Annotated in this window: 38 protein-coding genes; 30 read left to right on the top strand and 8 right to left on the bottom strand. The window is 51.3% G+C overall.

Annotation, left to right across the window (positions count from 1 at the left end):
* Nucleotides 1-535: 535 nt before the first annotated feature.
* Nucleotides 536-2,953, bottom strand: coding sequence for an ATP-binding protein (locus DWX59_RS27415; RefSeq protein ID WP_117563320.1), 2,418 nt, complete (start codon nucleotides 2,951-2,953; stop codon nucleotides 536-538).
* A 203-nt stretch (nucleotides 2,954-3,156) separates the two neighbouring features.
* Between DWX59_RS27415 and DWX59_RS27410 the strand changes: the two genes are divergently transcribed.
* The 11 genes from DWX59_RS27410 (at nucleotide 3,157) to DWX59_RS27360 (ending at nucleotide 16,343) form a co-directional block, all read left to right on the top strand.
* Nucleotides 3,157-3,861: a FadR/GntR family transcriptional regulator gene (locus DWX59_RS27410; protein ID WP_117563319.1), complete on the top strand. Its 705-nt coding sequence runs from the start codon at nucleotides 3,157-3,159 to the stop codon at nucleotides 3,859-3,861.
* Nucleotides 3,862-3,979: 118 nt separating this feature from the next.
* The gene (locus tag DWX59_RS27405) at nucleotides 3,980-5,053 is read left to right on the top strand and encodes an AI-2E family transporter (protein WP_117563318.1); all 1,074 of its coding nucleotides are present in this window, start codon (nucleotides 3,980-3,982) and stop codon (nucleotides 5,051-5,053) included.
* A gap of 591 nt (nucleotides 5,054-5,644) precedes the next feature.
* Nucleotides 5,645-7,084, top strand: coding sequence for a proline--tRNA ligase (proS, locus tag DWX59_RS27400; RefSeq protein WP_117563317.1), 1,440 nt, complete (start codon nucleotides 5,645-5,647; stop codon nucleotides 7,082-7,084).
* Nucleotides 7,085-7,345: 261 nt separating this feature from the next.
* Complete coding sequence (ilvD, locus tag DWX59_RS27395; protein ID WP_117563326.1) at nucleotides 7,346-9,067, top strand: dihydroxy-acid dehydratase; 1,722 nt, start codon at nucleotides 7,346-7,348, stop codon at nucleotides 9,065-9,067.
* Nucleotides 9,068-9,200: 133 nt separating this feature from the next.
* The gene (locus DWX59_RS27390) at nucleotides 9,201-9,752 is read left to right on the top strand and encodes a helix-turn-helix domain-containing protein (RefSeq protein WP_117563316.1); all 552 of its coding nucleotides are present in this window, start codon (nucleotides 9,201-9,203) and stop codon (nucleotides 9,750-9,752) included.
* A 205-nt stretch (nucleotides 9,753-9,957) separates the two neighbouring features.
* Nucleotides 9,958-11,409 carry a Na+/H+ antiporter NhaC family protein gene (locus DWX59_RS27385; protein WP_117563315.1) on the top strand — a complete coding sequence of 484 codons (1,452 nt, stop codon included), beginning with the start codon at nucleotides 9,958-9,960 and terminating at the stop codon, nucleotides 11,407-11,409.
* A 26-nt stretch (nucleotides 11,410-11,435) separates the two neighbouring features.
* Nucleotides 11,436-12,200 (top strand): alpha/beta fold hydrolase, encoded by a 765-nt coding sequence (locus DWX59_RS27380; RefSeq protein ID WP_117563314.1) that lies wholly within the window; start codon nucleotides 11,436-11,438, stop codon nucleotides 12,198-12,200.
* Nucleotides 12,201-12,277: 77 nt separating this feature from the next.
* Entirely contained in the window at nucleotides 12,278-13,642 is a 1,365-nt protein-coding gene (locus DWX59_RS27375) for a D-serine ammonia-lyase (RefSeq protein WP_117563325.1), read from the top strand.
* A gap of 70 nt (nucleotides 13,643-13,712) precedes the next feature.
* A complete protein-coding gene (locus DWX59_RS27370; protein ID WP_117563313.1) occupies nucleotides 13,713-14,969 on the top strand; it encodes a CCA tRNA nucleotidyltransferase in 1,257 nt (418 codons plus the stop codon).
* Nucleotides 14,970-15,130: 161 nt separating this feature from the next.
* Complete coding sequence (locus DWX59_RS27365; RefSeq protein ID WP_117563312.1) at nucleotides 15,131-15,499, top strand: RidA family protein; 369 nt, start codon at nucleotides 15,131-15,133, stop codon at nucleotides 15,497-15,499.
* A 124-nt stretch (nucleotides 15,500-15,623) separates the two neighbouring features.
* Nucleotides 15,624-16,343 (top strand): SanA/YdcF family protein, encoded by a 720-nt coding sequence (locus DWX59_RS27360; protein WP_117563311.1) that lies wholly within the window; start codon nucleotides 15,624-15,626, stop codon nucleotides 16,341-16,343.
* Nucleotides 16,344-16,415: 72 nt separating this feature from the next.
* Here the strand turns inward: DWX59_RS27360 and DWX59_RS27355 are convergent, their stop codons facing one another.
* On the bottom strand, nucleotides 16,416-17,045 hold the full coding sequence (locus tag DWX59_RS27355; protein WP_117563310.1) for a flavin reductase family protein: 630 nt from the start codon (nucleotides 17,043-17,045) through the stop codon (nucleotides 16,416-16,418).
* Between the two features lie 177 nt (nucleotides 17,046-17,222).
* Between DWX59_RS27355 and DWX59_RS27350 the strand changes: the two genes are divergently transcribed.
* From DWX59_RS27350 to DWX59_RS27340, 3 genes are all read left to right on the top strand, one after another.
* A complete protein-coding gene (locus DWX59_RS27350; protein ID WP_117563324.1) occupies nucleotides 17,223-17,999 on the top strand; it encodes an arginase family protein in 777 nt (258 codons plus the stop codon).
* 67 nt (nucleotides 18,000-18,066) lie between these two features.
* Nucleotides 18,067-18,789, top strand: a complete 723-nt coding sequence (locus DWX59_RS27345; protein WP_117563309.1) for a gamma-glutamyl-gamma-aminobutyrate hydrolase family protein — start codon at nucleotides 18,067-18,069, stop codon at nucleotides 18,787-18,789.
* Between the two features lies 1 nt (nucleotide 18,790).
* On the top strand, nucleotides 18,791-20,119 hold the full coding sequence (locus DWX59_RS27340; protein WP_117563308.1) for an MATE family efflux transporter: 1,329 nt from the start codon (nucleotides 18,791-18,793) through the stop codon (nucleotides 20,117-20,119).
* 72 nt (nucleotides 20,120-20,191) lie between these two features.
* Here the strand turns inward: DWX59_RS27340 and dcm are convergent, their stop codons facing one another.
* The gene (gene dcm, locus DWX59_RS27335; protein WP_117563307.1) at nucleotides 20,192-21,454 is read right to left on the bottom strand and encodes a DNA (cytosine-5-)-methyltransferase; all 1,263 of its coding nucleotides are present in this window, start codon (nucleotides 21,452-21,454) and stop codon (nucleotides 20,192-20,194) included.
* Nucleotides 21,455-21,579: 125 nt separating this feature from the next.
* On the opposite strand from dcm, the gene DWX59_RS27330 reads away from it, so the two are divergent.
* A complete protein-coding gene (locus tag DWX59_RS27330; protein WP_117563323.1) occupies nucleotides 21,580-22,026 on the top strand; it encodes a very short patch repair endonuclease in 447 nt (148 codons plus the stop codon).
* A 183-nt stretch (nucleotides 22,027-22,209) separates the two neighbouring features.
* Here the strand turns inward: DWX59_RS27330 and rpiA are convergent, their stop codons facing one another.
* The 4 genes from rpiA to DWX59_RS27310 form a co-directional block, all read right to left on the bottom strand.
* On the bottom strand, nucleotides 22,210-23,046 hold the full coding sequence (gene rpiA / locus DWX59_RS27325; protein ID WP_117563306.1) for a ribose 5-phosphate isomerase A: 837 nt from the start codon (nucleotides 23,044-23,046) through the stop codon (nucleotides 22,210-22,212).
* A 156-nt stretch (nucleotides 23,047-23,202) separates the two neighbouring features.
* A complete protein-coding gene (gene zwf / locus DWX59_RS27320) occupies nucleotides 23,203-24,609 on the bottom strand; it encodes a glucose-6-phosphate dehydrogenase (protein WP_117563305.1) in 1,407 nt (468 codons plus the stop codon).
* Nucleotides 24,599-26,029, bottom strand: a complete 1,431-nt coding sequence (gene gndA / locus DWX59_RS27315) for an NADP-dependent phosphogluconate dehydrogenase (RefSeq protein WP_117563304.1) — start codon at nucleotides 26,027-26,029, stop codon at nucleotides 24,599-24,601. The genes zwf and gndA overlap by 11 nt, the downstream gene beginning before the upstream one ends.
* A 19-nt stretch (nucleotides 26,030-26,048) precedes the next feature.
* Complete coding sequence (locus tag DWX59_RS27310) at nucleotides 26,049-27,053, bottom strand: beta-propeller fold lactonase family protein (protein WP_117563303.1); 1,005 nt, start codon at nucleotides 27,051-27,053, stop codon at nucleotides 26,049-26,051.
* A gap of 476 nt (nucleotides 27,054-27,529) precedes the next feature.
* Here DWX59_RS27310 and DWX59_RS27305 point away from each other — a divergent pair, with 476 nt between their 5' ends.
* The 15 genes from DWX59_RS27305 to DWX59_RS27235 all read left to right on the top strand — a co-directional run bounded on the left by DWX59_RS27305 (nucleotide 27,530) and on the right by DWX59_RS27235 (nucleotide 42,512).
* Entirely contained in the window at nucleotides 27,530-28,324 is a 795-nt protein-coding gene (locus DWX59_RS27305; protein WP_117563302.1) for a DeoR/GlpR family DNA-binding transcription regulator, read from the top strand.
* Nucleotides 28,325-28,483: 159 nt separating this feature from the next.
* A complete protein-coding gene (gene allB, locus DWX59_RS27300) occupies nucleotides 28,484-29,857 on the top strand; it encodes an allantoinase AllB (RefSeq protein WP_117563301.1) in 1,374 nt (457 codons plus the stop codon).
* The gene (locus tag DWX59_RS27295; protein WP_117563300.1) at nucleotides 29,854-31,389 is read left to right on the top strand and encodes an ABC transporter ATP-binding protein; all 1,536 of its coding nucleotides are present in this window, start codon (nucleotides 29,854-29,856) and stop codon (nucleotides 31,387-31,389) included. Before allB ends, DWX59_RS27295 begins: the two co-directional genes overlap by 4 nt.
* The gene (locus DWX59_RS27290) at nucleotides 31,386-32,468 is read left to right on the top strand and encodes an ABC transporter permease (protein ID WP_117563299.1); all 1,083 of its coding nucleotides are present in this window, start codon (nucleotides 31,386-31,388) and stop codon (nucleotides 32,466-32,468) included. Before DWX59_RS27295 ends, DWX59_RS27290 begins: the two co-directional genes overlap by 4 nt.
* Nucleotides 32,465-33,352: an ABC transporter permease gene (locus DWX59_RS27285; protein ID WP_117563298.1), complete on the top strand. Its 888-nt coding sequence runs from the start codon at nucleotides 32,465-32,467 to the stop codon at nucleotides 33,350-33,352. The genes DWX59_RS27290 and DWX59_RS27285 overlap by 4 nt, the downstream gene beginning before the upstream one ends.
* 54 nt (nucleotides 33,353-33,406) lie before the next feature.
* Complete coding sequence (locus DWX59_RS27280; RefSeq protein ID WP_166460316.1) at nucleotides 33,407-34,498, top strand: BMP family ABC transporter substrate-binding protein; 1,092 nt, start codon at nucleotides 33,407-33,409, stop codon at nucleotides 34,496-34,498.
* Nucleotides 34,499-34,533: 35 nt separating this feature from the next.
* Entirely contained in the window at nucleotides 34,534-35,559 is a 1,026-nt protein-coding gene (locus DWX59_RS27275; protein WP_166460318.1) for an NHL repeat-containing protein, read from the top strand.
* Between the two features lie 26 nt (nucleotides 35,560-35,585).
* The gene (locus DWX59_RS27270) at nucleotides 35,586-36,365 is read left to right on the top strand and encodes a DeoR/GlpR family DNA-binding transcription regulator (RefSeq protein WP_117563296.1); all 780 of its coding nucleotides are present in this window, start codon (nucleotides 35,586-35,588) and stop codon (nucleotides 36,363-36,365) included.
* 126 nt (nucleotides 36,366-36,491) lie between these two features.
* Nucleotides 36,492-37,898 (top strand): deoxyguanosinetriphosphate triphosphohydrolase, encoded by a 1,407-nt coding sequence (locus DWX59_RS27265; RefSeq protein ID WP_117563295.1) that lies wholly within the window; start codon nucleotides 36,492-36,494, stop codon nucleotides 37,896-37,898.
* 118 nt (nucleotides 37,899-38,016) lie between these two features.
* The gene (locus tag DWX59_RS27260; protein ID WP_227117302.1) at nucleotides 38,017-38,454 is read left to right on the top strand and encodes a ribosomal maturation YjgA family protein; all 438 of its coding nucleotides are present in this window, start codon (nucleotides 38,017-38,019) and stop codon (nucleotides 38,452-38,454) included.
* Between the two features lie 5 nt (nucleotides 38,455-38,459).
* Nucleotides 38,460-39,407 (top strand): sugar-binding domain-containing protein, encoded by a 948-nt coding sequence (locus DWX59_RS27255; RefSeq protein ID WP_117563294.1) that lies wholly within the window; start codon nucleotides 38,460-38,462, stop codon nucleotides 39,405-39,407.
* Nucleotides 39,408-39,620: 213 nt separating this feature from the next.
* Nucleotides 39,621-40,247 carry a DAK2 domain-containing protein gene (locus tag DWX59_RS27250; protein ID WP_117563293.1) on the top strand — a complete coding sequence of 209 codons (627 nt, stop codon included), beginning with the start codon at nucleotides 39,621-39,623 and terminating at the stop codon, nucleotides 40,245-40,247.
* A gap of 38 nt (nucleotides 40,248-40,285) precedes the next feature.
* Nucleotides 40,286-41,284, top strand: coding sequence for a dihydroxyacetone kinase subunit DhaK (locus DWX59_RS27245; RefSeq protein WP_117563292.1), 999 nt, complete (start codon nucleotides 40,286-40,288; stop codon nucleotides 41,282-41,284).
* 52 nt (nucleotides 41,285-41,336) lie between these two features.
* Nucleotides 41,337-41,657: a hypothetical protein gene (locus tag DWX59_RS27240; protein ID WP_117563291.1), complete on the top strand. Its 321-nt coding sequence runs from the start codon at nucleotides 41,337-41,339 to the stop codon at nucleotides 41,655-41,657.
* Nucleotides 41,658-41,669: 12 nt separating this feature from the next.
* Complete coding sequence (locus tag DWX59_RS27235; RefSeq protein WP_117563290.1) at nucleotides 41,670-42,512, top strand: class II fructose-bisphosphate aldolase; 843 nt, start codon at nucleotides 41,670-41,672, stop codon at nucleotides 42,510-42,512.
* Nucleotides 42,513-42,628: 116 nt separating this feature from the next.
* On the opposite strand, the gene DWX59_RS27230 is transcribed toward DWX59_RS27235, so the two are convergent.
* Nucleotides 42,629-43,052: TRAP transporter large permease subunit (locus tag DWX59_RS27230; RefSeq protein WP_117563321.1), on the bottom strand; the 424-nt coding region annotated here is incomplete at its 5' end.

Genomic DNA, 43,052 nt, shown 5'->3' with positions numbered 1-43,052 from the left:
CAATTAGTATAAATGCTTTTTAACTATGTCAAGGTACTAGGCAAGAATAGACTAAGAAATCAAACAGTGTGCTATTGAGCAACACCCAAAGAACGCCAATAAATCAACATCATAGTCGGGAAATATCAAAGTAATCGCTTAAGACTTGAAATCCAATGCTTAAAGGAATGGTTGGATGAACTGAACCATATTGAACCATATAGACCTATATGAGGAAAAGAGGAACCAGGAAGAAAATAGGACGGTTGAGGACTTTATAACGGAAAATAAAAGCCCTTGTATCTGCAAATAAAGAGCCTTCCTGCTGAGATTGGTATTCTCTTTACACACAAATATTTTATAACGGCAGGTCCTGATTGCAATCATAATATGGAGGTCTGACATGAAAGACAGTATACATACAATATACATCCATAAAAAGAACAAACCTATAAATATAACCTTAAAGAGCGGCCCCGGCAATCATACAAACCATTGCCAAAGCCGCCTTTTGTACTGCCCCCATCATCCCCGGCCCCATCATCCCCTGCATCCATTATCCCTGGCGCCCATCACCATCAGCTTCCATGGACCGGTTCTTCTTTTTCCAGAGAAGGCAGCTGGATAGCGCATCCTTGAGCTGATTCATGGAAACCGGTTTGGCAAGATGTCCGTCCATTCCGGACAGCCGGGCCCGTTTGGCGTCCTCGGCAAAGGCGTCGGCTGTCATGGCAATGATGGGCAGTTCTTGGATGCGGTCCATATGGCTGCTGCGGATTGCCTGGGCCGCGTCATAGCCGTTCATTACCGGCATCTGTATGTCCATGAAAACCATATCATAGTATAAGGGCGGATGGGAGAGGACCGCGTCCACTGCCGCCCGGCCGTTTTCAGCGGTTTCCACCTCAGCGCCCAAAAGACCCAGCATTTCCACGGCTATCTGCCGGTTGATTTCGTTGTCCTCTGCCATCAGGATCCGCAGTCCGGGAAATGTTTCAGGTAGCGGGTCCTTTTTCCCGGGCAGGGCAGGAGGGGCGCCGCATTTGTTCAATGTGAGTGTGATGAGGAAGCGGGTGCCCTTTCCATATTCGCTTTCTATCTGTATATCACCGCCCATCATGGCCACCAGGTTTTTGACAATGGTCATGCCAAGTCCGGTTCCCACGGTCTTGCTGGTCCGGCTGTCGTCCGCCCGGCTGAAGGGTTCGAAAATGTGCTTTATATATTCCGGCTTCATGCCGATTCCGGTATCTTCAATCGTAAAGCGGTAGGCGCCCATGGTCTGGGTCATTTTGTTAAGTTCATTCAGCCCTATGGAAACCTTGCCGTAATCCGGCGTGTACTTGGAGGCATTGTCCAGGATATTGACCAGTATCTGCTTCAGCCGCCGCTCATCGCCTATGACCTGGGGATGAAGGCCCTCCTCTATATGGACGGACAGGGACTGGCGCCTCTGGTCAAGGGAAATGCGCACCATCCCAACCACGTCCTCCAGCAGTTGGTTCAGGTTGAATTCGGTTTCTTCCAGCTTCATGGTACCGCTTTCTATCTTACTCACATCCAGGACTTCATTAATCAGGCTTAGAAGATGTGTGCCGGCACTGGAAATCTTCTCAAGATAGTCCTTCAGCCGGTCTTCTTCTCCTGTATGCAGCCGGGCCAGATGGGTCAGTCCGATGATTGCGTTTAGGGGCGTCCGGATGTCATGGCTCATTTTGGAAAGGAAATCATTCTTGGCCTGGTTGGCATTTTCCGCCTTCAGCAGCGCTTCCTCAAGCAGCTGTTTGGCCTGGCGTTCCTTTTCAATGGCAGCCTCCTGTATCCTGCGGTCCTCATCAATGCTGCGGGACAAGGTGATTTCAATCAGGTCGTCCGTATCAGGGCTTTCTACACGGACCACCTCGGTATGGCTCCAGTGGTAGAGGCCGTCCGTGCCTTTGTGGGGTATTTTCATGGAAACGATGTTCTGGCCGCCCGTATATGCGTCTATCAAAGCCTGGCGGGAGAATTTGCTTATGAATTCCTTCTGATAATCAGGATGCACTGTTTCATACTCAGCCGCTATCAAATCAGTAAAATAGCCGGATTCCCCCGGTTTACTCACAGGATAGCGGTTATATTCCAGCATATCATAAGTGTTGCGGGTAAGGTTGACCGCAATCAGCATCTGATAGGCTGTGCGGGCCGCTGTGGCCAGCTGGCTGATTTCCACATTGCGCCGCTGTTCCAGCATGTACTCGTCCTGCATATCGCGGTAAACCAGGACGCACCAGCAGCCTGGTTCTGACCGCGGCTCCACCCGCGCAGCGGTAAACTCCACCATGTGATAGGTGCCGTCCTTTACCAGGCGGCGAAGACGTTTTGTAATGTGTTTTTTCCCGGTCCCAAATATGCGCAGCATGGCTTCGCGGGTAAAATACTGTTCAAACTGCTCCAGGTCATCCGGGTGCAGGACCTGCCTGGAATATCTGCGGTTTTCTGTGTCAAAATTACCATGTTCCGGAATATCGGTCCACATTGCGTCCTTCTGGCAGTTGACATAATAGTCCGCGGTCAGGTTGGCAATAATACATTCCCCAAAAACAGTTACAAGGCTCTGGGCATATATCCTGCTGAACCTCTGAAGCCCCTGTTCTTCCTTTAAGCTCATCCGGTGCGGCGTGACGGTTATGACGACCGCGGGTATATGTCCATCCCAGGTAATACGGTTGGCAGTGACATCTACCGTTGTCTGAAGGAGCGGGTCATAGGAGAGGATATGGCTGGATTGGCCATGGCCCAATGCGGTTAACGGGCAGTTGTCGCAGTGTTCAGGCCATACCTGGTGGCAGGGGCTGCCAATCTCCGGGCTTGGACGGCCGCTTTCCTGGCAGCGCTTATTAAAATATAGGAGGCAGTGGGAATCTTCTTCTATCACATAAATGCTGGTTTCGGTCAGCGCATCCAGCAGGTTGATTAGATTATCAGCAGTCATGGCTGTTTCTCCTTGTTCCTACACGCAATGGTTAAAAAGCATTGGCGGTTAATGTGGCAGTTTATGTTTATTATACATCGGTATAGGGCAAATAGGAAGAATTTCTTGAAATGCCTGCCCCACTTGTGTATAGCTGCATTTTTTGATACAATTATCACAGAAAATTCAGGAAGTAGCAGATACTGCGCCTCGGGGGTAAGGATATGGACGATGCAATAAACTTAAAGGGAAAACTGCTTGCAGAGCAGGTTCAGGAACAGATATTCCAGTATATATTAAAAACACCGGTTGCCTTAGGGGACCGGCTGCCCAATGAATTCGAGCTGGGAGAAAAGTTCGGGGTGGGCAGGAGCACGGTCAGGGAAGCGGTAAAGCTTCTGGTTTCCAGGGGAATCCTGGAGGTGCGCAGGGGGTCGGGGACCTATGTGGTAAGCACCACCCCTGTGGACATGGATCCCCTGGGGCTGGGGGCGGTGGAGGACAAGATGGCCCTGGCCCTGGACCTGGTGAATGTCCGTATGATACTGGAACCGGGGATTGCCGAAATGGCGGCCCTCCATGCCACCAGTGAGGATGTGAAGCGGCTCCGCCAGCTTTGCGGCATAATTGAAGATAAGATAGAGAACGGCGAGAATTATATTGAAGAGGATATTGCCTTCCATACCGGGGTTGCCAGATGCTCCGGCAACAAGGTAGTGGAACAGCTGGTGCCCCTGATTGACACGGCGGTCATGATGTTTGTGAATGTGACCCACAGAAGGCTGACAGAGGAAACCATCATGACCCACAGGGCCGTGACGGACGCCATAGAGGAAAAGGACCCCATGGGCGCCAAGTCCGCCATGATGATGCATATGACATTTAACAGGAACATGATAAAGGAAATGATTAAAAATAACGAAAAGTGATGGAAATTAATGTAAAATAATCAGCCAGATTTTGAGAATAATCATCTGGTATATTTTCCAACCATCGGCTCATACTAAGAGGGTACAAAGGAAGTACGAATCAGAAACAGGTGAGTCCATGGAAAAGCCGGGTAAGAAACTGAAGAAATTATTAATCATAACAGGAACCACGGGAGCGGTGTATGCTGGGTTTAGATACCTGCTGCCCCTCGTGGCTCCTTTTTTAGCGGGCTATGTATTCGCCCTCCTCCTGCGTCCCTCGGCGCGGTTCCTGGCTTACAGGATGCGGATCCGTGTAAAGGGAAAGACATACCATATGCCCATCGGGGTCATTGGGGGCGCTGAGTTTTTGATACTTATATCCGTTCTTGGGGCGGGACTATACATGGGGGCCGTCAAGCTGTGCGCGGAAGGGAAAATGCTGATGCTGCACCTTCCGTCATGGATTGACCGTTTTGATATATGGCTGACCGGAAGCTGCCACCGTATGGAGACTGCCTTTGGCCTGAGATATGACTGTGTGGCGGACCTGGCCGGGGAAATGCTTTATAAACTGGTGGATACGGGAAAGGCAGCTGCCATGCCGTTCCTTATGACAAATTCACTGACCATCATCGCATGCCTGGCAAAATGGGCCATTGTCAGCCTGGTGGTGTTCCTGGCAGCCATACTGAGCCTGCAGGAAATGGAGGACCTGAGGATGAGGCGGGACCAGTCAACCTTCAGGAAGGAATTCAACCTCATTGGCGGACGCCTGGTCCAGACAGGAAAGGCCTGGTTCAGAAGCCAGGGCATCATCCTGTTCATCACCACCGGGCTGTGTATTGGCGGCATGTTCATGATTGGCAATCCCTACTATATCATGGCAGGTATCGGCATAGGCATCCTGGACGCCCTTCCCATATTCGGCACAGGCACGGTGCTGATTCCGTGGGCCCTTCTGGAACTGCTGACAGGGGACTGGAAACAGGCAGTCATCCTGACCGGCCTTTACCTGGTCTGTTATTTTGTGCGCCAGATACTGGAGGTGCGCATGATGGGGGGACAGGTGGGCCTGTCCCCCCTGGAAACCCTGGCCAGCGTGTATGTGGGGCTGGAGCTGTTTGGGTTTTTCGGATTCATCCTTGGGCCGCTGGGGCTGCTGCTGATTGAGGACCTGGTGGAGGTGTGGACCAGGGAAACTCACGATTAAGCATTGACAAAGTCATGATTCTGGCGTAAAATCAACAATACGTAAAAGAATCATTCCAGGACCTGCCTGGATTCCATGACAGGCCCGGCCATGATGTTATATGAACAGATGACAGACAGCGATGAAGGGGAATAGTAAGCCTGATGCGCGTTACAGAGAGAGGACTCACGGTGGAAGGTCCTTACGCCGGCACACGCCCAACCAGCCCTGGAGCTTTGTATGATGAATGCAACGTATATCCGGCGTTAACGGATAATGAGAGAGCAGGATGAATCAGTACAGGCATATGCGCTGCGGGCAGACGATGCCGCGCCATGTAATGACAGGTCCATAGAATTACGGATCCATAGAATTACAGCGCCATGTGACGCAGGTGAGCCATAGGGATTCTGGAAGCTAACTTGGGTGGTACCGCCGAGTCATTCGGTCCCTTGCGTAGATATAACGTATGGGATTGGATGGCTCTTTTTGCGTAATGAGGAGGCGGATAAGCCGGATTTTGGCGTGTTTGAAAATCCAATCCTGCCATCCCTGGCGGCTGCCTCAGTAAAACTAAGGGATACAGAGAGAATCAGAAAAGGAGAATGAGTCATGGCAGATAACAAGAAGATGGTAGAGGCCATCACATCCATGGACGTGGATTTTGCCCAGTGGTATACGGATGTGGTGAAGAAGGCCGAGCTGTGCGACTACGCCAGCGTAAAAGGGTGTATGGTAATCAAGCCCGCAGGATATGCAATCTGGGAAAACATCCAGAACGAGCTGGACAGAAGGTTTAAGGAGACAGGGGTCCAGAACGTATACATGCCTATCTTCATACCGGAGAGCCTGTTAGAAAAGGAAAAGGACCATGTGGAAGGGTTTGCGCCTGAGGTTGCATGGGTGACACATGGAGGTCTGGAGCCATTACAGGAGCGCATGTGTGTCAGACCTACCTCAGAGACATTGTTCTGTGACTTCTATTCAAAGGATATCCATTCCTACCGCGATCTGCCAAGGGTATACAACCAGTGGTGTTCGGTTGTGCGCTGGGAGAAAACAACCCGTCCCTTCCTGCGTTCCAGGGAGTTTTTGTGGCAGGAAGGCCATACAGCCCATGCAACGGCCGAGGAAGCCGAGGCAAGAACCATCCAGATGCTGAATGTATATGCAGATTTCTGTGAGGAAGTGCTGGCAATCCCTGTCATCAAGGGCCAGAAGACGGACAAGGAGAAATTCGCGGGCGCAGAGGCGACCTATACCATTGAGTCCCTGATGCATGACGGCAAGGCCCTTCAGTCCGGGACCAGCCATAACTTTGGGGATGGTTTTGCAAAGGCGTTTGATATCCAGTTCACGGATAAGGATAATACCCTTAAGTATGTGCACCAGACCTCCTGGGGCATGACCACACGTATGATCGGCGCCCTGATCATGGTTCATGGCGATGATAACGGTCTGGTCCTTCCCCCAAGGATTGCGCCCGTACAGGTTATGATCGTACCTGTGCAGCAGCAGAAGGAAGGCGTGCTTGACAAGGCATTCCAGCTGGAAGACCGTCTTAAGAAGGCAGGCTTCTCTGTCAGGACAGATGATTCTGAGAAGAGTCCGGGCTGGAAGTTTGCCGACTGTGAGATGCGCGGTATCCCCCTGCGCGTGGAAATCGGGCCAAAGGACATGGAGAAGAACCAGGCTGTCCTGGTACGCCGCGATACCCATGAGAAATCCTTCATTTCCCTGGATGAACTGGAGACAAAGGTTTCTGAGATGCTTGATACCATACAGAAGGCTATGTATGACAAGGCCAGGGCCCACAGGGATTCCCACACCTATGAAGCGGTTGATTGGGATGGATTTGTGGACACCATTAACAATAAGCCAGGGTTTGTAAAGGCAATGTGGTGCGGATGCCAGGAGTGCGAGGATAAGATTAAAGAGGAAACAGGCGCCACATCCAGGTGCATGCCTTTTGAACAGGAGAACCTGTCTGATACATGTATCTGCTGCAAAAAACCGGCTAAGAAGATGGTTTACTGGGGACGCGCGTATTAAAAGGCGGCAGATGGACTGTTTTTTGTAAATGATATAGATAATGGAACATAAACAATAGAGATAATCATAGAAGGAATGGAAAGAGGACCCTATAAGGCATTATGGGGTTCTCTTTTTATACTATAAGAAATTATTTTATGGTAAAAGCAGAAAAATACATATGATGTATTGATAAAATTTTTGATAAATGATATAGTAATATCAAAAGTAGTCAGATGTTTAATGGTAATAGTTGATAAGACGATTAGGAGGTATTGTATGATGGAACTAAACAGTCAGAGGGTGAGGGGCCTGGCGCCGGAGAACGACCCGTTAAAGATTGGCATGGGATGGACCGTGGAGGATCTTGACAAGCCGCAGATCATGGTGGAAAGCACCTTTGGGGACAGCCACCCGGGAAGCGCCCATCTGGACCTGTTTGTCAATGAGGCATTAAGGGGGATTGCGGACGCGGGAGGAAAAGGCGCGCGGTATTTTACAACGGATATCTGCGACGGCATTGCCCAGGGCCATGACGGAATCAATTATTCCCTTGCCCACCGGGACATGATTGCCAATATGATTGAGATCCACGGCAATTCAACGGGATTTGACGGCGGCATTTTCATTGCCAGCTGCGATAAATCCGTGCCTGCCTGTCTGATGGGGCTGGCAAGGCTTGACATGCCCTCCATCGTGGTGACCGGAGGCGTGATGGACGCGGGCCCGGACCTTCTGACCCTGGAGCAGATCGGCGCATATTCCGCCATGTGCCAAAGAGGGGAGATTACAGAAGAAAAGCTTACCTATTATAAGCACAATGCATGTCCGTCCTGCGGCTCCTGTTCCTTTATGGGAACCGCTTCCACCATGCAGGTCATGGCTGAATCCCTGGGGCTTATGCTTCCAGGTTCCGCGCTGATGCCGGCTGCATGCGGGGATTTAAAGGAGGTGGCTTATAAGGCCGGGCTTCAGGTCATGGAACTGGCAAGGAAGGGGATTAAGGTCAGCGACATTGTTACCATGAAATCATTTGAGAATGCCATTATGGTCCATGCCGCTATCTCCGGCTCCACCAATTCACTGCTGCACATACCGGCCATTGCCCACGAGATGGGATTTGAGATTGACGGGGATACCTTTGACCGTATGCACAGGGGCGCCCATTATCTTCTGGACATCCGCCCCGCGGGCAAGTGGCCTGCACAGTTCTTCTATTATGCGGGCGGGGTCCCTGCCGTCATGGAGGAAATCAAGTCCATGCTCCATCTGGATGTGATGACCGTGACAGGCAGGACCCTGGGCGAGAACCTGGAGGAGCTTAAGTCCAATGGATTCTATGACAAGTGCGGAGGGTATCTGGAAAAGTGGGGGCTTAAGAGGACCGATGTAATCCGTACATTTGAGGAACCAATCGGAACAGACGGGACCGTGGGCATCTTAAGGGGCAACCTGGCGCCGGAAGGTTCCGTGGTAAAGCACTCCGCTGTTCCAAAGGAGATGTTCAGGGCAATCCTGAAGGCAAAACCATTTGACTGCGAGGAGGATGCGATTGAAGCCGTCATATCCAGGAAGATACAGCCCGGGGATGCGGTGTTCATCCGCTATGAGGGGCCAAAGGGCTCCGGCATGCCGGAAATGTTCTACACAACGGAAGCCATCTCATCTGACCCTGAACTGGGCAAGAGCATTGCCCTGATTACGGACGGCCGTTTTTCCGGCGCTTCCAAGGGTCCGGCAATCGGGCATGTCTCACCGGAGGCTGCAGAGGGAGGCCCCATTGCGCTGGTGGAGGAAGACGACCTGATCCGGATTGACATACCGGGCCGGGTCCTGGAAATCATTGGCGTAAAGGGCAGGGAACTTCCGGCAGGGGAAGTGGAGCGGATTCTGGCAGAGCGCAGGAAGGCGTGGAAACCTAGGGAGGCAAAGTATAAAAAGGGAGTGCTTAAGATTTTCTCAGAACATGCGGTGTCACCCATGAAGGGCGGGTATATGGTATAAAACCGCCGCGGACCTGTCCTGACTCCCGGGAAATACCTGTTTTCAGGAAAAAACATGGCAGCCCGTTCAGATATATGATATGATTATCCCATACCTACGGTTGAGAAGAAAATATCAGGGAGTTGTTTACTATATGGAGGACATAAATTTAGGGAAAAAAGTCCAGGATTTCCGGAACAAAAGCGGGATGAGCCTGCGGGAACTGGCAAAAAGAGCCGGGCTTACGGCATCCATGTTAAGCCAGATTGAACGGGATCTGGTGAATCCGTCCATCGGGACGTTAAAGGCCATTGCACAGGCCCTGGATGTGCCCATGTTCAAGTTTTTTAAGGATGATGAACCCCAGGTGCAGATGATTGTGAGACGGGGGGAGAATAAGACCATCGGGCACCCGGACGCTGACTTGGCTTATACGCTGCTGACCCCGGATGTGCGCGGCAGTATTGAATTCTGCATGATGTCCATACCGCCGGGCCTGACTTCGGGCAGGAATCCCCAGGAGCATGTGGGGGAGGAAGTGGCCTACGTTGTCAGGGGAAGTGTGGGCATTAATGTTGCAGGCATATCCTACCAGCTGGAAGAAGGGGACAGTATCCGTATCCCGCCCCAGACAGCACACCAGTGGATGAACCAGGGAGGAACCGTTGTGCAGGTCATATTTGCAATCACTCCCCCCAGTTTTTAGCAATATAGGACTATATGGAACGATGTAAAGCTGTGGTTAACGACGACCACAGCTTTTTTGTGGCTAATACACACAATATAGTTAAAAATATGCTATAAAAGTAAAAAAATAGCTAAACGGTATTTACTTTTTGTAAAGTATGTATTAATATATAGTTAAGCTGTAATTAACAAGTGTTAAACGAAAGCGAAAGGAGCAAACAGGTATGGAAAAGGAAAAGAAGTTGGAGTTTTACGGAGGCAATGGGATGTCGCTGGTACCCTTTGTTGTATTCATTGTAATTACAATCGGGTTATCATTCATCAATGCGGCAGATCTGAACATGATGATTGCCTCCGGCGTAATCGGACTGATCGTGGGGATGCTTATTGTAAAGGACAAACCCAGGTACTGGGATATTGTGCTGGAGGGCCTGGGGGATAAGATGGCAATGACGGCAGTCCTTATCTGGCTGGTGGTCGGTATCTATGGATCCGTCTTAAAGTCAGGCCATCTGGTAGAAGGCCTTGTCTGGCTTAGTGTTAAGCTGCATTTATCAGGCGCAGGCTTCTGTGTGGCCACCTTCCTGTTTTCAGCCACCTTTGCCCTGGCAACAGGCGCTGCCTTTGGTACCGTGGCAGCCATGAGTTATATCCTGTATCCGGTAGGTATCCTGATGGGATGCAATCCGGCTGTCCTTGGCGGCGCCATTATCTCAGGCGCTATATTCGGGGATAACATAGCGCCTGTGTCCGACACAACCATCGTATCCACCACTGGACAGACCTACAGGAAAAAGCAGGGCAGCGCTGAAATCGGAGGCGCTGTAAAGGACCGCTCCAAGTACGTGGTAGTAACATTTATCATATCCATCATACTGTATGCCATCTTCGGCGGCGCTAAGAGCGGACAGGGACTGGATACCAGTGTGGCGGCAACCCTTCTTGCCGAGAACCAGAATCCGGCAGGCCTTCTCATGCTGATTCCCACGGTGATTGTCATCGGGATGGCAGTTATGGGAAACAACCTGTTCGTAACCCTTCCGGTGGGCATCATCATTGCTGTCATTGTAGGCATTGGGGGCGGGCTGTTTGGATTTGCCGACCTGTTCCGCATTGAGAACGGAACAGCCATGGGCGCGCTGCCGGACGGCGTGGCCGGAATGTTAAGCGTATGTATCCTTCTGATGGTGGTGGTATCCATGGGTTCCCTCCTGATTACCAGCGGCTATATGGAAGAACTGGTTGAACGTCTCAGCCGGAACATTAAGACCACCAAGGGGGCGGAACTGCTTATCTTCCTGTTCAGCAGCGTGTTCTCCGTGCTGATCAGTGCAATCAACACCATTCCAAACATCTGCGCGTCACCGCTGGTTAACGCGGTTGGACAGAAAGCCAAGCTCCACCCATACCGCAGGGCCAATTTCCTGGCAGTGGCATGCGACTCCTTTAATGCGTGCATGCCCTTTGGCGGAAGCGTACTGTTATTGTTAGGTATCATGAAGACATTGTCAACCACCTATGATTTTGTGGAGGTGCTGTCACCCAACGCGTTCCTGTTCACCTGCTTCTATCCATGTATCCTGTGGTTTGTGATGCTGTTTGCCATCCTTGTGGGCTGGGGCCGCATTTACGAAGGGGAGAATGGTGAGCCGGTAAAGGAAGAGCCAAAGGACTGACAGAGGGATAAAGGAGGAAGCGGAACATGATTGAGGCATTTACATTAAAGAGCAGGGGAAAGGACATGGTCTGCCTGCTGGAATACGCTGACCCGTCTGTGCGCGGGAAAAAGGTAATACTCTACAAACATGGATTTTTTGGGAATAAAATAACCCCCCACCGCATCATGGTGGCTGCAAGCCACAGGCTCCAGCAGCAGGGATATACCATCTGCCGTTTTGACTGTGTGGGGGCAGGGGACAGCGAGGGCGACAGCCATTATACAACCATTTACGGGGAGATTGAAGATACAAAGGTGGTCCTTCACTGGATTGAAGGACAGCTGAAACCGGAGAAGTTCATGATTCTGGGCTACAGCATGGGGGCCATTGTCACATCGGTCCTGTGCCATGAGGTGCCCCTGGAAGGAATCCTTTTGTGGAGCCCGTGCAGCGAGCCCTACGGTAATTTCCGCCATCTGCTGGGCCAGGAGATTTTTGAAGAGGGGCTTCGGGGAAATGACGTGGATTTCATGGGAGACCTGGTTCCCCATGAGTTCTTTGTGGGACTGGATGCGCCGGAGATTGACCCCTTAGCAGCCATCAGGGATTTTCAGAAGCCGCTTAGGCTGATACAGGGCGATGGGGACAAGGATGTGCCGGTGTATAATTCAGGAAGGTATGAAGAAACCGTTCCCGGCTCCGTGCGCCATGTGGTCCCGGAGGCCACCCATGGATATGACAAGGTTTCATGGCAGGAGGAACTGCTTGAATATACGATGATATATGTAAAGGACATAATGGGAGATTAAAAAGAATGAAAAGGCCCGGCCCTGCGGTATACCCTTCCGCGGGGCGGTCCTGTATACGGAAAGGACGGAGTATTGACATGATGGAGCATGTGCAGGAGTTAAAGGAAGCATATCCTTTAATAAAAGAAATGGAAGCTGGCAAAGAGGTTGTATGGATGAATCCCGGCCTCTCGGACTTGAAAACAGCCATGGAAGGCGTAAGCCTTTCCATGGATGATATAGATGACGCTGAAAACAGATGGGCGCGCTTTGCGCCGTTTATCAGGAAAATGTTCCCGGAAACAGAAGCAGCCGGCGGCCTGATTGAGTCGCCCCTGCGCACGGTTGACAGGATGAAGGACTGTCTCAACCGCAAGTGGGGCGCAGGGCTTGAGGGGAGGCTCATGCTTAAGATGGACAGCAATCTGGCAGTGGCCGGTTCCGTCAAGGCGCGGGGCGGCATCTATGAGATATTAAAGCATTCAGAGGACCTGGCGCTGGAACATGGCATGATTACGCTGGATGACAACTATGAAAAATTTTCCCTTCCCCAATTCAGGGAGTTCTTTGGGAAACACTCCATCCATGTGGGGTCCACCGGCAACCTGGGATTATCCATCGGCATCATCAGCGCCGCCCTTGGATATGACGTGACGGTACATATGTCCATGGATGCAAAGCAGTGGAAAAAGGACCTGCTGCGCCAGAAAGGCGTCCGTGTGATGGAATATGCCTCTGACTACAGCGAGGCGGTGAAAAAGGGAAGGAAGCTGGCAGAGGAAGACCCCATGAGCTATTTTGTGGATGATGAGAATTCGGTCAACCTGTTCCTGGGATATTCCGTGGCAGCCAAACGCCTGAAGGCACAGCTTGGGCAGGCTGGTGTGGCCGTGGATCAGGAACACCCTCTGTTTGTCCATATCCCCTGCGGCGTGGGAGGCGCGCCCGGAGGCGTGGCATTTGGCTTAAAACAGGTATTTGGCGATTCTGTGTACTGCTTTTTCCAGGAACCGGTCCAGGCGCCCTGCATGCTGCTGGGAGTGATGACCGGGCTTCATAATGATATCTGTGTGCAGGATATCGGCCTTTCCGGCCTGACCGCCGCAGACGGCCTGGCGGTCGGACGCCCGTCCAAGTTTGTGGGAAAGACAGTGGCACGGATGCTGGCAGGGGAATTTACCATTGAAGACGATAACCTTTACCGCTTTATGGGGGACCTGATGGATGAGGAAGGGATTTTTATCGAGCCAAGTTCCTGCGCTTCCTTTGCAGGGCCTGCAAGGCTGTGTTCCTCACCGGAGGGCAGGGCGTTCCTGGAGCATTTTCACCTGGACCGGAGCATGGGGAACGCCACCCATATTGCCTGGGCCACCGGGGGCAGCCTGGTGCCGGAGGAGGTGCGCATGCAGTATTACGGAAAGAGCAGGGAACTGGGGCTGGAAAATGCAGCAAAAAGCTGTTAAAATAGAGCACATGGAAAGCTTAGGGCTTTATCCGTAGTACTATAAACCGGAAAGAGGATGCATTCACACAATGGAAATCAAGATTCCCGCTCCCGCAGAGGAGATTCTGACAAAACTGAATGAGAATGGTTACGAGGCATATTTGGTCGGAGGCTGTGTCAGGGATATGATCCTCGGGCGGGAGCCGGGAGATTGGGATATCACCACCAGCGCCCTGCCGGAACAGGTCAAGCAGGTATTCCGCCGTACCGTTGATACGGGAATCCAGCACGGCACGGTGACGGTCATGATGGGGGATGAGGGGTATGAAGTGACCACCTACCGGATTGACGGGGAATATGCAGATGGACGCCACCCGGACAGCGTGACCTTCACCCCCAGCCTGACGGAAGACCTGAAACGCCGCGATTTTACCGTCAATGCCATGGCTTATAATGGAAACACTGGTCTGGTGGATGAATTTGGCGGTATGGAAGATCTGGGCAGGGGAATCATACGCTGTGTGGGAGAACCCATGGACCGGTTCAGCGAGGATGCCCTGAGGATACTGAGGGCAATCCGGTTTTCAGCCCAGCTGGGATTTACCATTGAAGGGCGCACGTATGGGGCCATCCGGGCCATTGCGCCTAATATGGTGCATGTGAGCAAGGAGCGCATCCAGGCAGAACTGACCAAGCTGCTGTTAAGCCCTCATCCGGGGCATATCAGCATGGTGTATGAGACCGGTATCAGCCCTTACGTATCGGAAACCTTCCATCAGGTGTATTGCCGGAAGGACGGCGGGGGCCTGGAAGACGGGCAGAAGCAGGAACGTGCCGGTTGGAAACCATTCTTTGGCATACCGTCCATACCGGCGCAGGTCCCGCCTGTCAGGCATATGCGCTGGGCTGCATTTTTAAGGAAGTGTATGCCGGATGAGGCAGTGAAGATCCTAAAGGATTTAAAACTGGACAATGATACAATCAACCGGGTAAGGACGCTGATATCATGGCAGGACTATGGGCTGGGGCCGGATAAGTATTCCATCCGCATTGCCATGAGCCGGATGGAACCGGATCTGTTCGATGACCTGCTTGAATTCCGGATGTGTCTTTCAGAGGCCGGGGCCAGGCAGGACTTGGCGCATACGGCATTGCTTGTGGATGAAATCCGGCGGGCCGGGGACTGCATCAGCCTGAAGACCCTGGCAGTGGGGGGCAATGATATCATAAAAGCAGGCATAAGACCCGGCAGGGAGGTTGGGCTGACCCTGGCGCGGCTTTTGGAGATGGTCCTTGAGGAGCCGGCGCGCAATACAAAGGAATACCTGCTCCAACATCTTGTATAAAATTCCATACCCGGTCCAGATATGGGTATTATCTATTGCAACATTTTCAATAATTGGATATAATGTCTTTGGGGTTCGCGTAATCGCGGAGAATGAAAAATAATAATATGGGGAATATATGAAAGTACGGGCATTTCCCCTAAACTGAAGGAGGATTTAAAATGAACGTAATCAGTACAGAAAAAGCACCAGGCGCAATCGGACCATATTCCCAGGGATTTGAAGTGAACGGGGTAGTATATACATCCGGACAGATTCCTGTAAATCCAGCAGACGGCAATGTTCCGGAAGGAATCGCAGCACAGGCCGAGCAGAGCTGCAAGAATGTGGGCGCTATCCTGGAAGCAGCAGGCAGCGGCTATGACAAGGTATTTAAGACCACCTGCTTCCTGGCAGATATGGGTGACTTTGCCGCATTTAACGAAGTGTATGCCAAGTATTTCACTTCCAAGCCAGCCAGAAGCTGTGTTGCAGTTAAGACCCTTCCAAAGGGCGTGCTGTGTGAAATCGAAGCAATCGCTGTTAAATAAGGCATAAACTGACAGATCCATAAAGCCGCATTTTCCTGTAGTCATGCACGGGAAGTGCGGCTTTGTCCATATTAAGAAGAGGAACTGGTAAACTGACATGACGGCTCATAAGGAGGCTTGCGGTATGAAGAAAAAGAAGATTGTGGGAAAAGCAGTCAGGGTTTTTCTGGTTTTGGCGCTGGCAGGATGCCTGGTCCTGTTTCTGGTAAACCTATATATTATCAGAAAAGAGGAAAAATACATTGTTTCCGCCGAGGAGGCTGAGGCTTTTCAGGACGTGGACTGCATCATGGTGCTGGGCTGCGGCGTACGGCCGGACGGCAGTCCCTCAGGTATGCTGAATGACCGTCTGGTACAGGGTGTCAGCCTATATAAGGAGGATGTGTCCGACCGGCTCCTTATGAGCGGCGACCATGGCAGGGTGAACTACGACGAGGTGAACCTGATGAAACAGTTTGCCATTGACAGGGGGGTGCCCTCTGAGAACATTTTCATGGACCATGCAGGCTTCTCCACCTATGAGAGCATGTACCGGGCCAGGGACATTTTCCAGGTGAAGAAGATTGTGATTGTGACCCAGCGCTACCATATGTACCGCGCCCTGTACGTGGCCCGGGCCATGGGCATGGAGGCCTACGGCGTGGCCTCGGACCCCAGGACCTACGGCGGCCAGAAGATGCGGGACCTGCGGGAACTGCTGGCCCGTCCAAAGGACATGCTCTATACCATCGTGATGCCCAAGCCCACCTATCTTGGGGATGCGATTCCTGTCAGCGGCGACGGCAATGTGACCAATGACAGGGAGGAGAACCGGGGAAGGGATTCTTCGGAATCCGGCAGGTAGGGACATATAAAAGGTGTCCGGCCATTTTAAATGCCGGACACGGGATGGGAAAGGTATGTGTTCATTCATGGGTTAAATCTTAACAAAGTAGCTGGCATCCTTGCCGCACACCGGACAGATGAAATCATCGGGCAGGGTATCGGATTCCAGGATATAACCGCAGACAGTGCAGCGGTACCCCACGGTCCTGCCGGCATTTTCCTGGTAGGAAGGCGCGTTTGGAGGCGTGGAACCGTTTTTCTTTACATGATAGTCGGAATAGGTGAGGCCGGGCGTCTTTTCATCCATGACTTCTGCTTCCTCTACCTGGCCGATGACAATCACATGGGTCCCCACATCCAGTGTGGAGATGATCCGGCATGCAAAACGGGCGCAGACACCCTGGGTGGGATATGGGTTATGAAGGCCGTCCCGTCCCTGGGGCAGGCCGTCATACTTGTTTACATCCCTGCCGCTCTGGAAACCGAACCTCTTAATCAGGTCCATGTCCACGTTGTCTGATAAGACCACCCCGGAAAATGTGCCGGATGTCTCAATCAGTTTTAATGTATGATTGTTTTTGTTCAGCGCAATGGAAAGCCTTGCCGGTGAGGAAGTGACCTGGGACATGGTGTTGATGACACAGCCGCCGTCCTTTCCGTCCGCGCTGCTGGATACGATATAGACGCCGTAATTTAGTTTGAAAAATGCTTTTGAATCCATAAAATGTAACCCTCCTGTTCTCAATGGAATGCAGATTCCTTATTCCATCCGCTATAGTTTGATTTTACCACATTCCTTTGATAATATGTATTATAAACGTATTGTAGCATATAAATTGCATAAAATCAATAATAATTACTATTATTATAAAAAGATTTACATGGGATGGGATTTGATATGAAGGACAGCAGGATTCTGGTTATTATGAATTTTTCCGGCGTGTATGAAGCAGAGGGGTTCTATAAAAATCATGGACATGTGTGGGTGGACTGTAAGGATATTAAGGGCACCAACTGTTACTGCGATGAGGAAGGGGAAAATGCAATCAGGGAAGCAATCAGGGAATTGGGGCCAGAGGGAATCCATTTCCTGGATTCCGGGAACTACCATTATGTAAGCAAGATATGGCTGGAGAAGATAGAGGAGGAGTTTGAGCTGCTGGTGCTGGACCATCATACGGACATGCAGCCCCCCATGTTCGGGGATATCCTATCCTGCGGCAGTTGGATTAAGGACGCCCTTAACAGTAATCCTGCAATCCGGCATGTGTGGCTGGCAGGCCCTCCGGCAGATGCTGCGGATGGGATTAAAGCAGGGGAATATGGGGGACGGGTTACGTGCGTGCCGGAAGAACTTGTCGGGGACGGGGATGGCTGGCGGGAACGGCTGGGGGATTCCGGCCTTCCCCTTTATATTTCCGTGGACAAGGACGTGCTGGGGCCGGATTATGCCAGGACCAACTGGGACCAGGGCCGCGCCGGCCTTTGGGAAGTGCTGGCCTGTCTGGATGCGGCTGTTTCCTGCAGGCCCATCATCGGAGTGGATGTGTGCGGGGAAAACCCTGAAGGAACGGAGACTAAAGAGGATGGGGCCGGGGATGGCCCGGTCAATGACAGGACCAACAGGGAACTGGTGCATCACTTATTCAGTCTACCATTTTATGGTAAATTGTGATATAGTGTCATAAAACAGCGCGGGGACACGCTCCTGCGCACAGCTGACGGAAAGCGAGGGCATATGTATGAAACCAGTAATCGGGGTAATGCCTCTGTTTGATGAGGAAAAGGACAGCATCTGGATGGTGCCGGGATATATGGAAGGAATACGCAGGGCAGGAGGAATCCCTCTCATGGTCCCGCTCTGGTGCGAAGGAGAGGATTTGGAACAGATCAATGATATCTGTGCCGGGTTCCTGTTTACAGGGGGGCAGGATGTGGATCCGCACCTGTATGGGGAGGAGCCGGACGCACTCTGCGGCCGGATAAACCATGCCAGGGATGAACTGGAGAAGCGGATATTTGACATGGCCTGGGAGAAGGACAAGGCGGTATTCGGCATCTGCCGGGGGCTTCAGGTCCTGAATGTGTTCCTGGGCGGCACGCTGTATCAGGACCTTCCCTCCCAATATGCGCCTGCCCGGGACCCAAGTACAGGGATGGTTGACCATCATATGCGCGCGCCCTATGACCGGGTATGCCATCAGGTGGACATTCTCCGGGATACGCCCCTGCACCGGATCCTTGGCAGGACAAAGCTTGGGGTTAACAGTTATCACCATCAGGGAATCAAGGCCCTGGCCCCGGGTCTTAGGGTCATGGCGGCTGCAGAAGACGGGCTGGTTGAAGGCGTCTATGCGCCGGATAAAAGATACATACAGGCGGTTCAGTGGCATCCGGAATTTATGGGGGCCGGGGACACGGACGCCGCTAACATATTCGAAGGGTTCATAAAAGGGTGCGTTTAAGATGCAGAGGGATCTGACACAGGGAAATATAACTGGTACCATGCTGAGGTTTGCATTGCCTATGATTCTGGGCAATCTGTTGCAGCAGTTTTACAACATAGCGGATACCCTGATTGTGGGCCGGTATCTGGGGGCCAATGCCCTGGCCGCGGTGGGGGCTGCCTATGCGCTGATGACATTCCTCACATCCATCCTTCTGGGGCTGTGCATGGGAAGCGGGGCCGTGTTCTCGCTCCGGTACGGTGAGAAGAATGAGACGCTGCTTAAGAAAAGCATATTCGTATCCTTTGTGATGATTGCAGCAGTGGCCCTGGCGGTAAATGTCGCGGTATTCCTGTTCATCGACCCCATCATGGGCCTGCTGTGCGTGCCTGCTGAGATATATTCCATGATGAGGGAGTATCTGTGGATGATATTCTGGGGAATCCTTGCTGTTTTCCTCTATAACTTTTTTGCATCCCTGCTGCGCTCCGTGGGCAATTCCTTTGTGCCTCTGCTGTTCCTGGGAATTGCCGCTGTCTTGAACGTGGTGCTGGACCTGGTCTTTGTGCTGGTATTTAACTGGGGCGTTGCCGGGGCTGCCGGGGCAACCGTCATTGCCCAGTATGTATCCGGAATCGGGATCGTCATCTATACATATGTGAAAATGCCGGAGTTCCGGGTGGCAGGAAGCGACATGGGAATGGATAGGGGCGTACTGCGGGAAATATCCCAGTTCTCAGTCCTGACCTGCGCCCAGCAGTCAGTGATGAACTTTGGCATCCTGATGGTCCAGGGCCTGGTGAACAGCTTTGGCACCGTGGTCATGGCCGCCTTTGCAGCTGCGGTGAAGATTGATTCTTTTGCATATATGCCGGTGCAGGATTTTGGCAATGCGTTTTCCACCTTCATTGCGCAGAACTACGGGGCTGGTAAAAAGGACAGGATTAAGGCGGGCATTAAGAGCGCGGTCATGGTTTCCATTGCATTCTGCATCATGATATCCCTGGTGGTATGGATATTTGCTGAGAAACTCATGCTTATATTTGTCCAGCCCCAGGAGACAGGCATACTGGCAGTGGGCGTGCAGTATCTGCGGATAGAGGGCGCCTTTTACTGTGGAATCGGGTGCCTGTTCCTGCTGTACGGTCTGTACAGGGCAGTGAGGAAACCTGGGATGTCGGTGGTGCTCACCGTGATTTCACTGGGCACCAGGGTGGCGCTGGCTTATGTGCTTTCTGCTGTTCCGGCCATTGGCGTGGCTGGGATTTGGGCCGCTGTGCCCATTGGATGGGTGCTGGCGGATCTGGTTGGATTTTTGTATTATGGAAAGGTCCGGCGGGAGATGTAGGATAAGCATGGGCCGGCGGGACATGGTTCAGACAAATAAAACATGGCGTGATATAAGACAAAGAGGCGGAATCTACGGTTCCGCCTCTATGATTTTGTTTAACACGGTACCCATCCGTTCAATCATGGGAACCACCAGGGCATTGCCCATACAGAAATACCGGAACTTTTCCGGCATGCCGGTATTGGTCCATTCATCATCAAATCCCTGAAGCCGTTCGGCTTCCACCGGGGTAAGCAGCCGCAGCCTTCCCGTTACCGGATCGGCTATGACATGTGTGCTGCGGTTTAAGGATGACTCAGAGGTCAGCATGGTGCGCGAAGGCCTGTCAAGAGGGTCCGGGAATGCAATGGGGCCTTCAGAGAATACATAGGCATGCCCGGATTTGGAAACCCGGTCGATTCTCTTGGCGCCTTTTAAGTACACCCATTTCCCCATGGACTCATCACTGATATAGTAACGCTGGTCCGCATCCTGTACCGCAATCTGCCTTAGCGGGATGGGAGGCTCATGAACCGGGACCGTGCTGCAGGTATGGATGATTCCGTTAATCATGAAACCTGAGTTTTCAAAGGGAAAGGCAAACTGCCGGGATATGTCCAGTAAGTCATTGTTGCCGTCCTCATCGCCCGCGGCCAAAAGGGTCTGGGGATCCACATTGCTTAAATCATGGAAGAGAATACGTTCCGTCCTAAGGCTTGCGTCTATGGTGCAGGGAAATGCTTGTGCGAAGAATCCGTCCTGCAGCAACAGGTCCTCAGCCGTAGAAAGTCCCATGGCTGCCCCATGGCGCGTCCTGTTATTGCATGCAAATATGAAAATCCGTCTGCGCCTTTGGGCAGCGCCGTAATCCGCCGCATTCACAACCCTCCACTCAACATTGTATCCTAACTGTGCAAAGCAGGTCAGCATGACGCCGAAATCCCGGCCCCGCTGGGATGCAGGACTCTTTAAGAGACGGTCAACATTCTCAAGCAGCACAAAGGGAGGACGTTTTGCAATCAGCGTATCCCTTATGGACCACCATAAGGCTCCCTTTTCCCCCTCGATGCCCTTGGATGACTTGGATGCGGCCACGCTGTAATTCTGGCAGGGGAAACCTCCCACTAAAAGCGTATGGTCCGGTATGGCTGTCTTATCAACGGACGCGATATCCTGTCCTGTCCTTTCATCTATATCTCCGAAGTGCCTCACATAACAGTCATGTGCCCATTGTTTTTTCCTGCCAGGCTCCCATTGGGAAAACCATACGGTTTCCCACTGAGGGGAAGCGTGCTGCAGCCCCAACCGAAATCCGCCTACACCGGCAAATAATTCACAGACCGTTTTTTGCATTGTAATTGCTCCTTATCATGTAATGTTATGATTATAACACATTGCGCGAGTTTGATCAAGATAAACTTTTGAAACTCCCTTTTATCTTTAAAACAGTATATGTTACAATAGAAACAAATAATAAAATGGGTGATGTTATGGATGAAGGTGTGAAGCGGAAACAGCGTCATGATAATATGAGCCACATAAGGGGAAAGGATACAAGCATAGAGATAAAGCTCCGGAAGGCATTGTGGGAAAAGGGATACCGTTACAGGAAAAATTATAAGAAGCTGCCCGGGTCCCCGGATATTGCCATCACAAAATACAAGCTGGCCATATTCTGTGACAGCGAGTTTTTCCACGGGAAGGACTGGGATATCCTTAAGCCAAGGCTGTCAAGGGGAAGCAATCCGGATTTCTGGATTAAGAAAATCGAGCGGAATAAGCAGCGGGACGATGAAAACGACAAGAAGCTGTTATTCTTAGGGTGGACAGTCATACATTTCTGGGGCAAGGACATCCTGAAACGTACGGATGAATGTGTGCGGGTGATTGAGGAGACTATATTTGACATAAAGATATCGGAATGACAAGGCGAAGGAATACGGATGGGATATGCATATGATGGTGGACGGGGCCGGATTGCGTATGGGGGAGGTTCCGGTATGGGGGAGGTTGGGGTATCGGAGGCGGTTCAGGTATTGGATTGGTTAAAGGACTAAATATTTTATGAGGGTTTGTCAGGTAAAGTGTGTAAATTTAATGATTGCGGTTTATGGTTTTGCAGGGGATTTTACCATAACCCCATCCTTTGTACCAACTATGATTTTTTCGCAGATATTCCCAAACAACCCAGTCTCCACCACGCCGGTCAAAGCTTTAAGTTTTCCGGCCATCAGACGGTAGTCCATGCCTTCTTTACCCTGTAAATCCAGGATATAATTTCCGTTATCCGTAAGAAAGGCGTTGGCGCCGGGATTATCCCCCGACAGTCCGCTTCTGACCAGCCCGTTTCTGATCAGTCCGTTTCTGACCAGTCGGCTTCTATCCAGTCCGCTCTTGTCCAGTCTGCCCCTATCTGGCCCATCTTCGGCCGGCCCATCCCCGTTCCGGCGCAGACAGGATGTAAAACCCATGGCGCGTACTTGTTCCTCCACGTATTCCAGAGCAAAGGGCACCACCTCCACGGGCAGAGTAAGTCCGTTCAGTGTTGGAACCAGCTTACTTTGATCCATGATCCAGATAACACGCAGGGCTTTTAAGGCAATCACCTTTTCCCGGAACAGCGCGCCGCCACCGCCCTTAATGGAATGGAAGTCCGGGTCAATGGCGTCCACGCCGTCAATTGCAAGATGAATCTGTTGCGCGCCATGGAACGGGATAAGGGGGATGCCGTAATGGGCAGCCAGTTCCTCTGTCCTGGCAGAGGTGGCGGCGGCATGGATAGATAGGCCGCCGCGGACGCGTTCCGCCAGCTTTACGATGAGATGATACACAGTTGAGCCGGTGCCTAATCCCAATATCATATTGTCCTGTATTTCACCGGCAGCTTTAAATGCTGCCAGCTTTTTTTGTTCCTCGGTTCCATGATATCCATCCGTATTGTTCATCCGGCTGCCTCCTATATGCTGACTCCCTGCTGCTTATTCCCTGCTGCTTATTCCTTGCTGCCTATCCCCTGCTGCTTATTCCGTTCTGCTGCTTCCACCCTGCCTCCGATATCCGATATCCTTCATGACCCTGTCTACAACCTGTAAATACCCGGTTTATGGTTCCTGTCTCATCCACTGGTGTCCGTGCTTTTCCAGCAGCCGGCCAGACTCATCCGGTCCCGGCGTCCCCGGCATATAGGGGTAAACGGGCAGGGCTGTATGGGAATAAAGCTCCTTTAAACGGCTGATGTAATTCCAGCAGCGTTCAATCTGGTCCCACTGGGAAAACCAGGAGCGCTCCCCCTCCATGCATGCGGTGATAAGGCGTTCATATGCTTCGGGCGTGTTAAGCTGGTGGACCAGGTTGCAGTTCTGGCAGAAATCCATTTTCGTGGGAATGATATCGTCCGTATCCCCGGGACGCTTAATGTTAAACTGAAGATATACGCCTTCGGTGGGTTGTATTTTGATAATCAGTACATTGGGTTCCACTTCCGGATAAGGCCTCCTGAAGATGACCGACAGTTCGATTTCCCTTGTGCCGGTCTTTTTTCCTGTGCGGATGTAAAACGGCGTTCCTTTCCATCGTTTATTGTCAATGAAGAGCTTAAGCGCGGCAAATGTCTCTGTCTGGGACCCGGGGCGGACAAGTGGTTCATTCTGATAACCCTCATATTGGCCTAACACAAGCATTTCCTTAATGGATTCCTCATCTGCCTGCCGCAGGGCGTCAAATACATCCAGCTGGGCATCGTGGAGGCCCTTGGGGGTCATTTCTTTTGGCTCCTCCATGGCCATGATGGACAGTATCTGAAGCAGGTGGTTCTGGACCATATCCTTAAGGGCGCCGCTGGCATCATAGTATCCGCCCCTTGTCTCCACGCCCATATCCTCCAACGCTGAAATCTGCACGGACTCGATATACCGGGAGTTCCAGACATCGGTAAAGATGGGGTTGGCAAACCGGATGGCCTGTATGTTGCGGACCATTTCCTTGCCCAGATAATGGTCAATGCGGTATATCTGCCCGGCCCCGAAATGGGCTTCCAGTTCTTTATTAAGTACTGTGGCAGACGCCAGGTTTTCGCCAAACGGCTTTTCCAGGATGACCTTGCCTTCCTCAGAACCCCCGACCATCTTAAGCCCTTTTGTGATGACGCTGAAAAAACGGGGAGCCACTGCATAATAAAACAGGTGGGACCGAATCTCATTCTGCCTGTAATACCTGTCCAGGGCCTCGTATTTGCTTAGTTCTGAGAAATTCATCTTGTAATAATATATTTTTTCTGAAAAATGTCCATAGCTTTTTTCTTCAAAGGGAAGCCGGGAATTTTTCTCCACCCATTCCCTTGCGGCCTGACGGTAACTGGCATTATCAAAATCCCGGCGGCCGATGATTACAATCCGGCTGTTTCCGGGCAGCTTCCCGGTAATGTCCATGGTGTACAGGGCGGGGAGGAGCTTACGGAATGTAAGGTCCCCGGTGCCGCCGAATATGGTAAGGTTGGTGTCAATTATCATTTGCTTTCCTCCATTCATGGTGGAATGTGCCTTCCCGGTCCGTCCTTTCATACGTGTGGGCGCCGAAGCAGTCACGCTGTGCCTGGATCAGGTTGGCTCCCACTGCTTTTCCGCAAAACTCATCCAGATAGGAGATGGCATTGCAGAGCGCCGGGATGGGCAGCCCGTTCATGACCCCGGTGGATACGGCCTTTCGGAGGCTGTCCTGATGTTCATTGATCCTGGACAGGAAGAAACGGTCAAATATGAGGTTTTCCGGTTTGGCGCCGTCCTCGGACCTGGTTTCAAATGCCTTGGTGATGTCATTGAGGAACACGGCCTGGATGATGCAGCCGGCCCGGAATATGGATGCAATCTTGCCAAGGTCCAGGTTCCATCCGTACTGCAAAGACGCATCCTGCATCAGCGAGAATCCCTGGGCGTAGGCAATGATTTTTCCCGTATACAGGGCTTCCCTGACCATGGCTGCAAATTGCTCCTTGTCCGCGGCAGGGCTCACTCCAGGGGCGTCAACCAGACCAAAAGCCTTTTTCCTGGCGTCCAGATGATTGGACATGATACGTGCGCTGCACGCGGAAGTAATCATGGAAATATCCACGCCCTGCTTCAGGGCCTCTATGCTGGCCCATCTTCCGGTGCCTTTTTGTTTGGCGCTGTCCAGTATATGGTCAATCAGTTCCCCGTCCGCCAGGTCGTCTGCTTCCCGGAAGATGTCAGCCGTAATGCCAATCAGGTAGCTGTGCAGTTCCCCCTGGTTCCAGGAATGGAAGATATCAGCCAGTTCCCTGTTGGAAAACCCTCCCACATATTTTAAGAGGAGATAGGACTCGGCAATCAGCTGCATGTCAGCGTATTCAATGCCATTGTGGACCATTTTCACGTAATGTCCCGCACCCTCCGGGCCGATATAGGCGCAGCACGGCTCATCCATTGCTTTGGCGGCAATGGCTTCCAATATGGGGCGTACCGGTTCATAGGCGTCCCTGCTGCCCCCCGGCATGATGGACGGGCCGAAACGGGCCCCTTCCTCCCCGCCGGAAATGCCTACGCCCAGGTAGTGGATGCCCTGTGCTTCCAGCATCTTTGTGCGCCTTCTTGTGTCCTCAAAAAAGGAATTGCCGCCGTCCAGGATGATATCCCCCTGTTCTAAAAGGGGAATCAGCTGTTCAATCACCGCGTCCACCGGTTTTCCGGCCTGTATCATCAGCATGACCTTCCTGGGCCGGGAGAGGGACGCAATCAGTCCGTTTAGGTCGTAAAACGGGGTCAGGTTCTGGTGGGGATGCTCCTTCATCACCTGCTCGGTGACGGCTGCGCTGCGGTTGTAACCTCCTACCTTAAATCCATGGTCTGCCATATTAAGGGCAAGGCTGCGTCCCATAACGGACAGGCCTACAATTCCAATATCAAGTTTTGTCATGGTATGAATTCCTCCTTATTCAATGTGCGGTTAGTTCTAGTATGACGGCCACTGCTTCAGGCGCAGGGACCTGGGAACACGGGCCGGTCAGGCATCCGGTTTCCTGGTTGATCCTGAAACTCACAAGCCCTCCCTCTGTCCGGTTGACGGCCAGCAGATACTGTCCGTCCGGTGTAAGGGTGAAATCGCGGGGATGGATCCCGCCGCTGCCGGTCTGCTGTACCAGCTTTAACTGACAGCCGTCTATATGAAACACGCTTATGATATCGGCAAAGCGTGTGGATACATAGAGGAAACGTCCATCCGGGGACAGCCGTATGGCTGCCGAGGCCGGGGGTTCCTTGTATGCCGTGCCCACGGGCAGGAGCGGATGAACCTGCTCCAGGGTGAAGGCGGGGCCTGACCGCGTATCCGCGGCCAGGGAATATACAAACAGCTGGTTGCTTAGCTCGCTGGCCAGGAACAGCCTGTGGTGGTCCTTATCAAATACTGCGTGGCGGGGACCGGTACCTGCCTCAAACCTTAATTCCCCGGCCGGTGCGAAATCCCTGCTGCAGTCATATATCTTAACCGTGTCAAGGAGCAGGCAGGGAACCAGCATATAGTGGCTGTGGAACAGAATCTGGTGGCAGCCCGCCTTTGGGGCTATATCAATCCACTTTGCCAGTGTCAGGCCGCCGGGGGATTTCTTATAGACCAGGACGCATCCTTCGTGATAATTGGCAGTGTATATATAAGAGTCATCCTGGATGACATAGCAGGCCGGGGCTGTCTCATGAAATGCTTCTCCTGCCAGGCTGACACTGCCCCCGGCTGTATCAAGGAGACATATCCCTGCCTGGCCGTCCCGCTTCCTGGGAGCTGCTAAAAGCGTTCCGTACAGGGACAGGTATTTGCAGTCCAAAGCGTCATAGTATAGTTCAGGTCTTGACAGGTTTCCGTTATCCAGGTCCATGGAAAAACGGTATATCCCAAGACTTTGGGGTGAGGCATAGGTGCCTATATATCCGGTAAGTATATTCATGGCTGATTCCTTTCTATGATAAAAGTGTAACAAGATATGATACAGTTTCTACATCTGTAATTATATGAGTTACAGTAACCTGTGTCAAGCGTTATTTAAATATCATTTAAAAGACCGGGGAGTTGGATGCTTTTTATTAGGATATACACTATTTTGTAAATAATGCGGTGTGGGTGAGGAAGGAAGATTGGCATATTGAATCAGATATAAGTATGTGATATAAATTGAATCTGTCGGGGCGCCATGGTAGAATATCACTAAAGGGTTGGCACAGGTGGATTTTCAACATTCTATTCCACAAAAAGCTGATTTGTATCTGCAATAGACAATGTTTTATTAGGTTAAAATACTAGATAGTTCAATATAATAGGGATTTTACTTAATAAAATAAGTTTTTTAAAAATATTTGTGGAAAACCAAGTTGTAAAAAATGTGGAATTTGGTGAAAAACCAAATGGCAGGGGGAAGATTGACCTATGTATAATAAACGTCAGAAAGAAATTATCCGGTTTTTGTCCGAGGCCAAGTTTGCTAAGATGGAGCAGCTGGCCGAACAGTTCCAGGTCAGTTTGGAAACCATACGCAGGGATTTGCTGGAATTGGAAAAAGATTCTTCTATTAAAAGAGTCAGGGGAGGGGCCGTATATAATAACCTGCGGGCCAAAGAAATGGAATACGAAAAAAAGATGGAGAATAACCAGGTTGAAAAGCATGCCATAGCCAAACTGGCGGCTGAGTATATCAATGACGGGGATGCCATTGCCATGAATAATGGCACTGCGAACCTGGAATTGGCCCGATGCCTGCTGGATACAAAAGAACGTCTGACAGTGGTTACTAATTCTCCGGACATTGCCATGGTCCTGATTGGCAATGAGAGTAACAGCGTTTACCTGACGGCAGGCCGTCTCCGCAGACATAATAAAAGTCTGATTGGAAGCATGTGCAGCCAGAGCCTGGAGGATTTCAGGGTTGATAAGACCATATTGTGCATTGACGGCATTTCCATTGAGGATGGGATTACGGAATACAATACGGAGGAGGCTGCCATATTAAGGAAAATGCTTCAGATTGGGCGTACCAGGATGATTTTATGTGAGTTCAGCAAATTCAGTGAGGTTGCATTTAACAAGGTGTGTTCCGCTGCACAGATTGACTACGTGTTTACAGACTGGAACATATCGTATAAAGAAGTAAAAGCCTGGAGTGATATTCATGTTCGGGTATTGACCGCGGATAGGAAATATATGGAAAATAAGAAGTTGGAGTAAATGTGGAAAACCCGTGGAAATGCTTGTAAAACCACAATTTCCAGTTGCAAAAATTGAACATTAACCAAAGAAAGCTGTCAATTGCCATGATTGACAGCTTTTGTTTGTTTTTGGTAAGATTATACCACATAAGACAGTAAAAAATGAGAGGGTGTGGGGATGATTCAGAACAAACAGTTAATTTGTAATGGCAGGGTTGTACTCCCGAACCGTGTGGAAGATGTATCGCTATTGGTTGAAGACGGCAGGATAACTGCCTTGTTGGAAAAAGGAAGTGATTATTCAGGGGATTGTGAAATCATAGATGCATCAGGGAAGATAGTGATGCCGGGGATGATTGATACACATAATCACATGGGTGACCCGGGACCTGCGAATTTCCGGGAGGATTGGTACTGCGGTTCATGCAGCGCTGCGTCAGGCGGTATCACCACAATCTGCGACATGCCGCTGCCGTCAGAGCCGTCAACCATTGACAGGGAAAGCCTGGCCCTGAAAAAGCAGACGGCAGGGAGCCGTTCAGTGGTAGATTTTGCACTGTGGGGAGGCCTGATTCCTGACAGCATCAAGGATATGAGGGAAATGCACGACCTGGGCTGTGTTGGCTTTAAGGGATTTATGTGTTTTTCAACGAAAGTATACCCCCGTATCACGGATGGTTATCTGGTAGAAGGAATGCGGGAATCGGCATCCTTTCACGGGCTGGTTGCCCTGCATGCCGAGAATGCGGAAGTGGCGGATTTTGGCTGCCGGCATTATTCGGAAATCCACTGCCAGGACGAGGCATGCTTTGACGATGCAAGGCCGTGGTGGACTGAGTTTGACGCAATACAGCGGGCTGTGCTGTTTGCCAGGATGACCGGATCCAGGCTTCTGGTCTGCCACACCACCATCACCCAGGGAGCGGAATTCATAAAGAACCAAAAAAAGGAAGGGGCGCCGGTCTTTGTTGAAACCTGTCCCCATTATCTGATATTTGACAGGAATATACTAAGGGATAAAAAATCCTTTGCAAAATGTACGCCGCCCTTCCGCAGCCGCGAAAATGTAGAAAAGATGTGGGATTATGTAAAAGATGGGACCATAGATGTACTGGGTTCGGACCATGGCCCGTATACAGATGAAGAAAAGGTAATGCAGCACGATTTTTGGAAAGAGTACTGTGGCTTTGGCTGCAATGATGTGATGCTGGCTGCAATGATTTCAGAAGGAGTGAATAAGCGGGGCCTGTCATGGACAAGACTGGCAGAACTTACCTCCCAAAACGCGGCCAGGCTTCTGGGACTGTACCCGAGAAAAGGAAACCTGATGCCGGGGGCGGATGCGGATTTTATATTCATTGACCCGGATGAGAACTGGGTTTATGACGGAACCAAATCATTCTCCAAAACAAAGAGTGACAAAGGTCCGTATCATGGAATGGAGCTGAAGGGCCGTGTGACAGATACATTTGTCAGGGGAAAAAGGGTATATGGAGATGGAAGAATCCTGTGCGATGCAGGATATGGCAGATATATCAGAAGCGAGGGATGATTATGGGGAGGCAGATTGAATTAAAGAAAATCACCAAGGTATTTGGGAAACTGACAGCTAATTCCGAGGTGGATTTTACAGTTGAATCTGGAAAGATATATGGATTGATTGGGGAAAATGGGGCGGGCAAGACAACACTCATGCGTGTGCTTTACGGAATGTATGAGCCGGATGGAGGCGAAATACTGATTGACGGTAAGGCCGTGCGGTTTAAGAGCCCCAAAGATGCCATTGACATGGGAATAGGTATGGTACACCAGCATTTTGCATTGGTCCCCACCCTTACAGTGACGCAGAACATGATACTTGGCAAACCCATACAGAAAAAGAACGGGCTCCTGGACATGAAGCAGGCGGAACAGATGGTTTTGGATATTGGTAAACAGTATAAGCTGGAGGTTCCGCCCAAAGCGCTGGTCAAGGATATACCGGTCAGCCTGCAGCAGCGTGTGGAAATCCTGAAAGCACTTTATCTTGGGGCAGACCTTCTGATTATGGATGAACCCACGGCCGTACTCACCCCACAGGAAATTGTAAAGCTGTTTGAAACCCTGGTGGAACTGCGTAACGCAGGAAAGAGCATCATACTGATTACCCATAAGCTCAATGAAATCATGCAGATTACAGATGAAATCATGGTACTCAGACTGGGGAAGGTTACAGGGCACGTAAAGACCTCTGAGACAGATGAGCGCAGAATTGCAGAGATGATGGTGGGGCGCCAGCTTAGCGAACAAAAGGAAAAGAAAGTGGTTGACCAGTCCCAGATTGCCCTGGAAGCAGAGCGGCTTGAATATGTGGACAAATGGGGGGTCAAGGCAGTTGACGACATTTCATTCACCTTACATAAAGGAGAGATACTTGGCATTGCAGGGGTCCAGGGGAATGGGCAGTCTGAATTAATCGATATATTAACCGGTATGGTCAATGACTATAAAGGGACGATACTGATTGAAGGCAGGGAGGTATCGCCATCCATGGGAACCAGGATCAGGCGGGAATATGGGATGGGATGCATTCCTGAGGACCGGCAACTTACAGGGGCAGCGGTAGGCGCCACCATTCTTTCTAATTTTATCATGGAAGGATACCGGTCCAGGGATTTTGCAGGTAGGTATTTCATCAATTATAAAAAGGCGAAACAGATTACCTGGGACAATGTGAAGAAATTTACAGTGAAAACAGATAACATCATGAATGATGCCCTGTCTTTGTCCGGCGGCAATCTTCAGAAGTTGATAGTAGCCAGGGAATTATACCTGAAACCATCTGTCCTCATAGCTGCCCAGCCAAGCCGCGGCGTGGATATCGGGGCAACGGAGTATATTCATGATACGCTTGTGGAACACCGCAACCAGGGCAATGCTGTCCTGCTGGTTTCCAATGAACTTTCTGAAATCATGGCAATCAGCGACCGCATACTGGTCATCTATAATGGACGTTTTGTGGGGGAAGTTAATCCGGGTGCGGCAACAGAGGAAGAAATCGGCCTGCTGATGGCTGGAATTGTAAGGGAGGGTACAGCTGTATGAATTTTACGTATAGGCCGACGCCAATCAGTGTTAAGACTGCTCTTATGGCAGTGGCATTTGGTTTGCTGGTCGGCGCAGTCCTGATTTTTGCAACAGGCAATAATCCTATTGTTATCTATGCCGCCCTTTTGCGCGGCGCATGCGGTTCCATGTTCGCCCTGGCATCCAGCATCCGTTGGACCGTGCCCCTGATATTTGCAGGGGTGGCGGCATCCATTGCCTTTAAGGGCGGGGTCTTCAACATGGGTGTGGAAGGACAGATGTACATGGGCGGACTGGCAGCAGCCATTGTGGGCATCACATTCAGGGATTTGCCGGGATATGTCCTGATACCGTTCATGTTCCTTGCCAGCATGCTGGTGGGTATGATATGGGCGCTGCCTCCGATTCTGGCCAAGCTTTATTACGGCAGCAGCGAGGTGGTGCCGTGCATGATGCTGAACTATGTGGCAATGTATCTTACGGATTATCTGGTACATAATGTGTTCCTTGCCAGCGGCAACCGGGGCGCGACCATCAAGACGGACATGATTGCTGAACAGGGGCAGCTGACCAAGCTGATACCGGGAACCAATGTGACCACGGCACTGTTAATCAGCCTTGCGGTTGTGGCTTTCTATTGGATTATGATTAAACGGTCAAAATTCGGCTATGAATTTGAGGTATGCGGGATTAACCCCAGGTTTGCCAAGTATGGTGGAGTGAATGTAAATACGGCAAGGATTGGCGTCATCCTTATGAGCGGGGCCATTGCGGGGCTGGGCGGCGCCACTGAGATCATGGGAGTCAGGCTTTGCTTTGAGAGCCGTTTTGTGGGGGATTTTGCAACCAATGGAATCCTGTCAGCCCTGCTGGGCAGCTGCTCTCCTCTTGGAACCTTGTTCGGCGCGGTATTTATGGGTTTTTTAAAGGCAGGTTCCCTGACCGTGGAGCGGACCACCAGCGTATCAAGGGCAGTGGCCGTGGTCATACAGTGTACCATCATATGTTTTGTTTCCGCCAAGGCATTTGCAGGTATGCTGGATTGGAAACGGTTACCATTCATCAGGCATAACGTAAAGGAAGGAGAGGCATCATGAATATTTCGCTTTTAATCAGCGCTACCATGAGGTATTCCGCCCCCATCCTGCTGGCTGCAGTGGGAGCCCTGTTCTGTGATTGTGCCGGGGTAACATTCATCATATTGGAAGCCCAGATGCTGCTGGCCTGTTTTTTTGCGGTCATTGCAGGCTACTATTTCCACAGCTGGGTGATAGGGGTGCTGTGTGCGGTTATTGCAACCCTTATCCTGGGGTGCTTCTTTACCTGGATTACCATGAAAATGAAAGCCATTGAGCTGGTGGTTGGCTTTGCCATCAATTTCCTGATTGACGGCTTTACCATATATCTGCTCAGGATGGTGTTTCACCAGACCGGTTCCTTTATATCGCCGGATATCCCATCCATATCCAGGATTACGGTCCCTGTGATTTGTGATATCCCGGTGATTGGAAGTATTTTTACACAGCAGACATGGATTGTGTATGCAGCCTTTCTCACCGTGGCAGCCGCGGCCGTCATTATTTATCACACGCCTTACGGACTGCGTATCCTGTCCAGCGGTGCCAATCCGGAAGCAGCCGAGGCAGTGGGGATTAATATAAATAAGACGCGGATTTCCTGTATCCTGATTGCCAGCGTGCTGTGCGCATTGGCTGGAAGCCAGCTCTCCATCGGATTTTTGTCCATGTTTTCTGAGGGTATGACTGTGGGTAAGGGGTATATTGCACTGGGCGCATTGATGTTCTCAAGGCGTAGGCCTGTGCTGGTCCTGTTCATCACGCTGCTGTTTGGGTTTGCGGAAGCATTTGGAAACCAGGTACAGCTTAGCGGGACCATTGCTTCTGAGCTTGTGTTGATGATTCCATATCTGGCAGTGCTTGCATGTGTGTTTATCAGAAAACCGGTAAAGGAACAATTTTAACATATAAAACAAATGGAACAAACAAAAAAAGAACAAGAAAACGGAGGAAAAGAAATGAAAAAAGCAACAGCAGCAATTCTAGGAGCAGTGGCGGCAATGACAATTCTCAGTGCCTGTGGTTCAGGCAGTACGGCGAAAGACACGGCAGCGGCTCCCCAGACCGAGGCCGTGAAGACAGAAGCCCCGGCAGAAAAGAAGGAGACAGAAGCATCAGAGGCCCCAAAGACAGCGCTGAAGGCAGCATTCATAACACCCCAGGCCCTGGGTGACGGCTCTGTAACTGACTTAAGTTATTCCGGTTTTACAAAGGCAGCGGAGGAATATGGCATGGATACCCAGGTAGTGGAGGTCCAGGTAGGCGAGTATGAGGAAACACTGCGCTCCATGGCCCAGGAAGGATACGGACTGCTGGTATGTCTCCAGCCTGAGATGGTGGATGCCATCTGTACCGTGGCCCCGGAGTACCCGGACACGAAATTTTTCAGCATGAACGGTGAAATTAACGCTATCCCCAATGTGCTGGGGTCTGCCAACAAGGAGCAGGAAGGTTCCTACCTGGCAGGCGTGACGGCTGCGCTTATGTCAGAAACAGGTAAGATAGGAGCTGTCATCGGGCAGGATATGGCACAGAATAACAGATATGCGGCAGGTTATGAGGATGGGGCCAAAGCAGCCAATCCGGACATTGAAGTATCCATCATGTATGCAGGTACCTTTGAGGACCCGGCCAAGGGCAAGGAACTGGCGCTCACCTTATATAATTCAGGTTATGATGTGGTATATCAGGTAGCGGCAAAGACGGGACTTGGTGTATTTGAGGCGGCGAAGGAACTTGGCGAAGGGCATTATGTGGTTGGATGTGACATTGACCAGAGCCCGCTGCTTCCTGGACAGGTGGTCGGAAGCCAGATTACACCATATGATACATGGGTATATGCAGCGATGAAGGATTATGCAGAGGGGAAGTTCGAAGGCGGACGCACAGAAGCATTTTCCATGAAACGTACGGACGGAGCAGGGTTTGATTTTGATTCCACAGGCAAGATTACATATAAGGATGGCGTGAAGGATATGGTGGAGGAGAGCAAGGAAAAAATCATGTCCGGCGAAATCGTGCCTGAAAGTGTACGCGAAAAAGATAAATAGGGATATGGATGTTAAAGAGGGGAAGGGCTGCAAAGATGGCAGAGATGATTAAGGGGATTGCGGACCGCGACAAGGCCGGCAGATCTTATTATACAAGCAATGGATATACCTACGAACTCCACCCGGATTATGGCAGGTTCCCGGATTGCTTTGGGCTTACCATGTATTCAGGGGGATGCTGTGACAAGGAGGACAACCTGTTTTTATCCACACGGGATGTGGACCACCCCATCATGATGCTGGACCCGGAGGGGAATTATGTAACAGATTTTGGAAAAGGCCTGTTTAAAGAAACCCATACCCTGTGCGTGACACCAGATGATACATTACTGTGCGTGGACGTAGCCATGCATGTGCTTCGGGAAATCAGCAAAGACGGGGAGCTGATCCGCGATATCGGTACGCCGGGAGTTCCAAGTGACAGCGGGTTTGACCCTGATATCTGGAGGAAACGCCAGAGAATGGGAAAATACGTACCGACGGATGTCTCTTTTGACAAGGGATGGTCTTTCTTCATGGGAGTGGGAACCATAAAGCGGGCCGCGCCTCCCTTTAATAAACCTACAGGTGTGGCATTTGCACCATCCGGTGACCTGTTTGTCAGTGACGGCTATGGAAATGCAGCCATCCACCGTTTTACCAGGGATGGGAAGCTGGTCCGGACCTGGGGAGGGCCTGGGGATGAACCGGGACGGTTTGTGGTGCCTCATTGTCTCTGTGTGGATGTTCTGGGCCGTATATGGGTTGGGGACAGGGATGGAAACCGGCTCCATGTATTCTCAGAAGACGGAGAACTGCTGGCATACTTTGATGGGAACCTGTATCAGCCTACCGGACTCTGGGCGGATAGGAACTACGTGTATGTGGCAGAGCGGGGAGGCGGCCTTACAATAATTGATATGGAACTGAATGTGAGGGCACAGCTGGGATTTTATAATTCATCCATCCGGGCCCATGGAATGTGCGGAAACAGCAGGGGAGAACTATTCCTGATGCCCCTTACCACATATGACAGACATTTTCTGATGAAACTGTCCCCGGTGGCCGTTCCTGGGAGGTGACCTACATAGAGTTGGGGAGGTGAATCATGTACAGTGAGCGCCAGAGGGAGATGCTCAGGTATCTGTCCGAGGTAAAATTTGCCAAGGTAGAGCAGCTGTCCGACCTGTTTCACGTATCCATCGAAACCATACGCCGGGATTTGCTGGAATTGGAAAAAGACTCATCCGTAAAGCGTATTCGGGGCGGTGCAACCTACAGCAGCTTCAGGGCAAAGGAACTGGAGTTTTCAAAAAAAATGGAAAGCAACCAGCAGGAAAAGCTGGCCATTGCCCAAGCGGCAGCAGAATATATTAATGACGGGGATGCCATTGCCATGAATAATGGAAGCACGACCCTGTCCCTGGCAAGATATCTCTTAAAAAGCGGGAAGATGCTGACCGTGGTAACCAATTCACCGGACATTGCACTGATATTAAGCGATAATGAGAGCAACCAGATTTATCTTACTTCCGGGTATCTGAGGAAGCATAATAAGAGTCTGGTGGGAAGCACGTGCAGGGAATGTCTTGAGGATTTCCGCGTAGATAAGACCATACTGAGCATTGATGGGATTTCCATTGAAGATGGTGTGACGGAATATAATACGGAGGAGGCAGCAGTCCTGCGGAAAATGCTTGAGATAGGACATTCTAAAATCATCCTGTGCGAGTTTAATAAGTTTAGCGAGGTGGCTTTTAACAAGGTGTGCAGCGCCGAACAGGTAGATTATGTCTTTACGGACTGGAATATGCCGGCAAAGGAGATTAAGGCATGGAATGATATTGGGGTAAAGGTGCTGGTGTCACCACAGGAAAAATATGCATAGAAGCAATGGACAGGGCCGGAATCTGCCGTTTATAGGGCGGCTTCCGGCCCTTCCTGTATATTTGTATTTGCATTTTCCCCCAAATTGTTGATAATAGAGTATAGAAACGAAAAAGGAGACAATCCCATGAACTGGACAACCCTGCTTTGCGATGACCGTATCCGCAGCTATAAGAAATCATCCTCCACCGACCTGCGCACTGAGTTTGAGAAGGATTACCACCGCATTATCGGAAGCGCCTCCTTCCGCCGCCTCCAGGACAAGACCCAGGTCTTTCCACTGGACCGCAGCGACTTTGTCAGGACCAGGCTTACCCATTCCCTGGAGGTTTCCTCCCTGGCCAAGTCCCTGGGGCAGAATATATCCGAGAGCATACGGGTGAATGTTAAGGACGATACCTTCCTGCCGGAGCACAAGGCGGCTGTGTGCGACATCCTTCAGTGTGCAGGGCTGATCCATGACATCGGGAACCCGCCCTTTGGACATTTTGGGGAAACCTCCATACAGGACTGGTTTAAACAGAACCTGGGCAGGCTTACGTTTAAGGGCCAGGCCATAAGTGATATGCTTAAGCCCCAGATGCTGCAGGACTTTTATCATTTTGAAGGCAATACCCAGGCCTTCCGGGTGGTGACCAGGCTGCATTTCCTGGTGGATGAGCATGGCATGAACCTGACCAAGGCGCTGCTTGGGACCATTATCAAGTATCCTGTGTCCTCCCTTGGGATAGATAAGAAAAGCGGTAACATCAGGACAAAGAAGATGGGATATTTCTATGCGGATAAGGATAATTTTGAAGATGTGCAGCGCTCCGCCGGGACCTTTGGCATGAGGCATCCCCTGACCTTCCTTCTGGAGGCGGCAGATGATATTGCGTATAAAACAGCGGATATAGAGGACGCGGTGAAAAAGGGCTGCATTTCCTATGAACGGCTTCTGCAGGAGCTTAGGGGCTTCCGGCCGGAACAGCAGACAGAGCAGTACCGGAGGATTGTCTCGTGGCTGGAGGAGCGGTTTGGCAAGGGCGTCCAGAGGGATTACAGCCGCCCGGACCTGTATGCGGTGCAGAACTGGGTGATAAGCGCCCAGGGGCAGATGATTGCAGGGGTGACGGACTGCTTTACTGCGAATTACGGCGCCATCATGGACGGCAGTTACGGGAAGGATATGTTCGCAGGAACCGGCGTGGAGCTTCTGATGGACGCCCTGGGGGATATTGCCTTCCGCTATGCTTTTGACACCAGGCCCATACTTAAACTGGAGATTGCGGCCCAGACCATTTTCAGCTTCCTGCTGGAGCGGTTCGTGGACGCGGTCATACCCTGGGATACGGACCTGCCCATGACACAGGTGCAGAATAAGATGGTTTCCCTTATTTCCGATAATTATAAGAAGATTTATTCCATCTGTTCAAAGGACAAGGATGAGGCGGAAAAGCTGTACCTGCGCCTGCTGCTGGTGACGGATTATATCTGCGGAATGACGGACAGTTATGCCAAGGATCTGTACCAGGAACTGAATGGGATTGTATAAGGCTGCATGGGACTGCGCGGAATCCTGTGGGACTGCAGGGTGCCATATGGTTCTATTATAGAAGTAATGGGGCAAGGGAGGAGCTGGAATCGTGATAATAAGTAAAAGCAGGCAGAGGATGGGATATCTGGCCGCATTCGTCATCCTATTCCTTATTGAGGCAGCCATTGCGCTGTGGGTGCATGACCGGTTTATCCGCCCTTATATAGGGGATGTGCTGGTGGTGGTGCTGGTATATGTTTTTGTGCGGATTTTCTTTCCGTCCGGCGCCAGGCATCTGGTACTGTATGTGTTCCTGTTTGCCGTCTGCGTGGAGGTGCTGCAGTATTTCCGCCTGGTGGAGTTATTAGGGCTTCAGGCGTTCAGGGCGGCCAGAATCATACTTGGGTCGGTATTTGACTTAAAGGATATTGCGTGTTATGGCGTGGGATGCCTGGGTCTGGCGCTGTTTGAGCAGCTTGGACGGAAGGGAAGGCCTGGACCGCTTAGGCGGCCTGGGCGGAGACGGAGACCTGGGACGTTGGAAGAAGACGCAAAAACACAGGACGGGAGCTGATTGGGATGGGAAGTGCTGATGGTGACAGGAAGGTGGAACGCCTGGTGGAGGTGGCCAGGATGTATTATGAACAGGACCGGACACAGAGCGAGATTGCCGCGCATTATGGGATTTCCAGGCCCATGGTCAGCAAGCTGTTAAAAACTGCCAGGGATACGGGGATTGTGACCATCCGTATCCAGGCCCCTCAGATACGGGAAAGCGGACAGGCTTCCCTTATGGAACTGGTGGGAAGGAAGTTTGGCGTCTATGGAGGCCTGGTGATACCGGACGGCTGCGGCGACCATGCAACCAATGCCGCGGTGGCAGAGGCGGCCATCCGTTTCCTGGAAGGCCTGGGAGAGGATCATCTGGGAATCGGCTGGGGACATATCATTGGGGATGTGGTCAAATGCATGGAGCAGAAGAACCGGCTGGTTCCCCTGTGCACGTCCGTATGCCCCCTGATCGGCAACGGCGGCGTGGGGCTTAAGAATTATCATTCCAATGAACTGGTGCGGGCCATTGCGGAGCACAGCGGGGCCAGGCCTGATTTTATCTATTCCCCAGCATCCGTGCTGTCTGAGCAGGAACTGCGCCTCATGAAGTCCCTGGATAATTACCATGAGGTGTACAGGTCCTGGGAAAAGCTGGATATCGCCCTTGTGAATATCGGGAATTTTCCTTCTACCCCTGATTTTGCATCGGAGGCAAGGTATGGGGACAGGCTGGCCAGACAGAAGGCGGTGGGGCGGATCCTTAATTATTATATTGATGTGGAAGGCCATGTAATCCGTTCTGAGACGGATTATGCAATCCAGATTCCCCTGGAGCTTCTGGCAAAAACCAGGTATGCGGTTGGAATCTGTTCTGCCAACACAAGCCCAAAGGCGCTCAGGGGAGCGCTGAAGTCAGGATACATCAACCACATCCTTGCGCCGGAGCATGTAATCAGGGAAATGCTGGAACAGTAAATCCTGAAGTAAATGCCCTGAGGGAAAATCATGAGAAATGGATAAGGTTACATATGTAACTAAAAATGTGCAGTTTGTCATAGGAACTGTGCATTTTTTGTGCAATTTCTAAAAAGTATGAATTTTAAACCAGAATAAATTGACAAGTATGTCAGTGGATGATAATCTAAAACTATGGAATAATTGGGGAAACTGCGTGAAAGGAGGTTACATATGTTACTTGCGAAACCGGAAGTCATACAAATGTTCAAAAAGATAGCCCTGCTCTGGAATGAGAACAAGGACTATCTCAGCCAGATTGATTCCAGATTCGGGGACGGGGACCATGGCATCACAATCGGAAAAATAGCCAGCCTGATGGAGAAAAGCATAGAGGGCTGGGAAGACGACGACATGGAGACGTTCATTGAGGATTTGGGGGACAACACCATGGAGATTGGAGGCGGCAGCGCGGGACCGTTATACGGAACCATGATCGGGGGCCTGTCAGGACCGTTGGAGGGGAACAGACCCATTGACGCAAAGATATTGAAGGAAATGTTCACCGAATGCCTGTCAGCCATGGAGGATATCACGACAGCGGGCATAGGGGATAAAACCATGATGGATGCCCTGATTCCGGCCGTGGATGCGGCCCAGAAGGCAGATGACGATATCATGGCCATCCTGAAAGCGGCCAAGGAGGCGGCTGTCAGGGGGGCAAAGGAAAGCGAACAGTACATATCCAGGTACGGAAGGGCCAGAAGCTATAAGGAGCAGACCATAGGGACACCTGACGCCGGGGCAGTGAGCACATCCCTGTTCTTTGCCGGATTATACGACGGACTTAAGGATGAATGAAAGGCCTGGAAAATAACAGATAGGAGAGGTAGGACAATATGAAGATGAAGAAATTTATTAATAACCCAGAGAACCTGACACCGGAACTTCTGGAAGGCTTTGCCATGGCCCACAAGGACCTGGTCACACTGGGGGAGAACCGTATGGTCATCAACAATAAGCTGGCAGACGCTGACCGTGTTACAATTGTAACCCAGGGCGGCTCGGGCCATGAACCTGCCATCAGCGGATTTGTGGGAGAGGGCATGGTGGACATATCGGTCGTAGGCGATGTGTTTGCGGCTCCCGGGCCTCAGGCGTGTCTGGATGCCATCAAGATGGCGGATAAGGGCAAGGGTGTGCTATATATTGTGCTGAACCATGCAGGCGATATGCTGACCGGAAACCTGACCATGAAGAAGTGCGCCAAGGAGGGACTGAACGTTGTCAAGGTAGTGACCCAGGAGGACATTGCCAATGCCCCAAGGTCCAACGCAGATGACAGGAGGGGCCTGGTTGGCTGCATCCCCACCTACAAGATAGCGGGAGCGGCTGCCGCTGAAGGCAAAAGCCTGGAAGAGGTGGCTGCCATAACGCAGCGGTTTGCGGATAACATGGCAACCCTGGCCGTGGCTGTTTCCGGCGCAACCCATCCTGCAACAGGAAGCCTTCTGGCTGACCTGGGCGAGGACGAGATGGAGATTGGAATGGGGCAGCACGGAGAGGGCGGCGGAGGCCGCCAGCCCATGAAGTCGGCGGATGAGACAGCCAGAATCATGCTGGACGGGCTTCTTGCCGACCTGGATATAAAGGACGGCGAGAAAATCATGCTGATCCTCAATGGCACAGGCGCCACCACGCTGATGGAGCTGTTCATCATTTACCGCAGGTGCGTGGAATACCTGAGGGAGAAAAACATTGAGATAGCTGCCAATTATGTGGGCGAGCTGCTGACCGTGCAGGAACAGGCAGGATTCCAGATGTTCATGGCAAGGATGGACGACGAACTGCTTCATTATTGGAATGCGCCATGCAACACGCCGTATATGAAGAAATAGCAGGATGAAGGCCGCTGGTTTTCTTAACACATACGAACTAGGAGGGTATGATATGGCAGCTGAATATATGCACATCGGCATCCCGGTCCTCAACAAAAAAGAGGGGATGACCTATAACGAGGATATGAAGTTCTGGGTCAGCAGGGTGGATGACTATGATTTTAAGATTGAGTACCTGAAATTTGAGGAGGGGACCCCGTTCCCTGAGATACTTTCCAAACAGCCCCATGTGGCATATAAGGTGGATGACCTGGACCATTATGCGGCCCAGGCCCAGCGGGTTATCTTTGGGCCTGCTGACTGCGGCCCAGGGGTACGCCTTGCATTCGTGATATGGGATGACGCAATCATCGAGCTGTATGAAAAAAAGTGAGGAGAATGACAGATGCTGGTTAGTATGAATCAGGTCTTAAAAAGCGCCGTGGACCGGCAGTGCTGCATCGGGGCGTTTGATACGCCCAGCCTGGAGATCCTGATGGCGGTCCTTGGCGCGGCTGAGAAACGCAATGAGCCGGTGATTGTCCAGCATGCCCAGCTCCATGAATGCGAGATACCCATTGACGTCATCGGCCCCATCATGGTGCGGATGGCAGAGGATGCCCTGATTCCCGTATGCGTGATGCTGGACCACGGGGAGGACATTGCCTATGTGAAAAAAGCCCTGTCCCTTGGATTCAGCGCCGTGATGATTGACGGTTCCTCCCTTTCCTATGAGGACAACGTACGCCTGACCAGGGAGGTGACAACACTTGCAAAAGAGTACAATGCGGATGTGGAGGCTGAAATCGGCATTGTGACAGGACATGAGGGACGGGTGTTTGATATCAGGGATGTGAGTGAGGCATATACGGAGCCGGAACTGGCCGCAAGGTTTGTAAAGGACACCGGCATTGACGCCCTGGCTGCATCGGTTGGCACGGTCCATGGCTTCTATGCCACAAAGCCCAGGCTGGATTTTCAGCGGATCCGGCGGATCCGGGAACTGACAGGGGTGCCCCTGGTCATGCACGGCGGCTCGGGCATCAGCGTGGAGGACACCCAGAAGGCCATCCGCTGCGGTATCCGCAAGATAAATTATTTTTCCTACATGTCCAATGCGGGCGTTAAGGCGGTTAAGGAACTGCTGGAGGAAAAGGACGTGAAATATTTCCATGAACTGGCCAATGCGGCAACCCTTGCAATGGAAAAGGACGTGCTGCAGGCCATGGCGATGTTTGCGTTGGACTGACAGATGATTTGAGATGCAGGGAATCAAATAAAAAGGTACGATTCCCGGACAGGAGTTTTATAAACTCCGTTTGTCCGGAAGCCGTACCTTTTTAAATATCAGTACCTGGTTCCGTCTTAACCTCCTAAGACAAGGCTGGCAACGCCTGTGGTTAAGAATGGGACATAGGTCACAAGACCCAGCACGATGAAGTTGGCAATGAGGAAAGGCATCAGGGCCTTTACATTGTCAGACAGCTTATTGCCCGCTATATTGGTAGCCGCGAACAGGCAGACGCCTACAGGCGGCGTACAGAGACCGAGAACCAGGTTCATGACTACCAGGACGCCGAACTGGACGGAATCCACGCCCACTGAGGTGGCCAGCTGCAAAAGCACTGGGAACAGGATCAGGATGGCTGCAATGGTTTCCATGAACATTCCAACAAAGATCAGGAACAGGTTAATGAGCAGCAGCAGGATATATTTGTTGCTTGTCAGATTGAGCATGGCCTCCGCAATCATGTTCGGGATACGTTCCTTGGTCAGGATATATGCGAAT

Origin of the sequence: Enterocloster aldenensis (assembly GCF_003434055.1) — a bacterium.
Taxonomy (GTDB): Bacteria; Bacillota; Clostridia; order Lachnospirales; family Lachnospiraceae; genus Enterocloster; species Enterocloster aldenensis.
This window is presented reverse-complemented; position numbering and strand designations above follow the sequence as displayed.

Coding starts and splice junctions, on each gene's coding strand:
- DWX59_RS27355 (WP_117563310.1), bottom strand. CDS start 17,045: ATGGATTCAAAAGCATTTTTCAAACTAAATTACGGCGTCTATATCGTA.
- gndA (WP_117563304.1), bottom strand. CDS start 26,029: ATGACAAAACTTGATATTGGAATTGTAGGCCTGTCCGTTATGGGACGC.
- DWX59_RS27240 (WP_117563291.1), top strand. CDS start 41,337: ATGGCAGCTGAATATATGCACATCGGCATCCCGGTCCTCAACAAAAAA.
- DWX59_RS27305 (WP_117563302.1), top strand. CDS start 27,530: ATGTATAATAAACGTCAGAAAGAAATTATCCGGTTTTTGTCCGAGGCC.
- DWX59_RS27310 (WP_117563303.1), bottom strand. CDS start 27,053: ATGAATATACTTACCGGATATATAGGCACCTATGCCTCACCCCAAAGT.
- DWX59_RS27275 (WP_166460318.1), top strand. CDS start 34,534: ATGGCAGAGATGATTAAGGGGATTGCGGACCGCGACAAGGCCGGCAGA.
- DWX59_RS27295 (WP_117563300.1), top strand. CDS start 29,854: ATGATTATGGGGAGGCAGATTGAATTAAAGAAAATCACCAAGGTATTT.
- DWX59_RS27280 (WP_166460316.1), top strand. CDS start 33,407: ATGAAAAAAGCAACAGCAGCAATTCTAGGAGCAGTGGCGGCAATGACA.
- DWX59_RS27245 (WP_117563292.1), top strand. CDS start 40,286: ATGAAGATGAAGAAATTTATTAATAACCCAGAGAACCTGACACCGGAA.
- DWX59_RS27415 (WP_117563320.1), bottom strand. CDS start 2,953: ATGACTGCTGATAATCTAATCAACCTGCTGGATGCGCTGACCGAAACC.
- DWX59_RS27265 (WP_117563295.1), top strand. CDS start 36,492: ATGAACTGGACAACCCTGCTTTGCGATGACCGTATCCGCAGCTATAAG.
- DWX59_RS27345 (WP_117563309.1), top strand. CDS start 18,067: ATGAAACCAGTAATCGGGGTAATGCCTCTGTTTGATGAGGAAAAGGAC.
- DWX59_RS27350 (WP_117563324.1), top strand. CDS start 17,223: ATGAAGGACAGCAGGATTCTGGTTATTATGAATTTTTCCGGCGTGTAT.
- DWX59_RS27375 (WP_117563325.1), top strand. CDS start 12,278: ATGATGGAGCATGTGCAGGAGTTAAAGGAAGCATATCCTTTAATAAAA.
- DWX59_RS27255 (WP_117563294.1), top strand. CDS start 38,460: ATGGGAAGTGCTGATGGTGACAGGAAGGTGGAACGCCTGGTGGAGGTG.
- DWX59_RS27385 (WP_117563315.1), top strand. CDS start 9,958: ATGGAAAAGGAAAAGAAGTTGGAGTTTTACGGAGGCAATGGGATGTCG.
- DWX59_RS27410 (WP_117563319.1), top strand. CDS start 3,157: ATGGACGATGCAATAAACTTAAAGGGAAAACTGCTTGCAGAGCAGGTT.
- DWX59_RS27380 (WP_117563314.1), top strand. CDS start 11,436: ATGATTGAGGCATTTACATTAAAGAGCAGGGGAAAGGACATGGTCTGC.
- DWX59_RS27260 (WP_227117302.1), top strand. CDS start 38,017: ATGGGATATCTGGCCGCATTCGTCATCCTATTCCTTATTGAGGCAGCC.
- allB (WP_117563301.1), top strand. CDS start 28,484: ATGATTCAGAACAAACAGTTAATTTGTAATGGCAGGGTTGTACTCCCG.
- DWX59_RS27390 (WP_117563316.1), top strand. CDS start 9,201: ATGGAGGACATAAATTTAGGGAAAAAAGTCCAGGATTTCCGGAACAAA.
- DWX59_RS27340 (WP_117563308.1), top strand. CDS start 18,791: ATGCAGAGGGATCTGACACAGGGAAATATAACTGGTACCATGCTGAGG.
- DWX59_RS27270 (WP_117563296.1), top strand. CDS start 35,586: ATGTACAGTGAGCGCCAGAGGGAGATGCTCAGGTATCTGTCCGAGGTA.
- ilvD (WP_117563326.1), top strand. CDS start 7,346: ATGGAACTAAACAGTCAGAGGGTGAGGGGCCTGGCGCCGGAGAACGAC.
- DWX59_RS27360 (WP_117563311.1), top strand. CDS start 15,624: ATGAAGAAAAAGAAGATTGTGGGAAAAGCAGTCAGGGTTTTTCTGGTT.
- DWX59_RS27330 (WP_117563323.1), top strand. CDS start 21,580: ATGGGTGATGTTATGGATGAAGGTGTGAAGCGGAAACAGCGTCATGAT.
- DWX59_RS27405 (WP_117563318.1), top strand. CDS start 3,980: ATGGAAAAGCCGGGTAAGAAACTGAAGAAATTATTAATCATAACAGGA.
- DWX59_RS27365 (WP_117563312.1), top strand. CDS start 15,131: ATGAACGTAATCAGTACAGAAAAAGCACCAGGCGCAATCGGACCATAT.
- DWX59_RS27370 (WP_117563313.1), top strand. CDS start 13,713: ATGGAAATCAAGATTCCCGCTCCCGCAGAGGAGATTCTGACAAAACTG.
- dcm (WP_117563307.1), bottom strand. CDS start 21,454: ATGCAAAAAACGGTCTGTGAATTATTTGCCGGTGTAGGCGGATTTCGG.
- proS (WP_117563317.1), top strand. CDS start 5,645: ATGGCAGATAACAAGAAGATGGTAGAGGCCATCACATCCATGGACGTG.
- DWX59_RS27285 (WP_117563298.1), top strand. CDS start 32,465: ATGAATATTTCGCTTTTAATCAGCGCTACCATGAGGTATTCCGCCCCC.
- rpiA (WP_117563306.1), bottom strand. CDS start 23,046: ATGAACAATACGGATGGATATCATGGAACCGAGGAACAAAAAAAGCTG.
- DWX59_RS27235 (WP_117563290.1), top strand. CDS start 41,670: ATGCTGGTTAGTATGAATCAGGTCTTAAAAAGCGCCGTGGACCGGCAG.
- zwf (WP_117563305.1), bottom strand. CDS start 24,609: ATGATAATTGACACCAACCTTACCATATTCGGCGGCACCGGGGACCTT.
- DWX59_RS27290 (WP_117563299.1), top strand. CDS start 31,386: ATGAATTTTACGTATAGGCCGACGCCAATCAGTGTTAAGACTGCTCTT.
- DWX59_RS27250 (WP_117563293.1), top strand. CDS start 39,621: ATGTTACTTGCGAAACCGGAAGTCATACAAATGTTCAAAAAGATAGCC.